Below are 57,671 nucleotides of genomic sequence, written 5' to 3' on the forward strand. Positions count from 1 at the left end.
TATATCATAAATTTCATTGGACGGAATCGTATCTCGTCCATACGTTTGTCAAAGGCATCTTGACGGCGGATATGTTCTTTTTGTATTTTTTGCTGGTTTCCATGCAGTTGTACGTGGTATTTCCTTTGATGCTGAAATTTATGCGCAAGTTTCAAAACGCGCACATGGCGATCTTCATCATCAGCTTTGCCGTAGAAATCGGACTTATGGCATTCAATCAATCGTTTGTGCAATTTGTGAACATTCACCATGTGCCAGGTTGGGTCGGCGACTTGGTGAAATATCGGGATCGAATCATTATCACGTACGAATTCTGGTTCGTTGCTGGCGCTTTGCTCGCGATCCATTACCAGACGGTCAAAGCTTGGGCGTTGGCTCACGTTCGTATGATTGTTTCCATCCTTGTGGCAGGGCTGTTCGTGCTGTGGGGTGTGTACTTCCTGAATCGATTCGGATTTGGATTGAACGATTCGAGAGCGCTCGACGTGCTCCAGCCAGTCATGATTCCGTACAGCCTCGTCGTGGCGGCTGTACTGTGGATTGTTGGCATGAAGTGGCAGCGCGTCAGTTCCGAATTGCCAGTTTTAAGCCGCATCATTCGGTTTTTTGGCAGTGTTTCCTTTGGAATCTTCTTGATTCACCCGGTCACATTGCATTATGTGGACAAGATAAATTCATTGGTTCACGCTTCGCTTGGCGTTCATTTCGCGTTGTTGCCGCTCTGGATCGCCTTGACCTATGTGGTGTCCGGATGCGTGGCGTATTTGATTGGCCGCGTTCCGTATCTAAGCTACATCGTCGGCGAAAAGACGCAACCGAAGCGCCGGGCGCCTGCCGCGCCTTTGTCGAAGGCAGTCTGAGGCGTTCGGCTCCGCTTTTACTTTGCACCCGCCATGGGTCGTGAATAACGAGGTGTATTACTTATGTCCAAACTTCTTCAAGCACTCCATCAGGCACTGACGAACGCGGAGGAGCCCAAAGTTTTCGATTACGGGCGCTGGTTTGACGCTGGCACGTTGATGTCGGACGTTCGGGCAACCATGGAGATGCTCACTGAATTGAAGATCGTTCCTGAGGCTCAAGTCATGATTGCAATGCCGAATTCGTACGACTTCCTGGTGGCCTATCTGGCGGTGCTATCCCATGGCGGCATCGTGGTTCCAATCAATCCGGAAACGCCCACCGCTGAATTGGCTCGCGTCATGGAGCGGTTCGAGGCAAAAGCCGCGATCATATGTGCAAATGCCGCGGATGCGTGGCAGGGCGAGTTGGTCGACTCGGGCTTGCGGCGTGTGGATGTGGATAGGCGGGGCAGCGGATTCACCAACTTCGTATATTGGTCGAACGGCGCGCGCGCGTCCGCCGATTCTCAGACATCGGCTTCGCCTTCCGAGGATTCTCCGGCCGTGTTGATGTTCACTTCAGGAACGACAGGCAAGCCGAAAGGTGTGATGCTTCGGCATCGACACCTTTACGCTGCGGCGCAAAACGTCATTCAGAGTCACGCATTGTCGGAGCGCGACGTCACATACTGCATTCTGCCGTTGTTCCACATCAATGCTCAAGTGATCGCGCTGCTCGCGACCTTGAGTTCAGGCGGCAGGGTCGTCATGAGCGACAAGTTCCACGCGTCGCGTTTCTGGGACGACATCGAGAAGCACGGTGTCACTTGGGTTTCGTGTGTTCCCACCATTTTGTCGATCCTGACCAAGCTCGACGCGCCGAAGGACTGTGCCCGATCGCTGCGCTTCTTCCGTTCCGCCTCCGCGCCGTTAACCCCGGCGATTGGAGCTCGGATTGAATCGATGTACGGCGTCCCGGTCATTGAATCGTACGGCATGACGGAAGCGGCGGGGCAGATTTGCGTGAATCCGCTGCCTCCAGGCGTGCGTAAGGCGGGATCGGTGGGCAAGCCGTTCGGGCTCAGTCTGCAGATTGTCAACGACGATCGACAACCGGTTGGTCCTTACCAGGTGGGGGAAATCGCGATCCGAGGCAATAACGTGATCGACGCGTATGTAGGCATGGAGCCGTCGCAGGATTACGGATACGGACCAGGATGGATTTACACGGGCGACTTGGGCTACCAGGATGACGATGGATATGTCTTCATTACAGGCCGCGCCAAGGAAATCATCAATCGTGCCGGAGAGAAATTGAGTCCTCGGGAAATTGAGGACGTGCTGAACACGCACGAGGAAATCGCGAGATCGGCAGTGATCGGCCTGCCTGATCCAATGTACGGCGAACGCGTCGTGGCTTGGGTCGTCCCTGCAAATCCCGACGGAATTGTGCCTGATGAACTTCGCTCGGATCTGATGAGCCTGTGCTCAACACATTTGGCCAAGCACAAATGTCCTTCGCAAATCCTGATTGCGCGCGAGTTGCCAGTCAATGCGACGGGGAAAGTACAGAAGCATCTGCTGCGGGAGATCGAACCGAAAGATATGTTGGCATAGTCGGATTTGTCCTCGCTGAGCCGTGATTCGTCCGCTGCCTCTGGTGCTACAGTGTCCCCGGTGGCAGCGGCGGCATGGTGAAGGGAGGATTCTCATCTTGTCCCGCGTGTGGCTTTGATTCCGTTTTGGATCGCAACGATTCAATTTGTCGATGGACATCATTCATCGCTTCGTTGATACTCTCAAGCTGTTTCTGCATGGATGCGAGTTCCTCAAGTCTGCGGTTTGCTTCCCGAAGTTCCCGGTATAACTGCTGGGTCGTTTGATTGGTTTGAATTCTCCGGCGCTGCAGTGATCGAGCCGCCGCCGTTTGTCTTTGGCGGCCTGCCGCCGAAGGGTGCTGGCGGATTCTGGCGTTTGTTTCTTCGATTTGTTCTACCGATTTCTTCGATCTCGAGTTGTTTCCGCCGCTTTTCCCCTTATAGGTTGTTGCGTTTACGACATGCGGAGTGTCCTTTGGGGATCGCTCTGCTGTCTGGCTAGAACCGTCCGTGGACTCCATTTGCCGCTGTGCGTCGTAATACGCGCGAAGCAGCATGGGTACCCAACGGAATCTTTCGAGTCTCCTCATGTCGCCGCCTCCTTTTCCGTACAGGATATGCACGGCCCTATTTTGTGGACTGGGCGTGTATCTGCCGTATTCCTATAACCACTTGCCAAATGTGGTACACTTTGAGAAAGCTTGTTCAAAATTTTCAATGCGATTTCTAATCATGTGTGTTACATTCGCCTTCAGCGAGTAAACGCGCAAATCGAACACGAAGTTTAGGAGGCAGTTCATGAAGTCTTTGAAGAGGTATCTACCACCTGTCGCGGGGGCGGCTGTTGGCGCCGTCATTGTCGGGGGGGTGTGGTTTGGAACATACATGGTTCACGGTAAGGATTCCGTGGTCGCGATGGTCGGCAATACACCCATCACCAGAAGCCAGCTGCTGGCGGAGACGGAAGCGTATGCTGGGCAATCGATGCTTTCGGAATTGATCTCCAACCAACTGGTTGAAGACGCTGCCGCGAAGCAGCACATCACTGCGTCGCAGGCCGAGATCAATCAGGAATTGCAAAGCATCGAAGCGCAGAACGGTATCACGTCTCAGGCGCAATTGCAGCAAGCTTTGCAACAGAGCCACATGTCGATGGACGAGTTTATGAACCAAATCAAGGTTTCCGTGCTCGTTCAAAAGGTGGCGGAAGCGAAGGTCAAGGTGACCCCTGAGGAGATTCAAACGTATTACAATCAGAACAAGAGTTCATTGGGGACGCCTGAGCAGCGGACGCTCTCGCACATCGTCGTCAAGACGAAGTCCTTAGCGGATCAAATTCAAAGCGACTTGGCCAAGGGTAAGTCGTTTGCAACGTTGGCCAAGACGTATTCCACGGACACCACCACCAAATCATCCGGCGGATCGCTTGGTACGGTTTCCCAAGAGTCTTTGGCGCAGACCGATCCCAGCATCGCGACGGTCGCTTTTCAGTTGAAGAAAGGCGAAGTGAGCCAGCCCATCAAGACCAGCAGCGGTTATGAGTTGGTACTCTGCAGCGCCATCACACCGGCCAAAATTCCTACGCTGGAGCAGGCGAAGAAGACCATCACTCAAGACATCAAGGAGCAGAATGCCGAGTCCGAGGCCGAATTGGTCGCAGATCTCATCAAATCGGAGAAAGTCGACATTTTGGACCCTTCCTATTCGAGCGTGAAGACGTCGCTCGAGAATCCACAGACGTCCAGTTCCAGTTCGTCGAGCGGCTATTGATGATGTTGGCGGCTTGAAACATGCACATGGGGCTGTCCCGAGAGTCATGGACAACGTGACTGGGGGACAGCCCTCTTGTCTTGTGTGGGACCGTGGATTCACTGGATAGGGTGGTGCAGATTGGGGATCGGGGTTTCACGGCAGATATGATACAGTAGAGTGTATTGAGACATTGCGGAGTGGAGTGGCTGCGGTGACAGCGATAGAGACAGGTGTAACGGCACACGTTTCGATTGACGAATCCCACCATTTGCGGATTGGCGGCTGCGACGCGGTACAGCTTGCCCAACAGTTTGGAACGCCGCTCATCGTCTATGATGAACAACTGATGCGCGAAACGATCCGCGCATTTCACGAAGTGTTTCGGCGCGAGGGCGTGTCGTATCAGATTTCTTACGCGAGCAAGGCATTTTGCACGATCGCGATGTGCCAACTCGTGTATGAAGAGGGATGCGGCATCGACGTCGTGTCTGGCGGTGAGCTTTACACGGCTATCGCGAGCGGTGTGCCCGCGGAGGCCATTCACATGCACGGAAACAACAAGACGCCGGAGGAACTGGCGTACGCGCTGGAGGTCGGGATCGGCGCAATCATCGTGGACAATTTCTACGAGTTGTCGCTGCTTGCAAAAATGGCTCAGGACGCGGGAAAAGTGGTCGACGTCCTGATTCGGATCGCGCCGGGTGTCGAGGCGCACACGCACGACTTCATCTCCACCGGCCGTCAGGACAGCAAATTCGGGTTCGATCTCGCCAGCGGCCAGGCCGACGCGGCGCTTCGGCAGTTGATCGACCTAGATAGTTTGCGGTGCATAGGGATTCATGCCCATATCGGATCGCAGATTTTCGATGTCGATGGATTCCGGCTGATGGTGGAGCGATTGGCGGATCTGTACGTGGCCGCCAAACGCGAATATGGGTTGCCTGTGCGGATCCTCAACGTCGGTGGAGGTTTCGGGATCCAGTATACCGACGAAGTTGCACCGCCGGTGTCAGATACCTTGGCCGCCATCATCGAATCCGCGAGACTGGCTTTCGATGCGCGGAAGGAAGCGCTGCCGACATTGTGGATCGAACCGGGCCGAAGCATCGCGGGACCGGCGGGTATCACGCTGTATCGAGTCGGATCGCAAAAACGGATCCCTGGTATACGCAATTATCTCGCCATCGACGGGGGCATGACGGACAATCCCAGGCTCGCCTTGTATGGCGCCAAGTATCACGCTGTATTGGCGAACCGGGCCGACGAACCCGCGCAAACAGAATGGTCTGTGGCCGGAAAGTGCTGCGAAAGCGGCGATATGCTAATTTGGGACGCACATTTGCCTGAGCCGGCGAGCGGCGACATCCTCGCCGTGTTCGCAACCGGCGCCTACACGTACTCGATGGCAAGCCACTACAACCGGATTCCAAAGCCTGCTGTCGTCTTCGTTCGAGACGGTCGGGCGAAACTTGTGGTTAAACGCGAGACATGGGCGGATTTGGCCACTCGGGATCTGCCGTTGTCCTTGTAAGATCGCTATACTGAAAGTTGAGGGCTTTGCCGAAAAGGAGGAGGAACAACATGTCGACGAAGACAGCCGACTCTTTGCTTGAACTGATCACAGAAACATCGACGAATCTTCCGCCGGATGTTCGCCGGGCGATTAAGAAGGCGCAATTGGAGGAGGAGTTTGGAAGTCGCGCGGCCATCGCGCTGAACACGATCGTCGATAACATCGTGTCGGCCGAAGAGGACGTCCAACCGATTTGTCAGGATACTGGTATGCCTACCTTCATTGTGCACTGTCCGGTAGGCTTCAATCAGATACAGTTTGCGAAGGAGATTGAGACGGCCGTCCGTGAAGCGACCAAGCTTGGCAAGCTGCGTCCCAATTCGGTCGATCCGCTCACGGGTAAGAACACAGGCGACAACTTGGGCGAAGGCACGCCTGTCATCCACTTTCACCAGTGGGAACGCGACGAGGTTGAGGTGAAGCTCATTCTCAAGGGCGGGGGCTGTGAAAACAAAAATATTCAATACGCCTTGCCCACGGAGCTGCCTGGTCTGGGCCGGGCTGGAAGAGACTTGGATGGTATCCGGAAATGTATCCTTCACGCGGTTTACCAGGCCCAGGGCCAAGGATGCAGCGCCGGATTCATCGGCGTGGGCATCGGCGGAGATCGGACCACGGGATACGAATTGGCCAAGGAGCAGCTGTTCCGGCCGCTTGACGACGTCAACCCAAACGAAGACCTAGCGAAGTTGGAATCGTACATTCTGGAGACGGCCAACCAGCTGGACATCGGCACGATGGGTTTCGGAGGCAAGGTTACGCTGCTCGGTTGCAAAATCGGCGTGCGCAATCGCATCCCTGCGAGTTTTTATGTCTCTGTCGCCTACAACTGTTGGGCGTTTCGTCGGCTGGGCGTTGTGCTCGACCCTGAAACAGGCGCCATCAAGCGGTGGCTGTACCGCGACACAGAAGAAAAGCTGGAACGTCCGACGAACGCGTTCTCGACGGAGTCAGCGATTGTGCTCGAGGCTCCCATCTCGGAAGAACAGATTCGATCGCTCAAAGTTGGCGATGTCGTGTTGATCCGCGGTCTTATGCACACGGGGCGCGACGAGTTGCACAAATATCTGATGAAGCACGACTCTCCGGTCGATTTGAAGGGCGGCGTCCTGTATCACTGCGGACCCGTCATGTTGAAAGACGACGACGGATGGCATGTCAAGGCAGCCGGGCCGACAACGTCGTCCCGAGAAGAGCCGTATCAAGCGGATATCATTGAAAAGTTCGGGATTCGTGCCGTGATCGGCAAAGGCGGCATGGGCGACAAGACGCTGGCGGGGCTGCAAAAGTCTGGCGCTGTGTACTTGAACGCCATCGGCGGTGCCGCGCAATTCTACGCGAACTGTGTGACCCGCGTGACCGGTGTGGATTTCCTTGAGGAATTCGGGGTTCCTGAAGCCATGTGGCACCTGGAAGTCGAAGGATTTCCGGCGATTGTCACGATGGATGCGCACGGCAATTCGCTGCACAAAGAGGTCGCGGAGGAATCCATGGTGAAGTTGGAAGACTTGCGCGATCCCGTTTTCGCCTAAGCCAAATCTGTCATCAGAGGGCCAAGGCGGTGGGCTGCATGGCCCGGTCGAGGCCGCGAAGGCGCTATTGGCCTGATTGTGAAGCGAGATCGAAGGCGATCCGAAGCGCGATTGAAGAGGCTGTCCTTGAAAGCAGTGAATCCTGCCCAGGGCAGCCTCTTTGTGTCCACCGTCAGGAACGCGAGGGAAGGCGCAGCTTTGGAACCTTGCCGCTCGCTTCACTCGCATCATCTGGTTTCGCGCTGCCCCTTTGCCAGCCTGCGCTGCAGGCCTCCCAGCAGATCGGTGTAAGTTGCCCAGTCGCTGCGACGCAGCCGCCACAGATCCTTGCCCTTTCGATTGGACACGCGGTTATACCAGTATACATACACCCACAGCTCAAACACGTAGGACAACGTGGACGAAATCGACGCGCCATACATCCCCATGAGCGGAATCAGGAACAGGCACACCAACGCGTTGACCGCGATGACCATCAGGTTGACCCACATCAGTGTCAGCGGCTTTCCTTTGGCGTTGGTGAAGTATTGCGCGATCACGTTGGCCGTCGCCTTCAGCACGAGTCCCGGCAGCAGTACATAGAAGGGGCCGACGCTGCCGCCGTACTTGGACCAACCGTACATCAACACGAGGAGCGGCAGGACGAGCGCCAGGAGGATGCCGCCGAACGTCGACGTGATCAGCGTCTGCCGCGACGCGACTTCCGTGATCTGGCCTGCATCGTCGCTGGTCGCCGCGGTGACCCGATGGAAGACCATGGTCGAGATGGTCTGCGTGAGCGTGTTCAGGATTTCGGCTGCGGCCACGGCGACGCCGTAGGTCGAGATGACATTCGGATCCCGCGTGATCAAGAGCATCCAGTAGTCCGTTCGGTAGTTGACATACCCGGTCACGATGGCAAGCGAGGAAGCGGTGCCGTACGAGCGCAGGCCGCGCCATTCCGCCGCGGACCACCGCCACTTCAAGACGCGCGCTGTGCCGAGCGCCCGATACGCGACAATCAGCGTCATCACGACGCAAATGGCCCACGACAAGATCCAAATCCGAAACGTCCAAAGCAGCCTTTCTGTGTTCGGCGCATGCGGCTGAGCGACGATGAACGCCGCGTAAAGAATCAGAAAGACGCTGGCCTGCGCCATGTTCGCGCGGTTGAGCCAGGAAATTTGGCCAAGCGAATTGAGCAGTTTGGAGCCGTAGCCAAACAGGAATGTCAAGGGCATGCCAATCAACGCGTACATGACCACGATGGAGGGATGCAGCCAGTACGCCACCGCAAAGCTCGCCAGCCAAACGAGAATGCTGAAGATGTACATCACGAAGTTGCCCATTTGGACGATGAGTTCGCGATCTTCGGGGCGCCGCGGCAGCGCGTACGAGAAATAGTTCGTATAGCCGCCGCTGAACGACTGTCCCAAGGTGGCGATGGTGGTAGACAGCTGAAAATCGCCTCGATCCGCCTTTGGCAGATACCGTGCGGCCATGACGCTGTTGATGAACGCCAATCCCGAGGACAAACCGCGGTAGACAAATGAATATAGAGTAAGGCGACGATTGTTCAAGGTCATAGCACTCCGTAGGATCGAATGATTGCTCGTGCGTCTAGGTGCCGCATAGCTAATGTACCATGCAGGCGTCTGCCCGACGAGATCGCGAATGGGCGGGCGTGTCGGAATCGCAATCGCCTACGTGTTATGGTACCATTCGTGTACAAGTTTGGAGCGTTGAGTTCAAACAGAGATAGACTACTGCAGGAGGGGCTCATGGTGCGAGCAGTCGATCTTATTGCGAAAAAGCGAAACGGCTTGGCCTTGTCGGCGGAAGAGCTGCGCGCTCTGATGGATGGTTACATGAATGGTGCCATTCCGGACTATCAAATGAGCGCGTTCTTAATGGCTGTCGTCTGGAACGGGATGACGATCGAGGAATTGACAGAATTCACGCAATTGATGGCCCATTCCGGGGACACGCTCAGTCTGGACGAGATTCCCGGCGTGAAGGTCGACAAGCACAGCACGGGCGGCGTCGGCGACAAGACGACCCTTGTGTTGGGACCGCTGTTGGCCGCCATCGGTGTGCCTGTGGCGAAAATGTCTGGTCGAGGGCTCGGTCACACAGGCGGGACCATCGACAAGTTGGAATCGATACCTGGCATGCAGACCGCGCTTTCGACGAGCCAGTTTATCGAACAGGTCAAGCGCATCGGCATCGCCATTGCAGGTCAGACCGGTGATTTGGCTCCGGCCGACAAGCGGATCTACGGACTGCGGGACGTGACGGCGACCGTCGAATCGTTGCCGCTCATCGCGTCGTCCATCATGAGCAAGAAACTGGCGAGCGGAGCGAACGCGATTGTCCTCGACGTCAAGGTGGGCAGCGGCGCATTTATGAAAACGCTCGCCGATGCGAAGCGTTTGGCGGCTACCATGGTTCGCATTGGGCGCGAAGCGGGCCGAAGTACGGTCGCGGTGTTGTCCAACATGAACGAACCGCTCGGCCGTGCCATCGGCAACGCCCTGGAGGTGAAGGAAGCGATTGCGACCCTGCGTGGGCAAGGGCCTGCCGATCTCGCCGAGATCTGCCTGACGCTTGCCGCCGAAATGGCCATCCTTGCGGGGCGTGCCGCCGATCCGGACGAAGCGCGCCGCTTGTTGCAACAAGCTATCGACGACGGCCGTGCGCTTGCGAAGTTCCGCGAACTGATTGAGGCGCAGGGCGGGGACGCCAGCGTGATCGACCATCCAGAGCGCCTTCCCGCAGCGCCGCACGTCCAGACGTTGCGCGCCGAGCGGGCGGGGTATCTCGGGGCGCTGCCAGCCTTGGCGTTTGGCGAGGCCGCGATGCGGCTTGGGGCGGGGCGGGCCTTGAAGGAGGACGTGATCGATCCGGCGGTTGGCTTGGTTCTCGAAGCGAAGACGGGGGATTACGTGGAAGCGGGGCAGCCGCTGCTCACAGTTCACGCCGCTTCCGAAGCCGATGCCCTGCGGTGTGTGGCCGAACTGCAGCCGCTGTTTGTCGTCGGCAGCGATCCGGTCGAGGCTCCCGCCTTGGTCCTGGGACGGATTCGCGCTGAAGACATCGATGTGGACCAAGACGAACTGCTGGCAGCCGCACACGAGGCGAGAGAGGCGGCGTATGTCCCGTATTCTCATTTTGCGGTCGGAGCCGCGCTGCGGCTTCGGGACGGCCGCATCGTCACCGGAGCGAACATCGAGAACGCTTCCTACGGATTGACCAACTGCGCGGAGCGCAACGCGATCTTCGCCGCAGTCCTGGGGCGCAAGGACAAACAGCAGGCACGGAAGGCCGACATCGTCGAGATCGCCGTCGTGGCCGGATCGCCCGATCCGGTTCCGCCATGCGGCGCCTGCCGCCAAGTCATGGCCGAATTTTGCGCGCCGGACACGCCGGTCATTTTAGCCAATCTGGAGGGGCATATCCGCCGTACGACCGTGGGGGAACTGCTGCCAGGGGCGTTCACGCCTGAACAGCTTGCGTCGTCACCCGGATTGCAGCATGTGTGAGATGGACAGAGAGGCCAACGAGGATAGGGAGGAACCGTTGTATGTGGAACATTGGATCGGACGCGTGGATGCGTCAAAGTGTGGAACTGCTCGCTTCTGCCGTGAAAGGCAAGGCGCGCGATGAGATAGATGACAAGTACAAGTGGAATCTCGCGGACATCTACGCGACCGTCGACCTGTGGAACGAAGACGCGGCGAAGTTGGAGGACTTGCTCGAGTCGTTCGCGAAACGGGAAGGCACGCTCGCCGAAAGCAGCTCCAGTCTGCTCGACGCGCTCAGAGAGCACGATGAGATCGGCGTGATCGCCGGCAAGCTGTACGTCTATGCGAAGATGCTGCTCGACGAAGATACGGCCAAGGGCTCGTCGCAGGATCTGCATCATCGCGCCGTCTCGCTGATGGTTCGCACGAATGCCGCGACGTCGTTCTTTATCCCGGAAATCTTGACGATCGACGAAGCTCGCCTGCAATCGTTTGTCGACGAGAACGAAGGGTTGACGATGTACCGGTTTGCCCTCGAGGAAATTACCCGTCAACGGGCGCATGTGCTTTCGCCAGAGAGCGAGCAACTGCTTGCGACGTTCGGAGAGGTCCTGGGCGCGCCTGGAGAGATCTTCGAGATGTTCAACGATGCGGACATGGAGTTTCCGACCATCGAGGACGAACACGGCCAGCCGGTTCAGGTTACGCACGGTTCCTATCTCGAGTTGTTGGAGCGGCGTGATCGGGGAGTTCGGCAACGGGCTTACGACGCCGTCTTACATACGTACAAACGCAGCCGCAACACGCTCGCCGCGCTGTATGCGACAAATGTCAAGCGCAATGTGGTCAACGCCCGCATCCGCAAGTATCCGTCGGCGCGCGCGGCTTCATTGTTCGACGACAATGTCCCGGTCAGTGTGTACGACAATTTGATTGCGGCAGTTCACGAATCGCTTCCTGCATTGACCAAGTACCTGCGGCTGCGGGCGAACGTGTTGAAAGTTGACGATTTGCGGCTGTCCGATCTGTTCGTGCCGCTCGTGCCTGACCTCGATTGGAAGATTCCCTACGACGAGGCCAAAGAGCACGTCCTCAAAGCCGTACAGGTCCTTGGCAGCGACTACGTGAGGATGGCTGAGCAAGGGCTCGGTGGCCGCTGGGTCGATGTCTATGAGACCCGCGGCAAGCGTTCCGGCGGTTACTCCTGGGGGACATTCGGCACGCACCCGTACATTCTCCTCAACCACAACGACACCGTGAACGACATGTTCACCTTGGCTCACGAGCTTGGACACTCCATGCACAGTTACTTTTCGAGAAAGACACAGCCGTATGTGTACTCGCACTATACGATCTTTGTGGCTGAAGTCGCGTCGACCTGCAATGAGGCATTGCTGTACGACCATCTCGGCAAGACGGTGACGGACGACGCGAAGCGGGCGTATTTGATCAACCAGCAGATTGAGACGATCCGATCCACGCTCATCTCGCAAACGATGTTCGCGGAGTTCGAGAAGCTCACGCACGAATGCGTTGAGCAAGGCGGATCGCTCACGTCCGATTGGCTGAACGAAACGTACTACAACTTGAATGTGAAATATTACGGAGAGGTCATCGACGTTCCGGAAGAAGCGGGCTGCGGCTGGATGCGGATACCGCATTTCTACAACTCGTTTTACGTGTACAAATACGCTACCGGAATTTCGGCCGCCATCGCCTTGTCGCGCCGCATCCTCGCTGGTGGACAGTCGGCGGTGGACGATTATCTGCGCTTCTTGTCGGCGGGATCGTCCAATTATTCCATCGAGCTGCTGCGCGGCGCCGGGGTCGACATGACGTCGCCGGAACCGGTGCGAGCGGCTTTGCAGCAGTTTGACACGCTCGTCGACGAGCTTTCCGGTGTGCTAGGCATCGAGTAAAGGAAGCGGCGGCTGGATGTGGATGGAGGCGGTCGATCCCGACGGTCAACGTGCCGCGGCTGACAAACGGGCGTGGGGATGGTCGGGATCGACACGCGGTGTGAATGGTGCTTTTGCGGGCCTTTTCACGCCTAGACCTGTCGTGAAGCGAGCGGGCTTGGCACGGAATTGCGCTTATGGCCGTTCGCGTAGCGGGCTGTCTCTGCGTGAAGCCGCGTAAACAACTGCAAAGGCCCGTCGCCGAGCGCCTCTAGGCCAAGTTCGGTGACGCCGCCGGGAACCCGAATCTGGTCAATCACCTGCTCGAACGTCATGCCAGCCTCCAACAGGGCTGCGAGGCCAGTGATCATCGACGCAAGCAGCGATTCGGCTTCCGCTCTGTCGATATTGCCGGTCTGCGCGGCCGCTTGCGCCCAAGACTGGCAGATGCTCGTCAGAAAGGCCGGCCCGCAGCTGGTCAGGTCCGAACATACGCGTACTTGCGCTTCGTCGATCACGTAGGGACGCCCGATGGCAGACAGCTTCTGTTCAAGCCGCAATTTGTCCTCGGGCGAAATGGTGCGGGGGTACGACACCAGAAGCGCCCCCTTGTGCACGGTTTGCGTCAGGCTGGGAATCAGCTTGACCGGCGTGGCCGGGGTGAATTCTTGCCATTGGTCGAGATCGATGGAGCTGATGGTGGTGAGCAGCAGTTGATTGCGGCTCAGCGCCGGCCCGAGCTGCTGCATCATGTGAAAGCCGTCGGCCGCCTTCGTGCACAAAATGACCGCGTCCACGCAGGATACCAATGATCTCCATGTGTTACAGACTGCCATATTGGTAAAATCGGCGGCGACGGCCTCAGCTTTCTCTGCGGTCCGATTGTATACGTAGACGCATTCTGAGGAGGTCTCCGCGAAGGCCCGAGCAAGCATTCCGCCCATGTGCCCCGTGCCGATAATTCCGATTTTCATCAGTCGCCACCTCCGAGAAAATGTTCGCAACGCGCTTCTGTCATCTATATTCTGTGAAGTCCTTCGATAGTCTGGTTGGCTTGGTCTTTTTGAACCTTGATTGTGTTTGGTACAATACAGATGCGTAGACTAGAAATCGCTGTGACGAGACAGAAGCTAGGAGAATGGAGGTCAGCCGCGTGGCGAAGAAGACCATTGAAGATGTGAGTTGGTCGGGCAAGCGGGCGCTGGTTCGTGTAGACTTCAACGTTCCGATGAACGATGAGGGGAAAATCACAGACGACACCCGCATTCGGGCAGCACTGCCGACGATTACATACTTAGCCGATCACGGTGCACGGGTCATCTTGATGAGCCACTTGGGACGTCCGAAAGGCCAACGGAACGATACATATTCGTTGCGTCGGGTCGCGGATCATCTCAGGGGGCTCTTGTCAGGACGACGCGTGTTTTTTGTTGACGATACAGTAGGTGAAACGGCCTTGGCAGCGGTGAACGAGTTGCAGGACGGCGACGTCTTGGTGCTCGAAAATGTCCGTTTTTACCCAGGAGAAGAGAAGAACGACAAGGATTTTGCGAAGGCTCTGGCTGGGCTTGGCGACGTCTTTGTCAATGATGCCTTCGGAACCGCCCACCGGGCGCACGCGTCGACAGCGGGTATCGCCGATTACTTGCCTTGCGTCGCCGGTTACTTGATGGAGAAAGAAGTCGGCATCATGGGACAAGCGTTGGCCAACCCTGAACGTCCGTTCGTCGCCATCATTGGCGGAGCAAAGGTCTCGGACAAGATCAACGTGATCGAAAACCTCCTGCCGAAGGTGGACGCGCTCTTGATTGGTGGCGGTATGGCGAACACGTTTCTCGCGGTGCAGGGCTACGACATGGGGAAATCGCTCGTGGAAGCCGACGCCAAGGAAACGGCTGCGCGACTGCTGAAGCTCGCTGAACAACATGGTTCGCGGCTGCTCCTGCCGGAGGACGTCATCGCTGCGAAAGCGTTCGCGGCGGACGCCGAGCACACCGTGCGTCTGGTCGACGAAGTAGAGCCGGACGAAATGGCACTCGATATCGGGCCGAAGGCTATCGAGGTGTACCAGCGGGAGATTCGCGGGGCCAAGACGGTGATTTGGAACGGACCCATGGGCGTCTTTGAAATGCCGGCGTTTGCGAAAGGGACGTTTGCCATCGCCGAGGCGATGGCCCATGCGGACGCAACGACCATCGTCGGCGGGGGAGACTCCGTGGCGGCCGTTGAACAAGCCGGGGTGGCGGATCGGATGTCGCACGTCTCGACGGGCGGTGGGGCTTCGCTGGAGTTCTTGGAAGGCAAGTTGCTGCCTGGCGTGGCCGTGATCGCCGACAAGTGATGCGAGTGAGAGCGGACGTGCGCGTGCCCTGCAAGCCGCGACGGCTGTGTAGTATCACACGATGAGAAAGGTGGGATAGCGATGGCCAGGATTCCTTTGCTGATGGGAAATTGGAAAATGTATAAGACGGTGGCGGAGGCGAGAGCGTTCGCCGAAGCGCTCGGGCAACAGTCGGCTGCGCTTGGCGACGACGTCGAATACGCCATCTGCGGGCCGTTCACGACCTTGCACGTGTTGCGCGTGATGCTGCCGACGCAGGTGAAACTTGGTGCGCAAAACGTGCATCCGGAAAAGGAGGGCGCGTACACGGGCGAGATAGCCCCGGGTATGCTTGCCGAGTTCGGGACGAAATATGTCCTGGCTGGACATTCTGAGCGGCGCATGTTGTTTGGCGAATCGGATCAATTGGTCAACCAGAAAGTGCGCGCGATTCTCGAAGCAGGCATGACGGCGGTGCTATGTGTGGGCGAGAACTCTTCCCAGAAACAGGACGGCATCACCAAGGAAGTCGTGACGGGCCAAGTGCGGCACGGCCTGGAAGGATTGACGGCAGAGCAGGTCGCGGGCGTCGTGATCGCGTACGAGCCAGTCTGGGCCATCGGTTCTGGGAAGACAGCAACCCCGGACGACGCCCAGTACGTGGCGAAGGAAATTCGCGCGATCATCGCCGAGAAACACGGGGCAGACACAGCTTCTCAGGTTCGCATTTTGTACGGCGGCTCCGTGAAGCCGGATAACATCGCTTCGTTCGTCGCCGAGGATGATATCGACGGCGCGCTGGTCGGCGGCGCGAGTCTTGATCCAACGTCCTTCGTGGCGATGGCTGAGGCGGTAAGGGGTGTGGTTCGATGAGCGGATTTCAACGCAAACCGCGGCCAAGCGGCAAGGGACCGGTCGCACTCATCATTCTCGACGGATTCGGGTTGAACGAGACGCACGAGGGGAACGCGGTCTATCTGGCCAATACGCCGAACTTCGACAAACTGTGGGAGACCTATCCGCACACGCAATTGACCGCGAGCGGCGAGGCGGTTGGACTTCCTGAAGGGCAATTCGGGAACTCCGAGGTCGGTCACTCCAATCTTGGCGCCGGGCGTGTCCTGTATCAGGATTTGACGAAGATCACGAAGGCGATTCGTGATGGGGATTTCTACCAGAACGATGTCTTGAAGCGGGCGATGAACGCCGCCATCCGGAACGGCAAAACCCTGCATCTGTGCGGATTGGTATCCGACGGCGGGGTGCACAGCCACATCGATCACCTGCTTGCGCTCCTCCGCATGGCGGCCGGCCTCAACGTGCCCAACGTGGTCGTCCACGCGTTTCTCGACGGCCGCGATACCTCGCCCAAAACTGGCGCAGGTTTTGTGCAGCGCGTGCAGTCGCTCATGGCCGATCTCGGCGTCGGCGTGATCGGCAGCGTGATCGGGCGTTACTACGCGATGGACCGCGACAAGCGCTGGGAGCGCGTCTCTCAGGCGTACAATCTGATGGTTCACGGCGAAGGCGAGAAATCGTCGGATCTCGTCGCCTCCATCGAAGCTTCGTACGAGGCGGACGTCACAGACGAATTCGTGAAGCCGATTGTGCACGTCGACGCGTCGGGCAATCCGGTCGGCAAGGTGGAAGACGGCGATTCGCTCATCTTCTTCAATTTCCGGCCGGACCGGGCAATCCAACTGTCGCAGGCGTTTACCAATGACGGATTTGACGGGTTTGATCGCGGCCCTCGCCCGCCGCACGTACATTTCGTGTCGATGACGAAGTACAGCGACACGGTCGGCGGCGAAATCGCGTACCCGCCGGACAGCCCGCACAACACGTACGGCGAGGTCGTCGCCAACGCCGGATTGACGCAACTGCGCATTGCGGAAACCGAGAAATTCCCGCACGTCACGTTCTTCTTCTCCGGCGGACGAGAGGCCGAGTTTCCAGGCGAAGAGCGGATCCTGATCCCTTCGCCGAAAGTCGCGACGTACGATTTGAAACCAGAAATGAGCGCGTTCGAGGTGGCGGACGCGGCCGCGAAGCGGATGCGCAGCGGCGAGATCGACACCATGATCTTGAACTTCGCCAACCCAGACATGGTCGGCCACACGGGTTCGTTGGAAGCGGCCATCAAGGCGTGTGAGGCGGTCGACACGTGCCTGAAGACCGTTCTCGACGCGATTTCCGAAGTCGACGGCGTGGCGATTGTGACGGCCGATCACGGCAACGCCGACGTCATGTACTTCCCGGATACGCACGAAGTGTGCACGACGCATACGACGAATCCCGTGCCTTGCATCGTCACCTCCAAGGACGTCAAGCTTCGCAGCGGCGGCGTCTTGGCCGATTTGGCTCCGACCATGCTCGATTTGCTGGGCGTCGAGCAGCCGACCGAGATGACGGGGACGTCCATCATCGTTCACGAGTGAAGACAGGAATCACATTGAGGAGTGAGTGGAATGTCAGAGATTTATGACGTACATGCCCGCGAAGTATTGGATTCGCGAGGGAACCCGACGGTTGAAGTGGAAGTGGAACTGGAGAGCGGCGTGATTGGACGCGCCATCGTTCCGTCCGGCGCGTCCACAGGCGCGCACGAGGCTGTGGAATTGCGCGATGGCGACAAGAGCCGCTACCTGGGCAAAGGCGTCCTGGAAGCTGTGAAAAACGTCAATGAAATCATCACGCCGGAACTGATTGGCGAAGATGCGCTGGATCAAGTCGAGATCGACAATCTGTTGATTGCACTCGACGGCACGCCGAACAAAGGGAAACTGGGCGCCAACGCGATTCTGACCGTATCCATGGCGGTCGCAAAAGCTGCCGCAGCAGAAGTCGGACTTCCGCTGTACCGTTATTTGGGCGGTTTCTACGCGCGCACATTGCCGACGCCGATGATGAACATTCTCAACGGCGGCAAACATGCGGACAACACCGTCGACATCCAAGAATTCATGGTCGTTCCGCACGGCGCGCCGACATTCCGCGAAGCTTTGCGCATGGGGGCGGAAATCTTCCACAACTTGAAGAGCGTTCTCTCCAGCAAAGGGTTGGCGACCACGGTCGGTGACGAGGGCGGTTTCGCTCCGAACTTGAAGACCAACGAAGAAGCCATTCAAATTATCGTCGAAGCGATTGAGAAAGCAGGCTATCGCCCAGGCGAGCAAGCATCCATCGCCATCGACGCCGCGTCGACCGAGTTGTTCAAGGACGGCATTTACCACTTTGAGGGCGAAGGCGTAAAGCGTTCGGCGGACGAAATGATTGCGTACTACGAATCCCTGCTCGCGAAGTATCCTATCGTTTCGATTGAGGACGGCCTGTCCGAGGACGATTGGGAAGGCTGGGCGAAACTGACGAAGGCGATTGGCAGCAAGGTGCAGCTCGTCGGCGATGATTTGTTCGTCACCAACGTGGATCGTCTGCAACGCGGCATCGAGTCCAACGTAGGCAACTCGATTCTCGTGAAGGTCAATCAGATTGGCACGTTGACGGAGACCTTTGCCACCGTCGAACTCGCAAAACGCGCCAGCTACACGTCCATCATCTCGCACCGTTCGGGCGAAAGTGAAGACACCACCATCGCCGATATCGCGGTTGCAACGAACGCTGGCCAGATCAAGACAGGTGCGCCAAGCCGTACGGATCGCGTTGCGAAGTACAACCAGCTGCTCCGGATCGAAGAAGAGTTGGGCGGGGCTGCACAGTACGCTGGAAAATCCGCGTTTGTACAACGCTGATTTTCATGGTAGACTAATCGTCGGAAATCGCGTGGAGCGGAGGTGACAGGCAGATGATGTTGGCGGCAAAGGTCGTTCTCGTCGCATTGTGCGCGTTACTCGTCCTCGTCATCCTGCTCCAGTCGGGTCGCAGTGCTGGATTGTCGGGAGTGATTACGGGTGGTTCCAACCAGTCGTCCAACCGGCGGGCCAAAGGAATGGACTCGCTGTTGGGCAAGGTGACTGTGGTGTTGGCCATCCTGTTGTTTCTCATCACGATGCTGATTGCGGCGTTTTATCATTACAATATTAAGTAATGTGAACAGCTTGGTATCGTGGTGTCCACAAGAGGTGTACCGAAGGGCCGGACGTCCGTCATCGAAGATGGCAGGGGCGTCGGCCCTGTTTTTGTGCGGTGTGAAGAACTTGGTTGCGGGCACGATCACGTACATATGGGGTGATGTTGTTGAGGCAGAAATCGTGGTACTTGGTGTTGGTGTTGTTTGTCGTTTCGACCAGTCTGCGGCCAGCCATCACGTCGATTGGCCCGTTGATGACGCAGATACAGCAACATTTGCAGATGAACGCCCTCACGGCGAGCTTGCTGACTTCGATCCCGGTCTTTTGCATGGGAGTCTTCGCGCCTTTGACAAGTTCCGTCGGACTGCGTTTCGGGATCAATCGCGCCATCCTGTACTGTGTGATTTTGATTGGCTTGGCCACGGGTGCTCGCGTCTTCACGGACGCGTCCGTCGCGCTGCTTGTGACCGCGTTTGCCGCCGGCGTCGGCATCGCTGTGATCGGGCCCTTGCTGTCCGGGTTTATCAAAGAGCACTTCCCTGACCAAGCGCCCACGATGATCGGAATCTACTCTCTTGGTATCGGCGTTGGCGCGACCATCAGCGCCGGCTTGTCGATCCCGATTTCGACCGCCCTCTCTTCCTGGAATGGGGCTTTGGCGGTCTGGGCCATCCTCTCGCTCATCGGCCTCTTCATGTGGCTGCCTGTGTTGACGCCTCGACCGGATCGACCGGACGTTCTTCGCAATGGAGTCAGGCGACGCGGCCTCCCGTGGGGAGAAGGCCGGGCATGGCTCTTGCTGGTGGCATTCGGGTTGCAGTCTGGCGTTTATTACTCTGTAACGACGTGGCTGGCTCCGCAAGCGGAGGAACTTGGCTACACGGCTGCGACAGCCGGGATGGTCTTGACGACCTTTTCGTTGATTCAAATGGTGTCGAGTCTCATCATCCCGATTTTCATCAATCGTTCTCGCTCACGTACACCGTGGCTGGTCCTCTCCTGTGTCGCCACCGTGATTGGCCTGTCGGTGTGCGGCTTTTGGAATGGACCGGCTGGTCCCTGGGTCGCCGACGTATTTTTGGGCGTTGGCCTTGGCGGACTGTTCCCGATTTTGCTCATTCTGCCGCTTGACGAAACTTCAAACGGCGAGGATGCAAGTCGGTGGACCGCGATGATGCAGTGCGGCGGATACATTATATCTGGCGTCGTGCCGATGCTCGCTGGCGCCATCAAAGACGTGTACGGCCAGTATCGATTCTCATTCGAAGCGCTGGACATCCTTGCTCTCGCTTTGCTCGTCACGTCGTTCTTTTTGGCACCGGGCCGCGCTCGGGGAACTCGTTCAGGTTCGCGCTGAAAAAGTTTCCACCACAAAGAGTGGCGATCTCACCCAATTGTGTCCATACTAGTACGAGACAAGATGGGGCATGGAGTGATACCACATTGGATAGACAAGAACTGCTCGAGTATATGAAGAGCGATATTTACAAGCCGTTGACCGCACAAGAGTTGTGCGACGTCTTCGACATCGCGAAAGCCGCGGATTTCCGGGACTTTATCAAGATGTTGAACGAGCTGGAAGACCAAGGCGACATCATGCGGACAAAGAACAACCGGTATGCCTTGCCGGAGCAAATGAATCTCGTCCTCGGCAAGCTTCAGATGAAAGCCCGCGGCTTTGGCTTCGTGCTGCCTGAAAAGAGCGGCGAACCCGACGTCTACATCCCAGCAACCGAAATGAACGGGGCGATGAGCGGAGACAAGGTGCTGGCGAAGGTCGTTGAGACGAAGACGAAGGGCGGCCAGCATCGCGAAGGCGTGATCGTGAAAGTGGTCGAGCGGGCCAACGAGCGCCTGGTCGGCAAGATCACCATCTATCCGCAACACGCGTTCGTGCACCCGATGGACAAACGGCTGTCGGAGGACATCTTCATTCCGAAAGAGGCAATTGGCGACGCGCATGACGGCTATGTGGTCGTGGTCGAACTGACTTCATTCCCATCCGCAACGCACGGACCCGTCGGGAAAGTGGTGGAGGTGCTCGGGCACCCGGACGAACCCGGCGTCGATATCCTCGCCGTCATTCGCAAGCACGGTCTGCCTGAGTCCTTCCCCGAGGCCGTGCTGCGCGCCGCGGAGGCGATTCCGCTTGAGATCGATCCCGACGAGATCCAACATCGCCGCGATCTGCGCTCCGAGACCATCGTGACCATCGACGGCGACGACGCCAAGGACCTCGACGACGCGGTACACGTGAAGGAACTGCAGAACGGCAACTATGAACTCGGCGTGCATATCGCGGATGTTGGCTACTACGTGAAGGAAAACAGCGTGATCGACAAGGAGGCGTTCCGGCGCGGGACCAGCGTGTACTTGGTGGATCGCGTCATTCCCATGCTGCCGCAACGCCTGTCCAACAACATTTGTTCACTCAATCCACAGGTGGATCGGCTGACGATGTCGTGTGTGATGGAGATCGACGCGAACGGGGGCATCGTCAGTCACGACATCTTCCCGAGCATCATCAAAACGGCGGCTCGCATGACGTACAACAACGTCCGCAAGATTCTCGTCGAACGCGACGAAGCGCTCATCGAGGAGTATGCCCCGCTGGTGCCAATGTTTCAGCGGATGGAGACGTTGGCGCTGATCCTGCGCGAAAAGCGGATGCGGCGCGGCGCAGTCGACTTCGACTTCGACGAAATCTACGTCAAGGTGAACGATCTCGGCGAGCCGGTGGAAATCATCCCGCGCCAGCGGTCGATCGCCGAACGGTTGATTGAGGAGTTCATGCTCGCCGCAAACGAAACGGTGGCCGAACACTTCCATTGGCTCGGCGTTCCGTTTGTGTATCGTATCCACGAAGAGCCGGACGCGGACAAGATGATCGATCTCAACGCGTTTCTCCACAACTTCGGCTTCCATCTGAAAGGCGCAGGCGGCAGCAAGGTCCATCCGCGCGCACTCCAGGAAGTGCTGGCGAAAGTGCAAGGAACGCGCGAAGCGCGAATGATTTCCACGGTCATGCTCCGATCCATGCAACAAGCGAAATACCGACCGGAATGCACGGGCCACTTTGGGCTGGCCGCGGAATACTACACGCACTTCACGTCGCCCATTCGGCGCTATCCAGACCTGACGATCCACCGCATCATGCGGGAGGTGCTACTCGGGGGACTGACGCCGGAACGCGAAGCGAAGCTGCGGGAATTCGTCGAAGAAGCGAGCCGCCAATCGAGCGAGCGGGAACGCGTTGCCCAGGACGCCGAACGGGAAGTGGATCAACTGAAAATGGTGGAATATATGCAATCCCACATCGACGAAGAGTTCGACGGCATCATCACGAGCGCGACCCAATTCGGCCTCTTCGTGCAGCTCGACAACGGTGTGGAGGGACTCATCCACATCAGCGCGCTGGATGACGATTATTACGTGTTGAATGAACGCCAGATGGCGCTTATCGGCGAACGCAACCGACGGGTGTTCCGCATCGGCGATCCCGTCCGAATTTACGTCGCCCGCGCCAGCAAGGAAGATTTGCGGATCGATTTTGGACTCGTCGAACATCGTCGCGAAGCGACTTTCGTCGGCGGTGAGGGGAGTGAGGCCATCGTGTATGATGAAGATTTGTCGCCCAAGGAGCGCACGCAAAGCATCCGTCGACGGGAAGCGTCCTCGTCCGATGCGCCGCGCCGAGGCGCGGGTCAAAGTGGCAGCGGGCACACTGGGCGCGTGCGCCGGGATCGAGCGGCCGGACGCAGCGTCGAAGGTGGATTCAGCCGCGATGGACGCCGACGAGACGCTTTGGTCCTGCACGATCACGAAGATCCGGCCGTCGACGCCCGCCACCCCGAGTTTGCGGCGGGGCAGGGATTGGCAGAAGACATGCCGTACGACGAGTGGGATGCGGAGTTCCCTGATCCGCGCGAATTGCGCGAATCCCGCGAAGCCGAGCAAGGCTCCGGCCGCCGCGGTCGCAGCGATTCAGAGAGTGATCGATTTGAGCGGCGGGATCGCGAATCCAAAGGCGGCAGCCGTCGCAACGCTGGCCGCGGCAGCAGCGCGGGTCGCGGGGGTAACGCTGGCCGCGGCAGTGCAGGTCGCGGGAGCGGTGCGGATCGCGGAGGACGTGCAGGTCGTGGTGGCAGCGCCGATCGCGGCAGTAGGGCAGGCGCCGGCGGCAATCCGCGTCGGACCTCGGATGAACGTCCGGCGTCAGGCGATCGCTCACGCAGCGAAGGCCGCACAGGCGGCTATCGCACCTGGGGAGGTCGAGAGGACGCACGCGGCGAGGGGGGAGGCGGTCGCCGCCGCGATCGCTCAGCGCCCACACGGGGTCGCGGCGATGACTACGTGTATGCCGACGGACGGAGATCGTCTGCCAAGAAGCACAAAGGCGGCGCTAAGGCCGGCGCAAAGTTTGCCGCGAAACACGGGGGAAGCAAATCCGTGGCCGGGTCCAAAGGCGCCAGCAGCCGCAAGCGCGGCAGATAAGCACACCTTGTTGAGTACACTTGTTCGGACGGCCATAACGTGGTAAGATCATTTGCACGCTGCAATCAATCTTGATGCATGTTGGAGTGACACGTATGGCCAAGTCTGGCGAGGGGAAAATTCTCGCGCAAAACCGAAAGGCGTACCACGATTATTTTATCGAGGAGACGTTTGAGGCTGGTCTCGTGCTCACGGGAACAGAAATCAAGTCGATGCGCAAGGGTTCGGTCAGCCTTCGCGACGCATATGCCCGCGTCGAGAAAGGCGAAGTGTTTTTGCACAATATGCATGTGGCCCCGTATGAACAGGGCAACCGTTTCAATCACGATCCGCTCCGGACCCGCAAATGTCTCCTGCACCGCAAAGAGATCAATTACCTGTTTGGTGCGGTTCGCGAGCAAGGGTATACGCTGGTACCGACGAAAGTGTACTTGAAGCACGGCTTTGCAAAGGTCGAGCTGAGTCTCGCGAAGGGCAAGAAGCTGCACGACAAGCGCGAGTCGTTGAAGAAGCGCGATGCCAATCGGGAGATAGAGCGCGCGCTCCGAGATCGACAGAGAGCGTAACGAACGGCTGGCAAATTTGGCAACGCCGAGTGAAAGTCACCACGATGTGACCATTGTAGGGGCCACCAGCGCGTGGTATAGTAACAGTGTCGCTGAAGCGATGGCGGTGATTCGCCTTCCATCGTGATCGACACATGAGATGAGTACCTTGAAGCAAACCATAGACTGAGAGATTGCTGTGTAGTACCTTCATGTCGCACCAAGTGGAGTCCATCCATTGGTTGGTGTGTCCGTCCATGCAATCACGCCAGGCTTGGACCCAAAACGCGGGGGCGTTTTGGATTCGACGGGGGTTGTTCGAGCATGTACGGCGGGCCGTGGGGCTGCGCACACGTTAATCACGCGGACTTTCTTTAACTGGCAAAGCTAAGAGCTTTACCTCAAACAGCAATCTCGCTCTCGCTGCCTAATTAGCAACGAGACCGTTACATCGTGTGTTGTCTGTGCACACCCTGTAACGTCAACTTAGCAGACTAGCCGATGACCTTGTTCGCGGGCCACCGACGAAACTTTAGCGAACTCGCCTGTGCACCAGCGTGATCGTCCGCGGGTGGCAGGGACTTCAGTAGACGGTCTACGCCCGTAGATGTGCATGTAGCGAGATCTTCGGACGCGGGTTCGATTCCCGTCGCCTCCACCATGTAAAACCACGACCAAAACTGTGGTTTGTGATTTAAAGCATAAGTTGTCCAAGATGGACAGCTTATGCTTTAAATTAGTATGGGACAATTTATGGTTTAAATTGAGTCGTGGATGATAAACAGCGACCCGGGACAGTGGCTGTCTGCGGCAAGGGACGTTTTTGTTCTTTATAATAATGAAATCAATTTCTTTCTCTAAAGTCTTTTATTGCTTTCTCTACAGCTTTTCGATACAGATGTTGTCGCACATTAACCTGAGAAGAAATTAGGTTCTGTAATCTCACTTGGCTCGGATACATCCCTCTTTCCAGTAAATAAATAGAAATGTCATAGACTTCTTTGTACATCTTCAGTTGGAACTCTTGTTCGTATTCTTGCCTTCTTTGTTTTATAAGTTCTACTAAATCAGGATAGTGTCGTTTAAACGAAGACCAACTGTAATTGCCTAACTCTTGAGCAACTCGTTTAACCGAAAGTTCTTCCGGCCTCAACTCCACTATCAACGATAGTGCGCGTTTTCTTATTTGTGCCAACGTATTTGCTTTCTTTTGCGCCCTCATTCGTGATAACTCATTGTACTCTTTCGGAAAGTGAGCTTTTAGGACATTACAGCTCGTATTCAATTCCCTTGCTAATTCCACCACTGATGGTGGATTAGGGTTTTTAAGAACAATGGAAAGTGCTTCTTTATATCTTTCAAGCGTATGACTGTCCAGATGATTTCTTGGTGGTCGAATCCCTTTTATAGGGAGTTCCCGTCTATTCATCTCAAATATACGGATAGACTGTATAAACGGCAAACGTGTTTCATAGGTCATTTGAATTAACGTGTCTAATTCAATGCGCCTTGCAACGCACATTCGTGTAGAAATTGTACGATATAAACTGGACTCTGTTGAAAGTTTGCTACGAACATATGTAAAGAATCTCATGAAAGTTTCGGGTTTCAACTCAGTAATCCATGTTTCCGTCAATGCGGTTATCATACTGCATATCGTTTCTTCGGTCCAAGCTGCATATGGATCGCTAAGTTCCTTTTCTAAGTTCATCGTTTCCTGACCCAGCCATGCACCGCATTTGGCACAATGTCCAACTCGATAAGAGGTGCTGTTCATGAAGTCAGTCTGTGTATAAGAACAATTGGGACACGAATTCACGAGGTTTGTGTGATGAACTGGGCAAGTTTGCAAAGCAGCAACGAACCATAAAAGAGGCTCATAGATTGTTTGTCCGGTATTCGCCCATTCCTGTAGACAGTACGGGCACCATTTTCGAACACTCCCAAGTTTGTAAGAGGACACGAGATGCTTCCATGGGAGAAATGTCATGAAACGAAGGTTTGTGTGATATGTTGCTTTTTCTAACAATTCGACGTAACGTTCTGTCTTATTACTACACGCATTGAATTGTGAAAAAGTCACGGGTCGACCTTGATCAAATAGTGTCCGGTATAGCAAAGGTAGAGTTAAGCCGTGTTCCTCAGCCAACCGACAAAGGTAACTACAAAGACTTTCTACGTATATTGTCCCAATACCAATCGGTTCAAGCCTAAATAACAAGCTTCGTTTCGGGGATTTCAGTTCCGGCTTTGGTTCCTCTATCCATGTGAAGTCCATTAAATTCAACTCCGATCATCTCGGCATATTCAGACTTCTGTTCCCGTCTTGTCGCGTGTCGGCCTACGCTGTCCGGGTCTGTGTCTCTTATGTTCCTTGGTTTCTGTGAAAACACTTTCTCGAGTTGACTCAAGCCCAACAGAGAACGAACACGCTTGGCGTAACAGTTCTTCGGATTCTTTTCTTCTGTAAAATGATGCCTCACCCGCCTGTGCTTCGGCCAACAACCGCATACATGTGTCTGCATCGTGAGCCGTTGCCTGGAGGTGCTCCAATCGCATCGTATCATCACCTTGGTGAAGTGCCAGTGAAAGTGCGCGTTCCAGCCAATTTTTGAGAATGCCGACACAGCCAATGGAGTGTGCATAGAGCTCCTCCACGTGACTGAGAAGGTCCGGCATTTCCTGGAAAGGAAGACGACGTTGGAACTCAAGAACCACATTTGTAAATATCTCAATATCACGACGATTCGTGTTCATGTAGCGAAAGAAATCATACCTGAACGAACGTCGTCCAAGTTGTCCACTTAACTCGTTTACGGGCAAAAGCTCGTAGGTGCCGACCAAGATAATCGTTACACCAGTAAGGTTGAATATGGTTTTTAAATTGTTCATCTGGTCATTCATGCTCTTCCCGCTCGCGACTTTACCAAGGTGTTGTGCTTCGTCGATGATCATCACGCGTGTTTTTCGATGGTGAAGTGCCTTCAACATATCACGCCTCAGTTCGTCTAATTTCAGACGCTGAACCCACGAACGATTCCGATCATCCATCAGGACGGGATTCAGGATTCGAAGGACTTCAGTGTACAAATCACTCCAGCTAAAGTTTCCTTTTCCATGAGGAGCTTTGGCCTCAATCCGAACAATAGGAATAAAGCCTGCATCGTTCTCCATCTCGGCATAGAAATGTTGAACAAGCTTCTTTTCAAAGTCTTCGATGAGCGTCGTTTTGCCAACTCCACTTGGACCCATGACAAATAACAGTTCCGCGGAACCAGGGTCGATCGTTACGCGGAAGAGCGTTTCTTCAAGATGATGTAAATTGGGATGCCGTAACTTCTGTTCATGAAAAAACCTGAGCCTTTGGTGAACCGACTCTTGTAGGAGTTCTTTCGGGAACTTGGCCGTTAACCGATCAGCGGGAATATTCAATTTCATGATCATAAATCCTCCATCTCATCAAAATTTTCAATCACAAATTCATGCTGACTCTGGTCTTCTGGGTGTAAGGTATCTGGAAAACCTGCAACCAACGGCGAATCAGATATACGGTTATCAAAGGTTGGCTGTCCCTTTCTAAGTCTCTCTTCATCTCTCGCCCGTTGAAGCTCCAACTCTGTATCCTTAGCTTGAAGGATGGCGTCAACCAACTGTCGTTGGGTCGGGGAGCCCCGATGTGAAAGTCGTTTGTGTAGTCGGGCCGCTAGGCGTACCTCCTTCTCGGTACGATTACGGAACACCGAATACCGGTAAGAACAGCACTCCAACCAACGTCCGTCCAGATATGCGAAGGCGATTCCCATGTTGTCCGGATCGTACCGAACCGGAACCCGTTCGTTTTCCCATCGGGCGCTTCGGAATTCTTCATTCCAGTAATAAATTCCGTTAACTTTGATGCCTCTGCCCGGTTCAATTTTGGATGTGCCTTTGGGCGTTGAAGGACACGTCATGATGACAAAGTCTCGATTGTACGGCACAATCCTGGCAGGTCGTTCTCCGGTGATCGCAATGCCCACTTCGTACGCTTCACGCGGGCTTTGTCCGAGAGCGGGATGACGCTTCTGGTCATATGCAGTGAAAAAGTAACTCTCAAGAGCATCGTTCAGTGCTTCCAAGGTCCAGACTGCCAAACGCTCGGGATTTACTTCATCCGTGATTTGACGAACATTTTTTAGTAGTTGGGTATTGCCCTGCAGTTGATAAATGAACTCAGCATGGGTACTTCCAAAGAGACGTTCGATGACGTTGCCATTCCGCGGTTTGCCCTTACGGCTAGTCTTCTCACACTGAAACCGCGCCAAAAGCTGTTCAAAATATACACTTTGAAATTCCTTTCCGCCGTCCACCACGACTTGATCCGGCATACGGTGATACCTGCGTACAATGTCCCGGACCACACGCATCAGAGACCGATAGCTCGGTTCGTCAAAATCTACGTCAAAACCCAGGATGCGCCTGGAGTACGCATCGATCGCCAACGTTAACCATGGTCTACCGAGAACCTGTCCCCGGCGTGAAACAAGGAGAATGTCAAGCTGGGTGTGATCAATATGGCAAATTTGAAAGGGCCTATCCCCATGCCTTGGCGTGTCGCGGGCAAGATGCTCTTCGAATACCTCATACCGCATAGCAATTTTCTCCCCTTTGCGTTTTCGCTCCTGTTGATGCTTGGGTCGACGTTTCAGAAAGCGCACGAAAGTGACGTAACTTGGAGCAGGAATTCCTGCCTCCGTACACCGCGCTTGAAGCATTCGGTAACTCGCGAACATCGAGGGGTTGGTGCTTACTTCGTATGTTTCTTCCACCGTGGATTGCATGAGTGATAGCAGTTCCTCGGGAATTTTCCTCGTTCGGTTGCCTTTCCGGGCATGTCCGGGGATCAGTCCGTCAAAACCGTACCCGGTTACCTCTTCCGCTAACCGAAAGGCCCTTTCCCAACGTCGAATGGTCCGGAGAGAAACGTTAGGATCCGGATTGTTATGCGTTTTCCAGTATTGCTTAAGGATTTCGTAACGCCTCAATGCTTCTCGAAGCGCGTCCGGATGTGTTCCTGAGAGTATGGAAGAGTAGTGATTCACGGGTGCATCTTGTAGAGGCACCCCGGTAATCGATCCCCTCGCGACCAGTTTCTCGAAGACGTCGATTTTCAGGATGCGAAAGTCGTCACTCGCCTCTCGCTGTAACGTGACTTCCGTCTGTCCAACATGGAATATGGTCCAAACGATACCATCCCAGGATATGGCCGAACCCGCTGTCAGAGAAATTTGCAGGGGGACACGCGGTGGTGTCGACTCCGAGGTGAGAATGGTCAATGCTTCGGCCACGTCTCTCGAGGGGTAGAGGTGCACATATTCCGCATCAGCCAAGCATTCTGCGTACCAATCCATGTAAATGTCATTTTGCGCAATCAGAGTATAAACGGCATCGGAAGGGATGTCCGATGATGTCGCAAGAAGCTCATACAGCGTCGTTCCGGGATTCTGATACAAATGAGATAGAACCCGATCTTTCACGGATCCGGGAACGGTATAAGGGTATTGTAGATAATGGGACAGAAATTCCAGGTTTCGCAAGTATATCGGGTGGAGCTCGGATTTCACGCGTAATCGATAATAAAGCCCATAGGATTCAGCATAAGCTTGGCCCGGCGGGCATAGCCACTTCCGACCCTGTCGGCAGTAACGGTTTGGCTCTTTCTCCGCTAACTTTTCAAGCCGTTCGTCCGGCTTCCATTCTTCCCAGCCAGCCTCGTGTTTACGAATCACGAAGAAATCCGGGGTATGCCATATCCCAGCTTTAGTGCCATTGGCTCGAACATAGTTCAGTTTGATTTGGCATGGCTGGTCGTAATACTCCAGTACGTCAGGATCATGTTCGTAAATCAAGATTGCACTGCGTTCGACGGAATGGCTCTCGGCCTGGATGGTAAGCCCCATCTTTTTGCTGCTATACCGGCCAGGAGTATTATAGGGACCGTCATGAATGATACGAACTGGATTTGATGTGCGAATTTGTTCGATCAGCCGAATAGCTTGTGGTGTCAAGTTGAGCGACGTTGCCCAGTTACGAAATTCCGTTTCCGACAACACGTTGGACACCTCCGGGCATGTCCGACGACGCCATTCATGGCGTCAGGTTATCTTGTGAACGAGGATACCAGTACGCGCGTAATGTCGCCGTTTTGATCTGCACTTGGACCTATTGCGTTGTCGTTACGAAGACAAGTTTCTTTTGCTTGTCTCCATATGTCTCGAACAGAAGTCTCTCGTAACAGACCAGGCTTCCCCAGAGTCCGCTCAACTGCCCGCGCGCTTGGGTATATGCCTGTGGCATAAAGGTCGGCCACACAGTCAGTGATGACCTCCTTCAAGTGCTTCAGTCGGTGATCACACGCCTTGCGACGCGCTTCTTCATACCGGGCGCTTAGAGCCCGCGACAGTTCCGGATGCCACACTCGCAATTGTCGTCGGTTCACGCCCAGTTCCCGAGCGACCTGCGCCAGAGAAGGTGGGGGGATTCGTGTCAAAGCTTCTTCCAAAGCTCGTGCTGTTTCGTTCTGATTGGTGTGATTGGTGTTACTTCGCTTTCTGAATGGGCGGATAAGCCTAATATTTTTCTTCACAGATAAATCGGATCGCACATGCGGTATTTCATCGGTTAGAATCTCCGCAATCGATTTGCCGAGCCGAAGGCTGATTTGCACTAACGTTGGGAGTGGGATGCGCGATTTCCCCCAATACCAACCCCACAGCGTGTTTTTTGGTACGCCAATTTCTCGTGCGAGCTTAGCGCAATTGCCGTCGGTCAACACCAAGAGTCGGCGTAAAATATCCGAAGTGGATTGTGCACCCGTAACATTTGGATTGTTTACTGCAAATCGAATCATCTCATCAACGCACGTCGCAATGTCTGGTTGAATGTTTTCATAAAAGTTTGGTGACGACATCGCATTCGTCTTGGAGACTTCCGTCGATCCCAGCCATTGGCCACACCTGCAAAATCCCGGTTGTACATAACGCTCCCAGTGGTAAAGTTGTCTGCCACAACACACACACGTATCGCGTAGTTGTATGCGGTGACGAGGACATATTGTAACGACTTGAACAGACCACAACAGTGGTTCATGCGTAATCTGTCCGGTTGCTCGCCATGCGTCATAGCACATCGGGCACCATGCGCGTTTCGTTCGTAACAAGTTTCGAACCGACAAAACGTGGCGCCACGGATAGAAGGTCAGTTGTTCCAGACCGACGACGTGAGTGAGCCTCGACAATACTTGAATTGCCTCGCGGGTGCTCTGGCCGACTCCATTCATGGCTACGCTATGTGCCAAGTAGCGCGTTCCGCCGTTGGCCGTGATGCGATTCAAGTATTTCTTGTCTACAGCAGGTGCCCATACAGAAGCAAGAAATATGGCCATGTTCATGCCGTGCTCGTATACGAGCCGGTTGACATAGCTGGTAAGGCTCTCCGGTCGTGGGCTTGTTATGGGCTTCAGAGCGTACAGCATCGATCGTGTTGGGATCGGTAGTGATTCCCAAGTATCGGAATCAAATTGCATTGTTCCAACACCTGTCCTTTCCACTCCATCTATCGGGCATGACTCTTTGAGGCAATTATAGAACCTCATGCTTTTCTGTACCGGAGGAATGGAAGAGTAAAAAATACGTTGTTTTGCAACTTGTAAAATCAATAGGATGTGGTAAAATATTCAGACAACATTAAACAGTGATATCCACCTAAAGTTAGTACTTTAGGAGCTTTTTCTCACGGGGCTTTATGCCCAGTCTGAAGACGAACTTCGAGGTGGTTGCTCTGAGAACCGTCGGCGTCCGGCTCACGTGAATTTATCTTGTCATCCGAGCCTGACTGTGGGTACGATATTCACCAGTTTTTGAACGAGGATGTGCGGAGTACGGAGGCACATTGTGTTCAAGCTAAGCATTAAGTTGGTGAATCACGCCTGGATGTCGAGTTCGTCTTTAGTTCAAGTTCCGGCGGGATGGTTTTTCCATAAAATGTATTTCTTCTTGTTATTCAATACTTCAATACGCGATGTTCATTTTTGCTGCCAAGAATCCGGCCTCCAGTCTGAATCCTCCGGGATGGGACTGAGTCCCAAACGAGTCATTGCCTTGTTGACTCGTTCCAAAATCTTTAGCTCCCGCTCCTCGGTACTCAACGTCTCGTCCTGCAATGTGAGGTCCCCAATCTCAATCCCGGTAACCTCGGACGCCTGCTCGGGTGACATACCGTACGAGGCGATAAGTTTCTGTCCAATCCGCCGAGCTTCCTCAATGCGACCTAATTCGTGTCCAATTTTCACGCCCTGTTTAATTAAATTGCCACAATGCTCCTCCCATCGCCTCAATTGATCACGCGTGAAGACAAACTTCTTATCCGGCTCCTGATCCACCCATTCACCCATCACTTTTAGGACGCGCGTGACCTCTATTTCATCTCCATCCGGGACGCCGAGCTGTTTCAACCCGCCTGCATTTACAAATGCCGTCATGAACTCAGCAATCAAGGACCGTAACTTGTCCATAGTCGGGATCTCCTTTCGTAACAGGGTTAAGGAGGCCATTCCCGGTTGTCAAGCTTCCAACTCAATATCACACGACATCACACGACTGGAATGTTTCCAGGTTCATTTTACCACTGTGCACGGTGACCCGTGTCAATGCTCTCGTCGTGCAAATAGTCATCCAGAGCTAGGAGTTGCAGACAAGGCCGGCCCACGGTGGGATCAATGGTCAAAGGAAATCGAGAATCCCGACACTTTTTATGTCGTTAATACCGATAGTTTTATATCCATGGACTGGTACGCCGGTATGCAAACGTCATTGGCTGCGATTTGGGACCCAAGATTACACCTATTGGATCACTTGCTACCCTGCTATGGTTGCACGTACTGAGCAAGAAGGGAGTTACTATCACCTGAGGAAGATACGTCAGGACTGGGGTTGTGCTCACGATTCCCACGTTGTTCGTGACCCTGACCGGGCTGTATGTCTGGTTGGTACTCGTGGGGTGACACTTGAGGAGGTGGTTGTGGAATGAAAAGGCCAATTGTGTATTTTCTTTGCACCGGAAACTCGTGCCGGAGCCAAATGGCGGAAGGATGGGCGAGACTCCTTGGCGGGGACAGAATTGAAGCCCACAGTGTCGGCGTGGAGGCGCACGGATTGAACCCTCGAGCTGTGTCCGTCATGAAGGAAGCCGGCGTGGACATTTCGCACCACACATCCAAGTTGATTGATCTTGAGATTTTGAACCTGGCTGACTATGCTATCACGTTGTGCGGTGATGCCAACGATCGCTGCCCGATGACTCCTCCCTATGTGAAGCGTCTGCACTGGGGATTCGAAGATCCAGCCGAGGCCACGGGAACGGAAGACCAGTTCCAAGCAAAGATTCGGGAGGTCCGGGATGCCATCCGGGATCGGATTCAAACGTTTCTCGACGAACTGTCAGAATGAAATCGAATTGAATGACCGGGTGCGCACTCAGCACTGGACTGCCGGGAAGCGATCTGGTTGATGGGTAGGAAAGATTTGTTCACAGCGGGAGTCCGTATCCTGACTTGAGGGATGCGGACTCTTATTGCTGAACGGGGGTGGTTAGATGCACAAAGCTTACCTACTGTTTGTGCTTGCTGGACTAGCAGAAATCGGTGGCGGATACCTGGTGTGGCTGTGGCTGCGCAGCGGAAAACCCTTGTGGGTCGGTCTTGCGGGCGGGGCCGTCCTCTTTTTTATACGGCGTGATCGCCACCCGGCAGGAGTTCTCGTCGTTCGGCCGGGTGTATGCAGCATACGGAGGTGTGTTCATCGTGATGTCTCTGCTGTGGGGTTGGTGGGTTGCGAGAGGAGGCACCTCACGTGAGGGATTGGATTGGGGCGGCAATCTGTCTCGTCGGAGTCGGCGTGATGCTGTGGGGATCGAAGTGAGCCTCGGCAGTCAATGAACGACGGAATCGGGGACTGACCGCAAACACGGTAACGTTCGTATTGACGATGTAAAATATTTGGTTATCATAATATATAAACGATGTGTGGGGGAGGTTATACGATGGAACAACCGCATGACCATTCGCACAAGCCGGCGTGCTCCTCTGGTTCGTCTTGGGCACTGTTCGGAATACCGATTGCGGCCATCCTCTGCTGTGGGCTGCCGGTGCTGCTCACGGCGTTCGGTCTGACGGCGGCTGGGGCGTTCTTGACGGCGAATCGGTACATCATCCTGGGCGGGATGGTGCTGTTGATGGGGCTCGGTATGTTCGTCGGATCGAGAAAAGGGAGAATGTGTAGCCACGGGTCCTGTGGGGCCTGCCGAACACAAACCGAACCCGCAGACACCGCAGAATGAGCGCTGAGGAGGAACCCACACATGGCACAGCTCAAGCTTCAGCCGGAAGAGGTAGTTCAGACGGAAATCTATGCGAAGTTTTTTCACGGGCTGTCCAATCCAACACGGCTTCGCATCGTGGAGATTTTGCTGGACGGCGAGAAGAATGTCAGCCAGTTGGTGGAGGCCACCGGCGCCACGCAGAGCCAGGTATCCAACCAGTTGGCTTGCCTCAAGTGGTGCGGGTACGTCACCTCTCGCCAGGAGGGCAAGTACGTGCTGTACCGGATCTCGGACGAGCGTGTGCGGACCATCCTTCAATTGGCCAAGTCCATTGTGGCGGACAATGCCGAACACATCCGTTGCTGTACCCGGATGTGACAGTGCCAGGCGTTCAGTGGGAGGTGGATAAGAATGAGCAGGCTTTGGTTAGGTGGCGCTTTGGTGGTGTTGCTCGGAGCAGGCGCCTATGGGTTCACTCACTTTGGACATGCCTTATCGGGTTCTGCACCACAGCCGTCTGCGCAAGCGGTGGCGACAAACGGTCAGTCCACAACCGGGACAACCGTTAGCGACTTGACTCTCGTGGACACGGGGGAAAGCGGATTCTGATCGATCCGAACGAGAAGACGGTCCTCCATTTTCTCACCACGTCGTGTGCGGTCTGCCTGCCAACGGAAACCACCCTGGCGAAGTTTCAGAACACGCCGGGTGTGCAACCGATCTCTATCGATGTGGAGCCGCAGGCCGATAATCAGGTCACCATACAGCAGTTTTCAAAGGCAGCGAACACCCACTGGCAGTACGTCTTGGCGACGGATGCGAATCTGCTCGAGCGCTTTCACGTAACGGAGCTGGACACGGTGGTGGTCTTGTACCACAACCACGTCATCTTTGACGGAGTCGCACCGACAGCGGTACAGTTGCAGAAGGTGTTGGCATGAACGGGGATCTCGCCGTCGTTCTCGGTGCTGGCATGATGGCTGCTTTCAACCCGTGCGGTGTGGCCATGCTCCCATCTTACATCGTTCACTTGATTGCGGGGCGTGAGCGCCGTGCGTGGGATGGGCTGTGGGCCGGGCTGGTGATGACCGCTGGGTTTTTCACCGTGTTCCTACTGGCAGGAATGGTGTCGGTGATGTTCTCCGAGGTTTTGGGGAAAGCGGTGGCGTGGATTGCGGAGAGCATTGGTGCCCTCTTCGTCGTATTGGGCACACTCATGATGTTTGGCAAGGGCGGACTGGCGTTCCACATTGGCGGTGATTGGAACCACAAGCCAGGCACGTCATGGTCTGTGTTTCTGTATGGGATTGCGTATGCGCTCGGGTCGCTTGGTTGTACGTCGCCGCTCTTCTCCGTACTGGTCCTCTCCTCGTTTCACAGCGAGGGACTGGCCGGAGGCCTAACCGATTTCATTTTGTACGGTTTGAGCATGGACTTTGTGGTGACGGTCATTTCCCTGGCGTCCACCATCTTGCAGCAGTTGGTCGGCAAGTGGGTGCGGGCCGGGGCTCGCTGGATGGGACGTTTGAGCGGATTGATCACCTTGGCCACGGGCGTTTACCTGGTGATCTACTGGTGGCCCTACGTCCATCTGGGACAAGGCGTGTGACAGAAAACGAGGTGCTGTCAAGATGCAACATGAAAAGCAAAAGGTTCGACTGGCCATGCAGGGCATGACCTGTACCGGTTGCGAGGAGCATGTGACACGTGCCCTGCAGCGTGTTGGTGCGGAGAATATCTCGGCAAACTTTCGCAGGGCAGAGGCGACGTTTGAGATCGATCCCGCTCGCCTCGAGGAGGCTAAACGTGCCGTGGCCGACTCGGGGTATCAGCCTGGAGAGGCCGAAATCCTCGATGGATCACCGAGCCTGAGAGGGCCTGTCCAGGGCGGTGGCGGCGACCACGAATACGACCTATGCATCATCGGCTCGGGCGGGGCCGCCTTTTCCGCCGCCATCCAAGCCGTCTCTCTTGGGGCCAAGGTGGCCATGTTCGAGCGGGGCACCATCGGCGGCACCTGCGTCAACATCGGTTGCGTACCGTCGAAGACCATGCTTCGGGCCAGCGAAATCCACCACCTGGCCGCCCACAACCCGTTCCCAGGCCTCCAGACATCGGCCGGGCCGGTGAATATGCACCAGCTGGTCGGCGCCAAAAACGAACTGGTGGCGGAACTGCGGCAGAACAAGTATGTCGACCTCATCGGCGAATACGGTTTCGATCTCGTTCGGGGTGAGGCCCGCTTCGTCGACCCGTCGACCATCGAGGTCGCCGGCCGCAAGATTCGGGCCCGCCGGTATCTCATCGCCACGGGCGCATCACCCGCCGTGCCGGACATTCCAGGGCTTGCGGATGTGGACTACCTCGTGAGCACCACGGCACTGGAGCTGACGGAGGTCCCACGGCGTCTGGCCGTGATGGGCTCCGGCTATATTGCCATGGAACTCGGGCAGATGTTTCACCGCCTGGGTTCAGAGGTCACGTTGATGCAGCGAAGCGACAGGCTGCTCAAAGCGTACGATCCGGAGGTCTCCGAGGCCGTCGCTCTAACGTTGAGCCTGGACGGTATCCGCATCCTGACGGGCGTCACGTATCGACGGGTGGAACAACACGGGGACGTGAAACGGGTTCATCTCACGGTGAATGGGCAGGAGCAGGTTGTGGAAGCCGAGGCCCTGCTGGTGGCCACGGGGCGAACACCGAACACGGCAGCGTTGAACCTGGAGGCAGCTCAGGTGCGAGTCGGCAGCCGGGGCGAGGTGCTGGTCGACGAGTATCTGCGGACGAGCAATCCGAACGTATACGCCGCCGGGGACGTGACGCTGGGGCCCCAGTTCGTGTACGTGGCGGCGTATGAGGGAGCGCTTGCGGCTGAAAACGCCCTGGGAGGCGAACAGCGTAAGGTGGATCTCACGGTGGTGCCGGCGGTGACGTTCACCATGCCTGCCATTGCCACGGTGGGAATGACCGAGGCGCAGGCGAGATCGAAAGGGTATGAAGTCCTCACCTCGGTGTTGCCGCTTGAGGCAGTGCCACGGGCGCTGGTGAATCGGGACACGGCGGGGGTGATCAAACTGGTGGCGGATGCCCGCACCCGTAAGCTGCTCGGCGTCCACGTGGTGGCGGAGAACGCCGGGGACGTGATTTACGCCGGAGTGCTGGCTGTGAAGTTCGGTCTGACGATTGAGGATCTGAAGTCGACCCTGGCGCCGTACTTGACGATGGCGGAAGGATTGAAACTGGCGGCCCTGACATTTGACAAGGATGTGGCGAAGCTGTCGTGTTGTGCGGGGTAAAGATTCCCTGAAAAGAAACGATGACGCAATGTCTGCCCATAACTGTAAGGCGAAAGTGACTGGAACGAAGGGGGGTGAAGTCGATGAAGGAGGAAGCCTTATTTGACGAGACAGCGAGCACGTACGATGATTTTTGCAGCACTCCGCTCGGTCACTTCGTGGATGTGGTCGAACATGAAATTATCGCTGCGACGGCGAGGCCGAAGCAAGGGGAAAAGGCCATTGACCTTGGTTGCGGGACAGGTTCCTACACGTATTGGTTGAGCGACTTGGGGCTTTCGGTCGTGGGTGTAGATGTTTCACGAAAGATGTTGGGGGTTGCACGCAGGAAACAGTGTAATGTCGTCACCTTTGTGCAAGCCGACCTGCTTGGCCTTCCATTCGACAACAACACGTTTGACTTGGCGATCTGTAACATCGTACTGGAGTTCATTCAAGATCCTGCCGCTGCACTGCGTGAGGGGTTCCGTGTCTTAAAACCTGGCGGCCGCTTGGTTGTCGGTTGCATCAATCGATTTGGGGCCTGGGCAAAAAAGTACACGGAGCGTGGTCAACAAGATCCTGCAAGTGTCTATCGGTACGCCCGATTCTTTTCGGTTGAAGAGTTGTCAGGTACGTTGCCCTTTCATCCTTCCGAGGTTCGTTTCGGATTGTATGTTGGACCGGATGAGTTTCAGGTATTTGACACCGCCATGCGATTGGAACGGGAGCGTGATGCCCAACACCAGGGCGCAGGTTATTTTGTTGTTCGATGGGATAAAACCCAACCGTGATGAGTGTCCCTTTCCGATATGATTGGCCATCATACTCCTTATCGTTCCGGACGTTTTACATCCATCTTTCACCAGTGGTCGTGCCAAGACCCTGCCATTGAAGCTCGTGATTTCAAACGAATGCCCATGCAGATGAATGGGATGCTCCATTATGCTCATGTTCTGCATTTCTATGCGCACCCGGTCGCCTTTGCCTACACGCAGAGGGGCAGTGTTTGGATAAGGCACCGTTTATGGTCCAGCTTGGCCCCATCATCATCCCGTCGCTGAGCGTCAAAACAAAGTGTTGATCGACCTTTGCCAAAGAACCGGTTTCGGTGGAGGAACTGGTGTAGGACCATGAGGGTGCCGACGAAGGCATTGCACTCACTTGTCCGTCCGTATAAAAGGGAATTCGCATGACTTCCTGGCCGCCGATTTTGGAGCGCAGATACCACTTTCCTGTCTGTGGTGGCGTGCCCACAATGTCGTATCGCTCCGCCGGGGCTATGTACAAGTCACTCACGGGTATGGGGGTGTCCAGCGGATTTCCGTCCGTATGGGTCACCAGGAAGCTGCCCTTGTCCATGGTCAACCAGTAAGACTCGGAGGCGCTGGCGTTGACGAGCCGAAGGCGAAGTTTTTCACCTGCGTGTACGGCGACGGAGGCCAAGGCCGCCGGGATGTCCCCGTTCATCAAATGGATCAATCCCAGGCTGGAGGAGGTCATGGTCCCGCCCCCCATCATCATTTGAACCCATGCCACCGCTCGCTTGCATGCCGTAATCGAATCCGGGGTTGGATTGGTATCCCCACGTGGACAGGATGAGCGTCATGTCACGGTCTGCAGGGTAAGGCTCCGTACCGTTCACAGGTTCAATGATCAAGGCGCCAAACAAGCCGTTCGGGATTTGATCCATTTCAAACACATGCGAGTGATACCAGCGAGTGCCGGAGGGACCGGCGACAAACTCGAACGTAAACGACTGTCCGGGCATGATGGGGTCCTGGGAGATACCCGGTACGCCATCCATCGGAGAAGGGACATTCACCCCATGCCAGTGCAGCGTGGTGGGTTGGTCGAGATGATGGTTCACCATTACCCGACTTTGTCGCCTACTCGGACACGGATCTCGGGGCCGGGGAACTGGCCGTTGATGAGATATCCGCTGAACCAGCGGCTATCCCGAAGCGTCACATCTCCCCGTGACAGGTTGAGGACAAAGGATTTGACGGTCCCGTTCCACGGGATCGTGGGTCTTTGCGGCAGCACCAGAGGGGTAGGACTGCCAGGCACAAGAGAGCGAATGAACGGATAGCTGCCAAGGCCAATCAACTCCAGGCCGCCCAAGGCCATCAGAAATTCACGCCGGGTGATTCGCTTGTCGTTCACCACATTGCCACCTCATGGGTTATTATGCCACATGTGCGTTACACTATGGGCAGGTCGAAACTGTTAGGGGGAAACGCAATCATGATGATGAACGGGATGGGCATGATGGGGTTCGGGGTCATGAGCCTGTACTGGATATTCTCCGTCTTGATTTTGATTGCCGGGATCCTGCTCGTCATCTGGGCCATCGTTCGAGTGATCAGAAGAGGAGCTACTGGCCAAAATGATAAAGAGCATGACTACGCTGTTCGACTGCTCAAAGAACGCTACGCCCGTGGTGAAATTGACCGGGACGAATACTTGCAGCGCCTCAAAGACCTGCAGGAGCGATGAGACGGATGGGTCCCTTCACTTGCCGTACATGACCATACGGCGGGAGGGAGGCGGGCAAACCCTCCAAACCTTCCCTGTCCGCCGCACGAATCGATCGTCACTCTGTATCGTATCCGGCTTCCTCGATGGCCTCTTTCAGCTTGGCCACGTTGGTCTTCGCCTCGTCGAACGTGACCGTGGCCTTTTGCCCTTGCAGATCCACGTTCGCCTCCTGCACACCCTCCACGCCTTTGAGCGCTTTGGTGACGGAGTTTACACAGCCGCTGCAGGTCATACCCTTGACAGTGATGGTCGCCGTCGCCATATGACATCCTCTCCTCTCGTGATTCCTTGTATGTTCAGGTCGTCCGTCTGTGTTGGAGTCGATACGTCGTCCTCTACGCCGCATGCACCTCCTTTCCGAGCTTCAAGCGGCGCAACAGCAGGCTGTTCGATACGACGCTCACAGAACTGAGCGCCATGGCCGCCCCGGCGATGACGGGGCTGAGGACACCCAGCGCCGCCAGCGGGATGCCGAGTACGTTGTAAAAGAACGCCCAGAACAGGTTCTGACGAATCTTCCGCATCGTCGCCTTCGACAACCGAATGGCATCCACGACACCATAGGTACCTCCGTGCATGAGCGCAATATCTGCGGCTTCGAGTGCCACATCTGCGCCTGTACCCATGGCGATCCCGATGTCGGCTGCCGCCAGGGCAGGGGCATCATTGATGCCGTCTCCAACCATCGCAACGATTCGTCCGTCCCTCCGCAACTCATTGACCTTCGCCGATTTATCGGCAGGGAGGACGCCAGCGATCACGTTTTGAATACCCACTTGTGCAGCGACAGCGTTCGCTGTTCGTTCGTTGTCACCAGTAATCATCCAGACTTCAATGCCCATATCCTTGAGCTGTCGTACGGTATCCTTTGCATCCGGCTTGATGGTGTCGGCGATCGCAATCACACCGAGCAACTTTTCATCGCTTGCCACCATGATCGCCGTTTTTCCGGCGTTCTCGAATTCCACCAAGGTCTCCTCAGGGAATGAGGTGACACCAGTCTCGCTCAGCCATCTGCGGTTTCCAATGCGAATCGTTCGTCCTTCAACCACGCCTTCGATTCCTTTGCCGGGAATCGCCTGAACGCTGGAAGCTGACGGGATCGCCACGTTTTGCTCTTTACTGTATTTCACGACCGCTGTACCCAGCGGGTGTTCACTCAGCGACTCGAGTGCTGATGCTATCTTGATGAGGTATTGCTCTGAGACGCTTTCCACGGTCCAAACGTCGGTCACCTGCGGTTTACCTGATGTGATGGTTCCCGTCTTGTCGAAAACCACTGTGTTCACTTTGTGAGCGAGTTCGAGGTGCTCTCCGCCTTTAATCAGAATCCCGGACTCTGCACCCAGGCCAGTGCCGACCATGATGGCTGTCGGTGTAGCAAGCCCGAGAGAGCAGGGACATGCAATCACCAGAACCGCTACAGCAGCGATTAGCCCATGAGACCAGCCGCCGAAGATGCCCCAAAGAATCAAAGTCACCAAGGCAATGGCAAGCACAATCGGGACGAAGATGCCAGAGATTTTGTCAGCCAATCGCTGCACCGGTGCTTTGGAACCTTGCGCTTGATCCACAAGCCGAATCACCTGAGCCAGCGCAGTATCTGAGCCTACTTTTGTAACCTCCATGGTGAATGCACTGGTCTGATTAACGGAGGCGCCAACTACTGGATCCCCAGGAGATTTGGCGACCGGAAGAGATTCACCCGTAAGGAAAGACTCGTCAATGGTTGTGTTGCCTTCTTTGATGATGCCGTCACTCGGAACTTTTTCGCCTGGGCGCACTCGTACGATATCGCCGACACGCAATTCCTCGACTGGAACATCGATCTCTTGGCCGTCACGCAGGACGTGCGCCACTTTGGCGCCGAGTTTGGCGAGTGCCTCGATGGCAGAGCTGGATTTCGCTTTGGCTCTCGTTTCAAGAAGCTTGCCCATAAAGATCAGTGTCACGACTGTAGCGGAACTGTCGAAGTAAACGTCTGGCCGACCCTGGATGGTCAGGATAGCGCTGTACACATAGGCCACGGTTGTGCCGAGGGCAACCAACACGTCCATGTTGGCGGCGCCACCACGAAGCGAATGGTAAGCCCCTTTATAAAATCGCCAGCCGATGTAAAACTGAACGGGGGTGGCCAGAAGCCAACTTACCCAGTTCGGTATAAAGGCCATACCGCCAAAAAGCATGACAAACATCTGAATCACGAGAGGAGCCGTTATGACGGCCGACACCCAGAACTTGATGACCTCCCGTTTATATTCCTGTCGCTTTCTGCGTTTTTCTTCCTCAGCGCCGGTCTCGGACGCCAGTTTTGCACCATATCCGGCTTTCTCAATCGCCCGAATTAAATCCGACTCCTGAATCACGCCGGGAACAAAGGAAATGTGCGCCTTCTCTGACGCCAGATTGACGTTGACTGATTTCACGGCATCCAGCCGGCTGACCACTTTCTCGATCCGGGCGGCGCAAGCGGCACAGGTCATTCCTTCGATGTTGAACTCCACTTCTCTCGTCGGAACGCTGTAACCGGTTTTTTCGATTTTCTCCACAACGTCTTTCCACGTCGTATTGCCATCAAGGACAACACGTGCTCGCTCAGATGCGAGGTTGACGTTGACCTCTTTGACACCAGGGAGTTTAGAGACGTTTTTCTCTATACGAGCGGCACAGGCTGCACATGTCATGCCTTCCACAGGCAATGTGATTTCACAGACTTCAGGCACTCTGTACACCCCTTTACATGCGAGTTCATGACTTCGTAAATTGCCGAATGACCTCCATCAGCTCATCAATTTTTTCATCGCCGTCTGCGTGATTCGATATGGCATCTGCCACGCAGCCTCTTGTATGGGATTCCAGGATCGACAAACCGACCTGATGGACAGCACTTTTGATTGCAGCTATCTGGACGAGAATGTCGACACAGTACCTGTCTTCCTCGATCATTTTTTGGATCCCCCGGACTTGCCCTTCTATGCGTTTCAGCCGTCGCTGTAGGTCTTGCTTCTTGGGGGCGTAACTGTGGCTGTGATGGTCGTTGCCCATCGTCAACGCCTCGCTTTCATTTACAGCTTTCACGAACACGATACCCCTGTATGGTATTATTGTCAACACAAACGTTTACGGACATCTTTCATTGGGCGGGCACATGTCTACCCCGTCGCATATCCTGAGCTGGTGAAAGGGGGTATCCATCATGCGGTCCATACGGATTGGCAGGACCAAGTTGGTCGCACCCAATCTGGCCTTTCTTCCGTATCGTCTGCATCACGGTGTAAAGCGATTCCGTCTGGTGGCTGAACCTGTTGAACAGACGTTAATGAGTGGTGTGACGATCCGAGCGTGGGGCTATAACGGTTCCACCCCTGGACCCGTAATACTCGTCAATCAGGGCGACCGAGTTCAGATCGTTTTCACAAATCGTCTTCCGGAAGAAACATCCGTCCATTGGCATGGTTTGATCGTGCCAAGCGAAGTCGATGGTGTGCCGGGAATCGGAGCTGGGCCTGTCGTAAAGCCTGGGGAGACATACGTCTACGACTTTGTCATCCATCAGTGCGGAACTTTTATGTACCACTCCCATAAGATGGACGCCAAGCAAGAGATGATGGGACTGGCCGGTATGATTGTCTCACTTCCGTCACACCTGACCACGGATCGGGAGTACATCATTCTGCTTCAGGAGTGGGCCGTTCAGACAGGGACGGACATGAATATGGGCGGTATGAAAATGGACACTGCTCAATCTTCGATGAAGATGGGTTCAACGGAAGTACCAATGGTTCACCAGATGACGGGAGACAGCCACGGGAGCCCGCAAGTGTTTGACATCAATCCAATGAGCATGGACTTCAATTACTTCACGATGAACGGGAAGGTTTTCCCCGAAACGGAACCTCTTCGGGTTCGTTATGGAGAAAATGTACGGATCCGGCTTGGGAATCTGAGCATGGACTCACATCCAATGCATCTCCACGGACATGAATATCGAGTGGTGGCCAGTGACGGAAGCAACATTCCGGTGCCGTGGTTCAAAAACACGATTAATGTGGCACCGGGGGAGACGTGGGATATCGAATTCAAAGCGAACAATCCGGGTACATGGGCGTTTCATTGTCATAAGCCTCACCATACGACGAATGAGCATAAAACGGAAATGGGAGGAATGTTCACAGTCGTGAGGTATGTTTAACGGTGATTTGTCTAGGGGCACCAGACTTAATACGGGTCAATGATGATGGGTGTCCCTACAATTACGTTCGTCTGGTGATTATATCCGTCCCAGTGTAATGCCACTTGGAGATTCATCTTCTTACCGTTTGATAGAATATATGTTGGGCCTTCCGAGGAGTATCCGGAAATGCTCGTCACAAGAGTGGACGATAGGCCCTCCGTCCTCTCGGCCTTCACTGCGACAAAGGCTTTGCTAATGACATGATCGGTTTGCTCCTGCGAAAGTTTGGGTTTGACGTGCCCGGTGATATAAGCATCAAGTTGTGGCGATATGTGTAGACGCCGCAATTCAGTCGATACTGCAGACATCTGAGGCGCCAGTTCAGCTACATTGCCTGTTTCGTTTCTTGCCCGAAGGACAAGTATCGTTGAGTCTGGCATGCCATCCGTCATGTGAAAGCTGCTCAGGACAATCGACAGGCTCGTCTTTGTAGACCATGTGCTGCTAAGTTCGATGATGTGTTTGTCTTGCCCCACACGCTTCCCAGCCTTAACGTTCGTAAGTCCAAACTCGGATGCGATCGTCTCGGAAAGGTTCTGTAAATCGGAGACTGACATGAACTGTTGGTTTACGGTACTGTAGTCGTGGATCACAAAGCTCGTTGCCTTCGCACCAGTCGCATTAAAACTCTGCGTAAGATACTCCGCTTCTTTTCGGGGTACAGGCGCTTCAGAGTTACTCGCCATGGCCGGTAACACGTGGCCGAAGATTGTGAATGCCAAGACGCCACCGACTACCCATACGATCATTCGTTTCATGTCATCTCACTCCGGTGCAAGCCTCTTAAATCTATCTTTTACAAAGAGAGGCCAGAGTATACCGGGATCGCCTTTCTCAGGGGACACAGTGGCCGCCATTTTTCACTTCAAATGACGGCATGAATGGTATGGTGACATCGTGGCGGCAGTGGCTTTTGTAAACTGTCTTCGTGAGCAAAGTATCAAAAGACAAAAGGGGTGAGGTGGCTATGCGACCGCCGCCTCACCCTACTACATACAAGTCGTTCGGGCCTTCGCATTTCTCTGGTCACTTTGTTGAATTTGTCTGATTGCCCATGTCCATAGTTCCGTTGGACATATTCATCGTCCCGTTGCCCATATCCATAGTTCCGTTGGTAATGTTCATCGTTCCGTTAGACATATCCATGTTGCCCATACCGCCGCTGGAATTGCTGGAGGCTCCTCCGCTTGCTCCGCATCCTGCGAGCGCAAAAACCACAACTACACCGGATATCGCCACGAGCTTCTTCAATTTCATCGAAATCCCTCCTAAAAACGGAGTCGTCTAGTCCGAGGTTTGATCTTTTCTTGCTAAAACACATGTGCCTCTAGCACAGTAGGCGGGGCAAGGCGTGTCACCAAAACTATAGTTGAGCACTATGAAGAAAATATGAATTTCGAGACACCCTGGGAAGATTCGACGGTTGTCGTTGCACTTCATACTTTCTTCAAAATCGAGGTGTAACCTAAAAGTCAAGGTCATCACTGGAGATCATCAACAGTTTAAATAGCAGGGTGTTTCCATGCAGAAAGACATTCGGCGTGGCGCTACCATCTTTACGGTCGCCGGTGTAATCCTTCTCGGATTTATTTACTTGGTTGTGCAATACAGTCGGTTCAACACCCCGGTTGGGATAGGGGACACGGCGCCCAACATTCAAGAAAGGACGGTTTCAGGTCAATCCTTTTCTCTTGAGGCGTTACGTGGGAAACCAGTTCTGCTCAATTTTTTCACAACATGGTGTCAACCCTGTATTGAAGAGACTCCGGACTTAATTTCGTTTGCGAAGCAGTATGGCAATGACATTCACGTCGTGATGATCGACCGGGGAGATGGGCCAGTTATGGTCCAACAGTATGTATCCAAATACCACATACCGAGTAACATCACGGTCGTGCTAAGTCCGGATGACAAATGGTCCTCCCGCTACGGAGTAACAGGACAGCCGGAAACGTTCTTTATCACAGCGGACGGAGCTGTGATGAGCCACTTGATCGGACCGCTGGCAGAATCGCAGATGCTTTCCTATGCCAAGGCGGCGGGTTGCAGATGTCATCCTACGCAGAGACAGCGGGGCTTCGTAGAGGAGGGTGGATGAAGAGTTGACGTTAGGTACGCATCCAACGCTTTGGTTAGCCTTCCTTGCAGGGGTACTTTCCTTTTTGTCCCCTTGCTGTCTGCCACTGTACCCGAGCTACATCTCGTACATCTCAGGCGTTACGTTCAATCAATCCGGTGAGCAAACGATCAATCATCGCTTGCGGGCACTGACACACGGTGTTTTTCATCATCGGATTTTCAATCATTTTCCTGGCCTTAGGATTATCGGCCACCCTGATTGGTCAGCTATTTGTTGGTTATCGAAATGTCATCCGAATCGTCGGTGGCATTATCGTGATCGTGATGGGGCTGGCGCTCAGCGGCCTTTTGAGACCTAAGTGGCTTATGGTGGAGAAAAAGTGGGAATTCCGAGGGGAGGGGACCAGTTACCTCGGCTCGGTACTGGTTGGCATTAGTTTTGCGGCGGGTTGGTCTCCGTGTATTGGGCCGATTCTTTCCGCTGTATTGGTGATGAGCGCAACGGAGAGTGCCATGGGTATCTCACTCATTACCGCATACATCGTGGGATTCGCCATTCCGTTCTTCATTCTGGGATTGACGCTAGGGTCTGTACGGAAGTTGGCAAAGTACGGCGCCATACTTTCGAAAATTGGCGGCTACATCATGGTTCTGCTTGGGGTACTGCTTCTCACGAACAGTATGTCTCGGATCACGGTGTGGCTTATCAAGCTGTACGGGGGATTTACCGGATTCTAATCCTTGGGAGGTATGAGGATGAAAAAACCACTCAAGTGGACGTTGCTCTCCGTTGTGATTGGGGCCTTGATCGTCGGTGTCGGAATGGTTGGCTTCAAGAAGCAGAGCCCAGAGGCTGCTGCAAATGTTCCCGTTGCCCCACAACAAGGGTATCGCATGCCGCCTTTTACTTTGACGGAGTACCCGGATAATAAAACAATCGACACAAAGGACCTCATCGGCAAGCCTATTTTCATCAATATTTGGGCTTCGTGGTGTCCGCCTTGCCAGGAGGAAACACCGGACATTGTGAAGGCATACAAACAATACGGTAGCAAGGTTGTGTTCCTCAGCGTGAATGCCACTTCCCAGGACAATATGCCGGATGTGGAACAGTTCATAAAACACTATGGTATAACCTGGCCCGTGGCTCTCGATAAAAACGGCGAGGTATTGCAGGAGTACAACATTGTAGGGTTCCCCACCTCATTCTTTGTCAACCGGCAAGGTATTATTACCGATGTCAATGTTGGTCTCATCACAGCCCAAAACCTGAATGACCAACTTCAGAGGATAACAGAGTAATGTTGTATTCATTGCTTCAGAGAATCCCGTCCGTTTGGATTGCCCTCGTCGTCGGTGGGCTTGGTGCTTGGGTGTACTTGAGAACCGTAGGGAACAATGATCCCGTTACGGACGCCATCAAAGACCGGGTGTCCGGTGTTGTGCTGGTGTACATTTTTTTCAGCAAATTTGTCGCCGGGTTGATCTTTCATCCAAGCCCCAATTTGAGGGACGACATTTTTTCAATGCTCGGAGGGTCTGGGACGAATGGATGGCTCGTTGGGATCTTAGCCGCCATGCTGTACCTGCTGTATGGACTCCATACAGCGAGGGTGTTGGGACGAAGAGCGTTTGCCGTAGCAGCAGAGGGTACCATGATTGGCAGTATCTTTTTCTTTGCCTATCTTGCTGTCGTGAACATAAATCCGTTCCGCTTGGAATTCAGTCTTCGATCCATTGGGGCAATTTTATTGTTGCTGTGGGCGGTGCGAAAACGTGCTCAGTTGGTAGCTCATCCTCAGCGTTTATGGGCCGCCTTTGAGGCCTTGCTGTTCGTAACCTCTGTTCTTGCTTTACGTACCACGGTGCTTTTCGTCTTCAGTCCAGCGCAATGGCTATTCATCGGAGTCATTGCGGGATCCCTCGTCATCGAGGGCATTGCGGATCTAAAGGGATTGCCCGATTCACCGCAAACGCATCTTACGGAGAAGGGCCAAATACAGCATGATTTCAATGAGGACCAGAATGCATTGAATGGCCCAAATAACACTGTGATCGACCATACCAACGAGCATGACGCTCATTGAGACGCTCATGAGGTTTGCTATGCAGGCCTCAACCATATCCAGCACATTAAAGGGTTTCATCATGAACACGATAGGCAGGCAGACCGTGACCACAGGGATAACGACGGCTAAACTCTTGCTACCGGTTGTCAATTCGATAAGCATGGCGAAGATGAAAGCCAGGGACATACTGTTGAGCATACACACTCGCATCCGGATGAGATTACTCACGTAATGCATCTTGACTACGGTTTGATAGCATACGTAAAAGCCGATGATTGAACCGACAAAGCTCGTGATGAGCAACAATGCCAGCACTCCAGACACTTGAATATGTGTACCTTTTAGAGATATATGCAGTGTCAGCGACACGCTTGACCGAGGAAGCTGCGAAGATGAGGAGTTGTGTTGATGAATAAGTTCGTCAACTTCATGCTGTTTGTGTAGGTGTTGAACCGCCGTACCCGGCGTATGGCCACCCACCGACTTCAGTCATCTCTCCCATGGAATGAGACGCTGTACAGCGAACTATCACATGAAAGATCATGAAGTCGGAGTTGGTGGGTGATTTTATCATTCGGACAAGGCCTTTATGTTATACGGATCCGAAACACCTGCATATTGCAGAACAACATCCATGCCCGCCGATGCGTGATGCAAGTCATGGCAATGGAACATCCACAGGCCTGGATTATCCGCCTTAAAGGCGATGTCGTAGGTTTCCCCAGGCAGAACTTCCAGTGTGTCGAGATACACAGTGCTGCCTGTCAAGGCCTTGCCATCACGGGTAAGAACTTGAAAGTCGTGTCCATGGAGGTGCATTGGGTGAATGTACCCGCTCTTGTTTTCAATGTGGACCTTCACGGTATCCCCCGTCTTGACGACGAACGGTGGTACGTCCGGAAATGCCTTGCCATTGATTGTGTAGACCATGCCGCTGTTGTTCATGGCGACGCCAAGGTCCATGTTGAATGTCTTGTCAAACTTCTGGTCTAATGTGAACGCCTGAACCCCTTTGGGCGATCCGTTGCCGTAGTGGGTGAAGTCAAACCACGGTTCAGCTTGGACGTTGGGCATATCAGACATGGAACTCACGCCGGAGGCCGTGATATCGCCGATGGTTGCCCGAAGCTGCATGCGCTCCGTCATGTTGGGGTCCCCACTAACCAAATGGACCATCCCGCTCTTTGGCATCGTGAACTCCACGTCGTATCGCTGGGCTGCCCCAATCGGCAGAAGTTCGTTCTCAATCAGCGTGGGATTTGCAATGTCGTGTCCATCCATAGCGACCACCTTGAACGGGGTGCCAACCAGCGTCATAAGGTGTGTCATGTTGCCTGCATTCACGAGTCGCAGGCGTACAGTCTGTCCCGGCTTAGCTTCGAGCATGGTTTGCCCGCTGGCGGTCTGGTTGATGGTATACGCATCGTACATGTTCGCCATTTCAGCGACGGCGCTCTTATCCATGTCTGTCACTTGGAAGCCATTTGTACGCAGCTTCGGCGAACCCATATTCATGTTACCCATGTCACCCATGTTTCCCATACTCATCCCGCTCATGGAATTCATGTTCCCCATGGACTCATTATCAGACGATGACGGGGACGTGGACCATTCATGTAAGAGCAGCGTGTAGTCTCTGTCCGGTACAGGGGTCGCCTGGTTTTTCGGCAGGACCACGATACCGCCAAACAGCCCAAGGCCTATCTCTTGAACACTGTTGATGTGGGAGTGATACCAGTACGTCCCCGCTTGACTTGCGACGAATCGGTAAACATAGCTGCCGCCAGGTGCGATGGGGTCTTGGGTCAATCCGGGTACACCGTCTTGGGAGCCGGGAACGGAAATCCCGTGCCAATGGATTGTGATGGGGACACTGAGCTCGTTGTGGACCGTGACCTCGACGAGATCGCCCTGGTGGACCGTCAGGAGTGGACCTGGGGCCGTTCCGTTGAAGGTCATGGTCTTGACGGTTTTTCCGTTAAGGGTGATGGTCTTTTCCTGGGCAGTCAACGTGAAGGACTGTACGGGCGCCCCGGATGGCGGGTTTGCGACGTAGGCGGATACAGGGATGAGCTTTTCATTCGCACTCGTCGCTTGGGCCAGCGGCGACATGGATGCATTCGACACCTTGTGCGTCGACCAGGCATAATAGCCACTGCCGCCGGCGATGGCAAGCACGGCTGCTGCACTGTAAAGGACAACGTGTTGCTTTTTCACGTTACACACTCCTAACTCTGAATGGTGTCCCGCAAACGGTTGTGAGTGAACCATTGCCAGTGTAACGATCGATTGTGAAGATGGTATGAAGACCGGGGAGCGTAAAGAAATCGTTACGTTTGCGGGGGATAACGAAGATGAAGCGGCAACACACCATCATGGTTGCTGATGACGAAAAGAAGATTGCTGATGTGTTATCGCTGTATTTGGAGCAGGCCGGCTATGATGTCGTTTGTGTCTATACGGGCACGGAGGTTTTACAGCGCCTTGACGAGATAAATCCGTCACTCATCATTCTTGACCTCATGCTGCCGGATCTGCCGGGGGAACAGGTATGCACCATGGTACGTGCTCGTTCGGCCGTACCCATTCTGATGCTGACGGCTAAGCATAGAGATGAGGATCGATTGAAGGGGCTTCAAATTGGCGCCGACGACTATGTGACGAAGCCGTTTAATCCGAACGAGGTGGTGGCCCGAGTTCATGCCATTTTACGCCGTACACAATTCGACCACCCACTGGCGGATCGGATGGAATATCGGGATGGCGATTTGGTCATCGATGCACTGCAGCAAGTGGTGTACAAAGGCGGGGTGAACGCTGATTTGACCGCTACGGAGTATAAACTGCTCACGACCTTGAGTCGCCATCCAAAGCGGATATTCAGCCGGGAAGAATTGATTGAACGGGTGTTCGGACTGGACTTTCGGGGGGATGTACGGACCATAGACGCCCATGTGAAAAATCTGCGGGCGAAAATTGAAGATGACCCCAAAAACCCGGTGTACATCCACACTGTCTATGGAATGGGATATCGGTTTGGAGGGGACAACGATTGAGTCTGCGAAAGAAGATCATTCTGGCATTCTTCATAACCGTGTCAGCGATGTTGGTAGCCTTGGCTTTCATCCTTCAAGCTGAGGTTCACCGCCACTTTCTGTCGGTGGTCTGTCCGGAAATCAATTCGGTGTCGCCGTCGTTGACCCAACAAATTCAAGCCCATTTCGAGCAGGCACTCACACAGAGTTTACTGTGGACGGTTTTGGTATTCGTGGTGGCGACAGCAGGTGTGGCGGTATTGGTCTCCCGAGCCATCACTCAACGAATCTCCGTGATGCAGACACAGGCAATGGAAATTGCGCACGGAAAGTGGGGGACGACCATCCCTGTCGAGGGCCATGATGAACTGTCTTCGCTTGCCAACACCCTGAATTACCTCTCGCAGGAGTTGGACAAGCAAGAGCAGCTCCGGAAGGATCTCATGCAAGACATTGCGCACGAACTGCGCACGCCGCTGACCACCCTGCGTTCGCATATCCAAGCGTTTTACGACGGACTGTGGGAGCCGAACCGGGAACGGCTCCAGAGTTGCTTGGAGGAGATCGAGCGGTTTCAAGCTCTCGTGTCATCTGCAGAGACGCTTTATGAGGCGGATACCGCACCTGCGACACCGACCTCGGATGTTCCGCAGACGGAGTTGTCCGAGATTGCCAAGTCTACGGTACAGCTTTTCGAGCCAAGGTGTACAGAAGCGGGTATCACATTGGAATTGCGTTGGTCCGGGGCTCCTGTATGGGCCTCGGTTGAAGAGCAGCATGTATCACAAATTTTACGGAACCTGCTCGACAATGCCGTGAAATATACGGCCCATGGGGGAAACATCATAGTCACGGTTGGCATCCAGGAAGGTAAACCCTATTTATCGGTTGAAGACACCGGCATCGGGATACCAGAAACGGAAATCGACAATATTTTTGAGCGCTTCTATCGGGTAGACAAATCTCGGGATCGAAGGACGGGCGGCAGCGGTCTCGGGCTTGCTATTGTAAAACGGCTTACTCAACTGTCCCAAGGCTCGATCCATGTCGAAAGTCGCGTTGGAGAAGGATCGACGTTCACTGTGACCTGGCCAAAATGAACGCCACGTTGGTGGCAAGCCAACATGACTATCCTCCAGCGCTATGGGGATCTGTTGGGGGCGGCCACAATGAGGCGAAACACATCGACGAAGCCAATGAAGCGCATATCCTGAATCGAAAATCCCGCCATCCGGAGGTTGTCCATTGTTCTGCGGTTGACATTCGCCCCTGTTATCCGGACGATGAGGGGATTGAGCAGATGAAGGGCGATAGCAATGGGGAAGTGGTCGCTCAGCATGTGTTCAATCATGAGAAGGCGTCCCTCAGGCTTCAGAACCCGACGGATTTCCAGAAGCCCGGCAACGGGATCGGGGACAGAGCAGAACACGCAGGTTGACACTACGAAATCAAATGTGTTGTCGTCGAACTGTAGGTGTTGCACATCCATTTGCACTAGCCGTACCTTCGCACGGCATTCTTTGGCACGCTTTTGTGCGTACGACAACATGCGGGGACTGAAGTCAATGGCGGTGACGTTCACATTCTCAGGGTAGAATTTGAGGTTGGCGCCAGTTCCAACTCCCACTTCAAGGACTTCACCGTGCACACGGCCGATCAATTCCGCCCGGTACTTGTCATCCACCATTCGATCCATCTTGTCGAACAAGGGGGCAATTCGATCATATCGGCGTCTGATTTTCTCCGTAATGCTGGTCAACTTTGGTCACCCGCCCTTAACCTTGACTTCAGCATTCGCCACCGTGCTCCTCTTGGAGCGTAACATAAAAATGACCCACTGTTTCCATTGTCTTGCGGTCGACGTTTGTCCCAATAGGCGACATAACGGGTCAAGGGAGGCACCAACGGCCCCCCCTTGAGCCATTCAGTTGCTGTGTGCCTGTCTGTAATGATCAGAATTATGATGAGATGCGGAGTCTGCTTGTATTTCCTTGGCGAGGCGGTCGTACTGCATCTGTAACTCCTCGAGCCGAACTCGTAAATCCGCCATCTCTTCCTCTTTGGAGTTGAATTTCCGTTTCGGTGCACCCTGCATGGAATTTCCGTCGTGTCCCCCGTGCATGCCTTTCATCATGAAAGCCATCATTAGGGGACATGCCAGTAACGCAACGACGGTTCCAATGGTTTGCAACATCGACATCTCTCCTCGTCACATGTCTTCACAACCTTCAATACCAGCAAATTGTGAAGAAAGTATGGAACCAGATAGTCTCAAAACACCATTTTCAGGCTCGTAACGTGTGCTACCTTGAAAAAGGGGAACTGAGGAACGTTCACTGCCGTTTCAGGTGCTCCTTCATTTCTTCAAAAGTTTCGGTATCGATCTCGCCTCGAGCATACCGCTCCCGCAATATTTGCTCAGCGTCCAACCTTGAGGAGTCGGATTTTTTCGTGATCCTGTCAAGAAGGAAAATTACCAAATAGATAACAGCTACGAGGATGACAATCCATACCAGCATGGTCAGCCATCCTCCGAACATGCCAATTCCAGAAAGGCCATACATCATGACTGCTCACTCCTGATTGAGAGAGGCTGATCTGTGGGTAATGATGAGAACGGGGTCGAGGAAATCCTCAACCCCGCCGAAACCAAATTTACTCATTTCTGAGCCTGCCCGAATTGGCTCATGAAGTTGCTACACGCTTGGATCATCGCTTGACCTTGGGGTGTGTTCAGTGCCTGTTGCATCATCTGTTGAGCCTGTGCAGGCGGGGTGTTCGTCGGTGTTGTAGTGGAGGCGAAGACATTCGGTAATGTGACACCTCCAATTACCATGCCGACTGCGAGCACGGGTAACGTCCAGAGAACTTTCTTCAACATGTGACACACCAACCTTTCTGTAATGAGATTTCTTTCTTCGACTTTGTTATAGGTCGTAAGTGTGGAGAAAGTATGCAGATGATGTGACGAATTTGCTAACGAGATACGGAGCTGCACATTTCAAGACAAGGGGGTATCTATGTGAAAAAGGTCCTAATCGTGGACGACGAAGCCCAAATGCGGAACCTCATTCGGATATATCTCCAAAGTGCGGGGTATTCCGTGGAGGAGGCTGTGGATGGGATGGATGCACTCCACGCTATCGACCGATCCCGACCGCATGTGGTCATTTTGGACATCATGATGCCGGGGATGGACGGCTTTGAGACATGCGCTCGGATTCGAGATAAGGATCCGGAGATCCCCGTCCTCATGCTCACGGCAAGAACCTCCATAGAGGACAAGGTGTCTGGGTTGTCTCAGGGGGCTGACGATTACCTGACGAAACCGTTTGACGGAAGAGAGCTGGTGGCAAGAGTGCAAGCCTTGATTCGCCGGGCTCATTTGGACGAGACAAGTGAATTGAGATTTGACAACATCGGTTTGGTGATTGATATGACGAGGCGAACCGTGGTGGCAGGCACTAAGCATATCTCACTCACGCCGAAAGAATTTGAGTTGATGCTGCTTCTTGCTCGTCACCCTGGAAGAACGTTCTCAAGAGAAGAGATACTCGAACGAATTTGGTCCAACGATTACGAAGGGGAAACACGGACCGTGGACAGTCATGTGAAAAACATTCGGGAAAAACTCCGGGATGCGGGACTTGAGCCCAGCCCCGTGAAAACGGTCTGGGGTATTGGGTATAAATTCGAGGTGGAATCGTGATAAGGAAGAACCTCGCCGTCAGAATCGGGTTAGCCATCATGGGTCTCATGCTTGTGGTATCCATTGTCCAATACATTGCACTTGGACAGTTGTTGCGAAATGCTTTTTATCAGCAGTCGGGATTGGAACTCATTGTCCAGGGACAGCAGTATGCCAACATGTCGTCCATGGGTGGCACCATGATGATGCAGATGTTGTGTACGACATCCGACACATCTCTTGTGATGGTGGGTACAGATGGGAACATCATCACAGCCTCCCCATCGCTTCATCTCGGAAAGCCAGATGCATCAGACAGCTCAACGATTCGAACGGCACTCAGCGGTCAGAGTGAACTGCACGGAGGTTACAGCAGCTTATTTGGAAACAGTGGCATCATGGCGGCGGTTCCGATAGGTAGTACGGGCAAGATTACGGGAGCCGTGGTCCTTTTCCGGCCTGAGGGGATCGTCGAGACTGCATTTCACCATGTGGAGTGGCTCCTACTGCTGGTTGGTGTTGGAGGCATCCTTGTTGCTCTGGGGCTTACCGTGATTTTGTCGAACCGAATTGCGGGGCCGCTTCGGCAATTGGCGGCGGTAGCAAGGGAGATGAGCCGAGGCGATTACAGCTCAAAAGTTGAGATCACTGGCGACGATGAAGTCGGAAAGCTTGGTGAAGCCATTAACGAGCTTGCAGCAAACCTCCAGCATTTAGAGACATCTCGAAAGCAATTTCTCGCTGATGTTTCGCATGAACTTCGAACCCCGATGAGCTACATTCGTGGTTACAGTCAAGTTCTCGCAGAAGGGCTGGTTCAGTCGCCGAAAGAGAAGGAGGATTATCTTCGGATTATTCATGACGAATCCATACGCCTTGAAGGTCTGATAAATGACCTCTTCACCTTGGCACAATCAGACGCAGGAATGTTGAAGATTGTAAAACAGCCCATACAACTTGAGGATGTGGTTTACTCCGTTGTAGATCGAATGCGCAAGAAAGCGGAAGATAAGGAGATTGAAATTCAAGTATCCGTTTCTCCATTGCCACGAATTGATGCGGACTCGGCTCGCCTGGAACAGGTTCTCGTGAATCTCATCGATAACGCTATCCGTTATACCCCACCCCGTGGGCGAATTGAAGTAAGCCTGATAAGGCTCGCTGACTGGGCCGAAGTGAAGGTTTCCGATACTGGTGTTGGCATCCCTGCGAAGGACTTACCACACATCTGGGATCGACTTTATCGAGTGGAGAAATCTCGTTCCAGGGTAGGTGGTGGTACGGGACTCGGACTGTCCATCGTGAAACAAATTGTGGAGGCCCACGGTGGCACTGTGCAGGCCGAAAGTGCAGAAAACGTGGGTACGACAATCACTGTTCGGATTCCACTGCATGGGTCGGACGCACCACAGGGCTAGTCGGCTGTGTCACATTTTGTTCTCAAGTTCCCCACACTTTCTTCACACACTTCTTTTACCGTAAGGGGTGAAGACGGTGAGGGGAGATGGACCAGTTGAAACACAAAGATTGGTTCGTCGCTGGGACACTGGTCACCATCGGTCTCCTCCTTCTTTTCGCCGCCAGTACCGGCATGGGACCGGTATGGTGGAACATGGGTTGGATGATGGCTTGGGCGATGCTCGTTCCATGGGCGGTCTTTATCATTTTGTTCGTGTTGGTGATGTCTCTTAGCAGTTGGGGTGTTTCAACGGTTGCCCGCACCTTCATGAGACATCAGTGTCCAGTATGTCGCCATCATGTAAAGGCGGATTGGAAGATCTGCCCGAACTGCGGTGCTCAACTCGTAAGTGTCGGAGAGAAAGTGAACCATTCCTAGCTTCTAACCTGCAAAGATATCCGGGGATTAGGGTGGTGTCATGCAGAGAACTATGTACGTGATCGGCGGCGGACTGCTAGTGACCTTATCGGTAGCGCTGTTGGTCTTTCAACAAACAAGGACCAGATCCGCTCAAAGTTTGGCAACGTTCAATAGCCAAGTGCAAGCTCAAGTCGGAGAAGTGGATTGGCAAAACAATGGTGCGAATCGGCAGCGTTTAGTTCAAGTGATTCAAGGCCAGGTACCACAAGTTTCAACTGGGATCGTGAAAACAGACACCGATTGCACACCCGATTCGCAGGGACTGAGCCATTGCCACGATGTAGTTACACTGTCGGATCACACGCAAATCACGGTGATTGATACGCACAACATGAGCCGACATCGGTGCCTACGACCGAATGAGTCAGTGACCGTCGAAAAGATTGCACCTTCCTGGGCTAAAATCATCGTGAAAAGCGACTGAAGTCCTCGA

54 protein-coding genes, 1 other RNA gene and 5 pseudogenes are annotated in these 57,671 nt (G+C 54.5%); 39 read left to right on the forward strand and 21 right to left on the reverse strand.

The window, feature by feature from the left end:
• Together AAC01S_RS05910 and AAC01S_RS05915 are read left to right on the forward strand one after the other, a co-directional pair.
• A partial coding sequence (locus AAC01S_RS05910) for an acyltransferase family protein (protein WP_067620331.1) occupies positions 1-860 on the forward strand: 860 nt, incomplete at its 5' end.
• A gap of 63 nt (positions 861-923) precedes the next feature.
• Positions 924-2,459, forward strand: a complete 1,536-nt coding sequence (locus AAC01S_RS05915; RefSeq protein WP_067620334.1) for an AMP-binding protein — start codon at positions 924-926, stop codon at positions 2,457-2,459.
• A gap of 46 nt (positions 2,460-2,505) precedes the next feature.
• Here the strand turns inward: AAC01S_RS05915 and AAC01S_RS05920 are convergent, their stop codons facing one another.
• Positions 2,506-3,030 carry a hypothetical protein gene (locus AAC01S_RS05920; protein ID WP_067620337.1) on the reverse strand — a complete coding sequence of 175 codons (525 nt, stop codon included), beginning with the start codon at positions 3,028-3,030 and terminating at the stop codon, positions 2,506-2,508.
• 208 nt (positions 3,031-3,238) lie between these two features.
• On the opposite strand from AAC01S_RS05920, the gene AAC01S_RS05925 reads away from it, so the two are divergent.
• The 3 genes from AAC01S_RS05925 (at position 3,239) to AAC01S_RS05935 (ending at position 7,297) form a co-directional block, all read left to right on the forward strand.
• Positions 3,239-4,210 carry a peptidylprolyl isomerase gene (locus tag AAC01S_RS05925; RefSeq protein WP_067620340.1) on the forward strand — a complete coding sequence of 324 codons (972 nt, stop codon included), beginning with the start codon at positions 3,239-3,241 and terminating at the stop codon, positions 4,208-4,210.
• A 193-nt stretch (positions 4,211-4,403) separates the two neighbouring features.
• Positions 4,404-5,723 (forward strand): diaminopimelate decarboxylase, encoded by a 1,320-nt coding sequence (gene lysA / locus AAC01S_RS05930; RefSeq protein ID WP_157071068.1) that lies wholly within the window; start codon positions 4,404-4,406, stop codon positions 5,721-5,723.
• Positions 5,724-5,773: 50 nt separating this feature from the next.
• Positions 5,774-7,297, forward strand: a complete 1,524-nt coding sequence (locus AAC01S_RS05935) for a fumarate hydratase (RefSeq protein WP_067620343.1) — start codon at positions 5,774-5,776, stop codon at positions 7,295-7,297.
• Between the two features lie 227 nt (positions 7,298-7,524).
• On the opposite strand, the gene AAC01S_RS05940 is transcribed toward AAC01S_RS05935, so the two are convergent.
• Positions 7,525-8,862 (reverse strand): lipopolysaccharide biosynthesis protein, encoded by a 1,338-nt coding sequence (locus tag AAC01S_RS05940; RefSeq protein ID WP_067620346.1) that lies wholly within the window; start codon positions 8,860-8,862, stop codon positions 7,525-7,527.
• Positions 8,863-9,060: 198 nt separating this feature from the next.
• Between AAC01S_RS05940 and AAC01S_RS05945 the strand changes: the two are divergent.
• From AAC01S_RS05945 to pepF, 3 genes and pseudogenes are all read left to right on the forward strand, one after another.
• Positions 9,061-10,359 (forward strand): annotated as a pseudogene (locus tag AAC01S_RS05945) (pyrimidine-nucleoside phosphorylase); the annotation flags it as partial.
• Between the two features lie 18 nt (positions 10,360-10,377).
• The gene (locus tag AAC01S_RS20180) at positions 10,378-10,818 is read left to right on the forward strand and encodes a cytidine deaminase (RefSeq protein WP_370670810.1); all 441 of its coding nucleotides are present in this window, start codon (positions 10,378-10,380) and stop codon (positions 10,816-10,818) included.
• A gap of 41 nt (positions 10,819-10,859) precedes the next feature.
• On the forward strand, positions 10,860-12,719 hold the full coding sequence (pepF, locus tag AAC01S_RS05950; protein ID WP_370670808.1) for an oligoendopeptidase F: 1,860 nt from the start codon (positions 10,860-10,862) through the stop codon (positions 12,717-12,719).
• A 131-nt stretch (positions 12,720-12,850) separates the two neighbouring features.
• Here pepF and AAC01S_RS05955 read toward each other — a convergent pair whose 3' ends face one another.
• On the reverse strand, positions 12,851-13,702 hold the full coding sequence (locus AAC01S_RS05955; protein ID WP_281178113.1) for a pyrroline-5-carboxylate reductase dimerization domain-containing protein: 852 nt from the start codon (positions 13,700-13,702) through the stop codon (positions 12,851-12,853).
• A 149-nt stretch (positions 13,703-13,851) separates the two neighbouring features.
• Here AAC01S_RS05955 and AAC01S_RS05960 point away from each other — a divergent pair, with 149 nt between their 5' ends.
• The 9 genes from AAC01S_RS05960 to ssrA all read left to right on the forward strand — a co-directional run bounded on the left by AAC01S_RS05960 (position 13,852) and on the right by ssrA (position 24,746).
• The gene (locus AAC01S_RS05960) at positions 13,852-15,039 is read left to right on the forward strand and encodes a phosphoglycerate kinase (RefSeq protein WP_067620353.1); all 1,188 of its coding nucleotides are present in this window, start codon (positions 13,852-13,854) and stop codon (positions 15,037-15,039) included.
• Between the two features lie 81 nt (positions 15,040-15,120).
• Entirely contained in the window at positions 15,121-15,891 is a 771-nt protein-coding gene (gene tpiA / locus AAC01S_RS05965) for a triose-phosphate isomerase (protein ID WP_067620356.1), read from the forward strand.
• Positions 15,888-17,456, forward strand: coding sequence for a 2,3-bisphosphoglycerate-independent phosphoglycerate mutase (gene gpmI, locus AAC01S_RS05970; protein ID WP_067620361.1), 1,569 nt, complete (start codon positions 15,888-15,890; stop codon positions 17,454-17,456). Before tpiA ends, gpmI begins: the two co-directional genes overlap by 4 nt.
• A gap of 30 nt (positions 17,457-17,486) precedes the next feature.
• Positions 17,487-18,767 (forward strand): phosphopyruvate hydratase, encoded by a 1,281-nt coding sequence (eno, locus tag AAC01S_RS05975; protein ID WP_067620365.1) that lies wholly within the window; start codon positions 17,487-17,489, stop codon positions 18,765-18,767.
• Between the two features lie 53 nt (positions 18,768-18,820).
• Positions 18,821-19,063: a preprotein translocase subunit SecG gene (gene secG, locus AAC01S_RS05980; RefSeq protein WP_067620368.1), complete on the forward strand. Its 243-nt coding sequence runs from the start codon at positions 18,821-18,823 to the stop codon at positions 19,061-19,063.
• 149 nt (positions 19,064-19,212) lie between these two features.
• Entirely contained in the window at positions 19,213-20,403 is a 1,191-nt protein-coding gene (locus AAC01S_RS05985) for an MFS transporter (RefSeq protein WP_067620572.1), read from the forward strand.
• An 86-nt stretch (positions 20,404-20,489) separates the two neighbouring features.
• On the forward strand, positions 20,490-23,540 hold the full coding sequence (rnr, locus tag AAC01S_RS05990) for a ribonuclease R (protein ID WP_245630098.1): 3,051 nt from the start codon (positions 20,490-20,492) through the stop codon (positions 23,538-23,540).
• Between the two features lie 95 nt (positions 23,541-23,635).
• Entirely contained in the window at positions 23,636-24,106 is a 471-nt protein-coding gene (smpB, locus tag AAC01S_RS05995; protein WP_067620371.1) for an SsrA-binding protein SmpB, read from the forward strand.
• Between the two features lie 268 nt (positions 24,107-24,374).
• Positions 24,375-24,746, forward strand: a transfer-messenger RNA (tmRNA) gene (gene ssrA, locus AAC01S_RS06000).
• A gap of 183 nt (positions 24,747-24,929) precedes the next feature.
• Here ssrA and AAC01S_RS19865 read toward each other — a convergent pair.
• The 6 genes and pseudogenes from AAC01S_RS19865 to AAC01S_RS06020 form a co-directional block, all read right to left on the reverse strand.
• A complete protein-coding gene (locus AAC01S_RS19865; RefSeq protein ID WP_245630099.1) occupies positions 24,930-25,796 on the reverse strand; it encodes a hypothetical protein in 867 nt (288 codons plus the stop codon).
• Positions 25,797-25,916: 120 nt separating this feature from the next.
• Positions 25,917-26,363 (reverse strand): annotated as a pseudogene (locus AAC01S_RS20185) (TniQ family protein); the annotation flags it as partial.
• 29 nt (positions 26,364-26,392) lie between these two features.
• Positions 26,393-27,523 carry an ATP-binding protein gene (locus AAC01S_RS06010; protein ID WP_067620377.1) on the reverse strand — a complete coding sequence of 377 codons (1,131 nt, stop codon included), beginning with the start codon at positions 27,521-27,523 and terminating at the stop codon, positions 26,393-26,395.
• Positions 27,524-27,525: 2 nt separating this feature from the next.
• Positions 27,526-30,174 carry a TnsB C-terminal domain-containing protein gene (locus AAC01S_RS06015; protein WP_067620380.1) on the reverse strand — a complete coding sequence of 883 codons (2,649 nt, stop codon included), beginning with the start codon at positions 30,172-30,174 and terminating at the stop codon, positions 27,526-27,528.
• Between the two features lie 47 nt (positions 30,175-30,221).
• Positions 30,222-31,646, reverse strand: coding sequence for a TniQ family protein (locus AAC01S_RS18680; RefSeq protein ID WP_169794017.1), 1,425 nt, complete (start codon positions 31,644-31,646; stop codon positions 30,222-30,224).
• A gap of 498 nt (positions 31,647-32,144) precedes the next feature.
• Positions 32,145-32,633, reverse strand: coding sequence for a hypothetical protein (locus tag AAC01S_RS06020; RefSeq protein ID WP_067620383.1), 489 nt, complete (start codon positions 32,631-32,633; stop codon positions 32,145-32,147).
• Between the two features lie 267 nt (positions 32,634-32,900).
• Here AAC01S_RS06020 and AAC01S_RS18685 point away from each other — a divergent pair.
• The 10 genes and pseudogenes from AAC01S_RS18685 to AAC01S_RS19700 form a co-directional block, all read left to right on the forward strand.
• Positions 32,901-33,122, forward strand: a pseudogene (locus AAC01S_RS18685) (ArsB/NhaD family transporter); the annotation flags it as partial.
• Positions 33,123-33,144: 22 nt separating this feature from the next.
• A complete protein-coding gene (gene arsC / locus AAC01S_RS06025) occupies positions 33,145-33,567 on the forward strand; it encodes an arsenate reductase (thioredoxin) (RefSeq protein ID WP_067620385.1) in 423 nt (140 codons plus the stop codon).
• 145 nt (positions 33,568-33,712) lie between these two features.
• Positions 33,713-34,038, forward strand: a pseudogene (locus AAC01S_RS18690) (YnfA family protein).
• A 121-nt stretch (positions 34,039-34,159) separates the two neighbouring features.
• Positions 34,160-34,456, forward strand: coding sequence for a mercuric ion transporter MerT (gene merT / locus AAC01S_RS06030; RefSeq protein ID WP_067620388.1), 297 nt, complete (start codon positions 34,160-34,162; stop codon positions 34,454-34,456).
• Between the two features lie 21 nt (positions 34,457-34,477).
• A complete protein-coding gene (locus AAC01S_RS06035; protein WP_067620391.1) occupies positions 34,478-34,816 on the forward strand; it encodes an ArsR/SmtB family transcription factor in 339 nt (112 codons plus the stop codon).
• Positions 34,817-34,849: 33 nt separating this feature from the next.
• On the forward strand, positions 34,850-35,047 hold the full coding sequence (locus AAC01S_RS06040) for a hypothetical protein (RefSeq protein ID WP_067620394.1): 198 nt from the start codon (positions 34,850-34,852) through the stop codon (positions 35,045-35,047).
• A 101-nt stretch (positions 35,048-35,148) separates the two neighbouring features.
• On the forward strand, positions 35,149-35,379 hold the full coding sequence (locus AAC01S_RS06045; protein ID WP_067620396.1) for a hypothetical protein: 231 nt from the start codon (positions 35,149-35,151) through the stop codon (positions 35,377-35,379).
• On the forward strand, positions 35,376-36,047 hold the full coding sequence (locus tag AAC01S_RS06050; RefSeq protein WP_067620399.1) for a cytochrome c biogenesis CcdA family protein: 672 nt from the start codon (positions 35,376-35,378) through the stop codon (positions 36,045-36,047). Before AAC01S_RS06045 ends, AAC01S_RS06050 begins: the two co-directional genes overlap by 4 nt.
• A 22-nt stretch (positions 36,048-36,069) precedes the next feature.
• Positions 36,070-37,734 (forward strand): mercury(II) reductase, encoded by a 1,665-nt coding sequence (gene merA / locus AAC01S_RS06055; protein ID WP_067620402.1) that lies wholly within the window; start codon positions 36,070-36,072, stop codon positions 37,732-37,734.
• Positions 37,735-37,817: 83 nt separating this feature from the next.
• Complete coding sequence (locus AAC01S_RS19700) at positions 37,818-38,507, forward strand: class I SAM-dependent methyltransferase (protein WP_067620405.1); 690 nt, start codon at positions 37,818-37,820, stop codon at positions 38,505-38,507.
• Between the two features lie 112 nt (positions 38,508-38,619).
• On the opposite strand, the gene AAC01S_RS18700 is transcribed toward AAC01S_RS19700, so the two are convergent.
• The 3 genes from AAC01S_RS18700 to AAC01S_RS06070 are packed head-to-tail and all read right to left on the reverse strand — an operon-like array spanning position 38,620 to position 39,879.
• A complete protein-coding gene (locus tag AAC01S_RS18700) occupies positions 38,620-39,237 on the reverse strand; it encodes a hypothetical protein (RefSeq protein WP_083511568.1) in 618 nt (205 codons plus the stop codon).
• Positions 39,131-39,586, reverse strand: a complete 456-nt coding sequence (locus AAC01S_RS06065) for a multicopper oxidase domain-containing protein (protein WP_067620408.1) — start codon at positions 39,584-39,586, stop codon at positions 39,131-39,133. Before AAC01S_RS06065 ends, AAC01S_RS18700 begins: the two co-directional genes overlap by 107 nt.
• Positions 39,586-39,879, reverse strand: coding sequence for a hypothetical protein (locus tag AAC01S_RS06070; RefSeq protein WP_157071072.1), 294 nt, complete (start codon positions 39,877-39,879; stop codon positions 39,586-39,588). Before AAC01S_RS06070 ends, AAC01S_RS06065 begins: the two co-directional genes overlap by 1 nt.
• A gap of 81 nt (positions 39,880-39,960) precedes the next feature.
• Here AAC01S_RS06070 and AAC01S_RS06075 point away from each other — a divergent pair, with 81 nt between their 5' ends.
• Positions 39,961-40,212 (forward strand): SHOCT domain-containing protein, encoded by a 252-nt coding sequence (locus tag AAC01S_RS06075; RefSeq protein WP_245630100.1) that lies wholly within the window; start codon positions 39,961-39,963, stop codon positions 40,210-40,212.
• 97 nt (positions 40,213-40,309) lie between these two features.
• On the opposite strand, the gene AAC01S_RS06080 is transcribed toward AAC01S_RS06075, so the two are convergent.
• The 3 genes from AAC01S_RS06080 to AAC01S_RS06090 form a co-directional block, all read right to left on the reverse strand.
• Entirely contained in the window at positions 40,310-40,516 is a 207-nt protein-coding gene (locus tag AAC01S_RS06080; protein ID WP_067620414.1) for a heavy-metal-associated domain-containing protein, read from the reverse strand.
• Between the two features lie 73 nt (positions 40,517-40,589).
• Positions 40,590-42,938, reverse strand: a complete 2,349-nt coding sequence (locus AAC01S_RS06085) for a heavy metal translocating P-type ATPase (protein ID WP_370670811.1) — start codon at positions 42,936-42,938, stop codon at positions 40,590-40,592.
• A 64-nt stretch (positions 42,939-43,002) separates the two neighbouring features.
• Positions 43,003-43,299, reverse strand: a complete 297-nt coding sequence (locus AAC01S_RS06090; RefSeq protein ID WP_067620579.1) for a metal-sensitive transcriptional regulator — start codon at positions 43,297-43,299, stop codon at positions 43,003-43,005.
• 151 nt (positions 43,300-43,450) lie between these two features.
• Between AAC01S_RS06090 and AAC01S_RS06095 the strand changes: the two genes are divergently transcribed.
• Positions 43,451-44,446, forward strand: a complete 996-nt coding sequence (locus tag AAC01S_RS06095; protein WP_067620420.1) for a multicopper oxidase family protein — start codon at positions 43,451-43,453, stop codon at positions 44,444-44,446.
• Between the two features lie 26 nt (positions 44,447-44,472).
• On the opposite strand, the gene AAC01S_RS06100 is transcribed toward AAC01S_RS06095, so the two are convergent.
• Both AAC01S_RS06100 and AAC01S_RS06105 read right to left on the reverse strand, forming a co-directional pair.
• Positions 44,473-45,246: a YwmB family TATA-box binding protein gene (locus AAC01S_RS06100; protein WP_067620423.1), complete on the reverse strand. Its 774-nt coding sequence runs from the start codon at positions 45,244-45,246 to the stop codon at positions 44,473-44,475.
• 268 nt (positions 45,247-45,514) lie between these two features.
• Positions 45,515-45,745 (reverse strand): hypothetical protein, encoded by a 231-nt coding sequence (locus AAC01S_RS06105; protein WP_067620426.1) that lies wholly within the window; start codon positions 45,743-45,745, stop codon positions 45,515-45,517.
• A gap of 265 nt (positions 45,746-46,010) precedes the next feature.
• On the opposite strand from AAC01S_RS06105, the gene AAC01S_RS06110 reads away from it, so the two are divergent.
• The 4 genes and pseudogenes from AAC01S_RS06110 (at position 46,011) to AAC01S_RS06125 (ending at position 48,654) form a co-directional block, all read left to right on the forward strand.
• Positions 46,011-46,586, forward strand: a complete 576-nt coding sequence (locus AAC01S_RS06110; RefSeq protein ID WP_067620429.1) for a TlpA family protein disulfide reductase — start codon at positions 46,011-46,013, stop codon at positions 46,584-46,586.
• Between the two features lie 4 nt (positions 46,587-46,590).
• Positions 46,591-47,305, forward strand: a pseudogene (locus tag AAC01S_RS06115) (cytochrome c biogenesis CcdA family protein).
• Between the two features lie 18 nt (positions 47,306-47,323).
• Positions 47,324-47,869: a TlpA family protein disulfide reductase gene (locus AAC01S_RS06120; protein ID WP_067620432.1), complete on the forward strand. Its 546-nt coding sequence runs from the start codon at positions 47,324-47,326 to the stop codon at positions 47,867-47,869.
• Between the two features lie 140 nt (positions 47,870-48,009).
• Positions 48,010-48,654 (forward strand): hypothetical protein, encoded by a 645-nt coding sequence (locus tag AAC01S_RS06125; RefSeq protein WP_157071073.1) that lies wholly within the window; start codon positions 48,010-48,012, stop codon positions 48,652-48,654.
• A 552-nt stretch (positions 48,655-49,206) separates the two neighbouring features.
• Here AAC01S_RS06125 and AAC01S_RS06135 read toward each other — a convergent pair.
• Complete coding sequence (locus AAC01S_RS06135) at positions 49,207-50,853, reverse strand: multicopper oxidase family protein (RefSeq protein ID WP_083511570.1); 1,647 nt, start codon at positions 50,851-50,853, stop codon at positions 49,207-49,209.
• Between the two features lie 137 nt (positions 50,854-50,990).
• Between AAC01S_RS06135 and AAC01S_RS06140 the strand changes: the two genes are divergently transcribed.
• The gene (locus AAC01S_RS06140; protein ID WP_067620445.1) at positions 50,991-51,692 is read left to right on the forward strand and encodes a winged helix-turn-helix domain-containing protein; all 702 of its coding nucleotides are present in this window, start codon (positions 50,991-50,993) and stop codon (positions 51,690-51,692) included.
• Positions 51,689-52,771, forward strand: a complete 1,083-nt coding sequence (locus AAC01S_RS06145; RefSeq protein ID WP_067620448.1) for a sensor histidine kinase — start codon at positions 51,689-51,691, stop codon at positions 52,769-52,771. The genes AAC01S_RS06140 and AAC01S_RS06145 overlap by 4 nt, the downstream gene beginning before the upstream one ends.
• Positions 52,772-52,812: 41 nt before the next feature.
• On the opposite strand, the gene AAC01S_RS06150 is transcribed toward AAC01S_RS06145, so the two are convergent.
• The 3 genes from AAC01S_RS06150 to AAC01S_RS06160 all read right to left on the reverse strand — a co-directional run bounded on the left by AAC01S_RS06150 (position 52,813) and on the right by AAC01S_RS06160 (position 54,238).
• Entirely contained in the window at positions 52,813-53,430 is a 618-nt protein-coding gene (locus AAC01S_RS06150) for a class I SAM-dependent methyltransferase (RefSeq protein ID WP_067620451.1), read from the reverse strand.
• 165 nt (positions 53,431-53,595) lie between these two features.
• Positions 53,596-53,865 (reverse strand): DUF2933 domain-containing protein, encoded by a 270-nt coding sequence (locus tag AAC01S_RS06155; RefSeq protein WP_067620454.1) that lies wholly within the window; start codon positions 53,863-53,865, stop codon positions 53,596-53,598.
• Positions 53,866-54,004: 139 nt separating this feature from the next.
• Positions 54,005-54,238 (reverse strand): SHOCT domain-containing protein, encoded by a 234-nt coding sequence (locus AAC01S_RS06160; RefSeq protein ID WP_067620457.1) that lies wholly within the window; start codon positions 54,236-54,238, stop codon positions 54,005-54,007.
• A gap of 455 nt (positions 54,239-54,693) precedes the next feature.
• Here AAC01S_RS06160 and AAC01S_RS06170 point away from each other — a divergent pair, with 455 nt between their 5' ends.
• The 4 genes from AAC01S_RS06170 to AAC01S_RS06185 all read left to right on the forward strand — a co-directional run bounded on the left by AAC01S_RS06170 (position 54,694) and on the right by AAC01S_RS06185 (position 57,662).
• Entirely contained in the window at positions 54,694-55,380 is a 687-nt protein-coding gene (locus AAC01S_RS06170; RefSeq protein WP_306307170.1) for a response regulator transcription factor, read from the forward strand.
• The gene (locus tag AAC01S_RS06175) at positions 55,377-56,777 is read left to right on the forward strand and encodes a sensor histidine kinase (protein WP_067620463.1); all 1,401 of its coding nucleotides are present in this window, start codon (positions 55,377-55,379) and stop codon (positions 56,775-56,777) included. Before AAC01S_RS06170 ends, AAC01S_RS06175 begins: the two co-directional genes overlap by 4 nt.
• A gap of 95 nt (positions 56,778-56,872) precedes the next feature.
• Positions 56,873-57,196 (forward strand): zinc ribbon domain-containing protein, encoded by a 324-nt coding sequence (locus tag AAC01S_RS06180; protein ID WP_067620466.1) that lies wholly within the window; start codon positions 56,873-56,875, stop codon positions 57,194-57,196.
• A gap of 40 nt (positions 57,197-57,236) precedes the next feature.
• Positions 57,237-57,662 carry a hypothetical protein gene (locus AAC01S_RS06185; protein ID WP_157071074.1) on the forward strand — a complete coding sequence of 142 codons (426 nt, stop codon included), beginning with the start codon at positions 57,237-57,239 and terminating at the stop codon, positions 57,660-57,662.
• The last annotated feature ends 9 nt before the right edge of the window (positions 57,663-57,671 follow it).

This window comes from Alicyclobacillus acidiphilus NBRC 100859 (assembly GCF_001544355.1).
GTDB lineage: Bacteria > Bacillota > Bacilli > Alicyclobacillales > Alicyclobacillaceae > Alicyclobacillus > Alicyclobacillus acidiphilus.

Bases quoted from the DNA above. Each gene is read 5' to 3' on its own strand.
- AAC01S_RS05915 (WP_067620334.1), top strand. From the start codon at position 924: ATGTCCAAACTTCTTCAAGCACTCCATCAGGCACTGACGAACGCGGAG.
- AAC01S_RS05920 (WP_067620337.1), bottom strand. From the start codon at position 3,030: ATGAGGAGACTCGAAAGATTCCGTTGGGTACCCATGCTGCTTCGCGCG.
- AAC01S_RS05925 (WP_067620340.1), top strand. From the start codon at position 3,239: ATGAAGTCTTTGAAGAGGTATCTACCACCTGTCGCGGGGGCGGCTGTT.
- AAC01S_RS05935 (WP_067620343.1), top strand. From the start codon at position 5,774: ATGTCGACGAAGACAGCCGACTCTTTGCTTGAACTGATCACAGAAACA.
- AAC01S_RS05940 (WP_067620346.1), bottom strand. From the start codon at position 8,862: ATGACCTTGAACAATCGTCGCCTTACTCTATATTCATTTGTCTACCGC.
- pepF (WP_370670808.1), top strand. From the start codon at position 10,860: ATGTGGAACATTGGATCGGACGCGTGGATGCGTCAAAGTGTGGAACTG.
- tpiA (WP_067620356.1), top strand. From the start codon at position 15,121: ATGGCCAGGATTCCTTTGCTGATGGGAAATTGGAAAATGTATAAGACG.
- gpmI (WP_067620361.1), top strand. From the start codon at position 15,888: ATGAGCGGATTTCAACGCAAACCGCGGCCAAGCGGCAAGGGACCGGTC.
- eno (WP_067620365.1), top strand. From the start codon at position 17,487: ATGTCAGAGATTTATGACGTACATGCCCGCGAAGTATTGGATTCGCGA.
- secG (WP_067620368.1), top strand. From the start codon at position 18,821: ATGATGTTGGCGGCAAAGGTCGTTCTCGTCGCATTGTGCGCGTTACTC.
- smpB (WP_067620371.1), top strand. From the start codon at position 23,636: ATGGCCAAGTCTGGCGAGGGGAAAATTCTCGCGCAAAACCGAAAGGCG.
- AAC01S_RS19865 (WP_245630099.1), bottom strand. From the start codon at position 25,796: ATGAACTTAGAAAAGGAACTTAGCGATCCATATGCAGCTTGGACCGAA.
- AAC01S_RS06010 (WP_067620377.1), bottom strand. From the start codon at position 27,523: ATGAAATTGAATATTCCCGCTGATCGGTTAACGGCCAAGTTCCCGAAA.
- AAC01S_RS18680 (WP_169794017.1), bottom strand. From the start codon at position 31,646: ATGCAATTTGATTCCGATACTTGGGAATCACTACCGATCCCAACACGA.
- AAC01S_RS06020 (WP_067620383.1), bottom strand. From the start codon at position 32,633: ATGGACAAGTTACGGTCCTTGATTGCTGAGTTCATGACGGCATTTGTA.
- arsC (WP_067620385.1), top strand. From the start codon at position 33,145: ATGAAAAGGCCAATTGTGTATTTTCTTTGCACCGGAAACTCGTGCCGG.
- merT (WP_067620388.1), top strand. From the start codon at position 34,160: ATGGAACAACCGCATGACCATTCGCACAAGCCGGCGTGCTCCTCTGGT.
- AAC01S_RS06035 (WP_067620391.1), top strand. From the start codon at position 34,478: ATGGCACAGCTCAAGCTTCAGCCGGAAGAGGTAGTTCAGACGGAAATC.
- AAC01S_RS06040 (WP_067620394.1), top strand. From the start codon at position 34,850: ATGAGCAGGCTTTGGTTAGGTGGCGCTTTGGTGGTGTTGCTCGGAGCA.
- AAC01S_RS06050 (WP_067620399.1), top strand. From the start codon at position 35,376: ATGAACGGGGATCTCGCCGTCGTTCTCGGTGCTGGCATGATGGCTGCT.
- merA (WP_067620402.1), top strand. From the start codon at position 36,070: ATGCAACATGAAAAGCAAAAGGTTCGACTGGCCATGCAGGGCATGACC.
- AAC01S_RS19700 (WP_067620405.1), top strand. From the start codon at position 37,818: ATGAAGGAGGAAGCCTTATTTGACGAGACAGCGAGCACGTACGATGAT.
- AAC01S_RS18700 (WP_083511568.1), bottom strand. From the start codon at position 39,237: ATGATGATGGGGGGCGGGACCATGACCTCCTCCAGCCTGGGATTGATC.
- AAC01S_RS06065 (WP_067620408.1), bottom strand. From the start codon at position 39,586: ATGGTGAACCATCATCTCGACCAACCCACCACGCTGCACTGGCATGGG.
- AAC01S_RS06075 (WP_245630100.1), top strand. From the start codon at position 39,961: ATGATGATGAACGGGATGGGCATGATGGGGTTCGGGGTCATGAGCCTG.
- AAC01S_RS06080 (WP_067620414.1), bottom strand. From the start codon at position 40,516: ATGGCGACGGCGACCATCACTGTCAAGGGTATGACCTGCAGCGGCTGT.
- AAC01S_RS06085 (WP_370670811.1), bottom strand. From the start codon at position 42,938: ATGACATGTGCAGCCTGTGCCGCTCGTATAGAGAAAAACGTCTCTAAA.
- AAC01S_RS06090 (WP_067620579.1), bottom strand. From the start codon at position 43,299: ATGGGCAACGACCATCACAGCCACAGTTACGCCCCCAAGAAGCAAGAC.
- AAC01S_RS06095 (WP_067620420.1), top strand. From the start codon at position 43,451: ATGCGGTCCATACGGATTGGCAGGACCAAGTTGGTCGCACCCAATCTG.
- AAC01S_RS06100 (WP_067620423.1), bottom strand. From the start codon at position 45,246: ATGAAACGAATGATCGTATGGGTAGTCGGTGGCGTCTTGGCATTCACA.
- AAC01S_RS06105 (WP_067620426.1), bottom strand. From the start codon at position 45,745: ATGAAATTGAAGAAGCTCGTGGCGATATCCGGTGTAGTTGTGGTTTTT.
- AAC01S_RS06110 (WP_067620429.1), top strand. From the start codon at position 46,011: ATGCAGAAAGACATTCGGCGTGGCGCTACCATCTTTACGGTCGCCGGT.
- AAC01S_RS06120 (WP_067620432.1), top strand. From the start codon at position 47,324: ATGAAAAAACCACTCAAGTGGACGTTGCTCTCCGTTGTGATTGGGGCC.
- AAC01S_RS06140 (WP_067620445.1), top strand. From the start codon at position 50,991: ATGAAGCGGCAACACACCATCATGGTTGCTGATGACGAAAAGAAGATT.
- AAC01S_RS06155 (WP_067620454.1), bottom strand. From the start codon at position 53,865: ATGTTGCAAACCATTGGAACCGTCGTTGCGTTACTGGCATGTCCCCTA.
- AAC01S_RS06160 (WP_067620457.1), bottom strand. From the start codon at position 54,238: ATGATGTATGGCCTTTCTGGAATTGGCATGTTCGGAGGATGGCTGACC.
- AAC01S_RS06185 (WP_157071074.1), top strand. From the start codon at position 57,237: ATGCAGAGAACTATGTACGTGATCGGCGGCGGACTGCTAGTGACCTTA.